The organism is Pseudomonas sp., assembly GCF_040514055.1.
Classification (GTDB): Bacteria; Pseudomonadota; Gammaproteobacteria; order Pseudomonadales; family Pseudomonadaceae; genus Aquipseudomonas.
Map to the genome: position 1 here is coordinate 112,793 of NZ_JBEVDL010000036.1, position 57,671 is coordinate 170,463.

Genomic DNA, 57,671 nt, shown 5'->3' on the forward strand with positions numbered 1-57,671 from the left:
TGCTCCAGGTTCAGCCCGGCCCGCAGGCCTCCGACTATACCGATGGCCTTGCCAATCAGCTCGCCTTTCAGGGCAGTCTGCCCGCGTTCGACAGCGCCGCGAGCCTGGGCCAGGCGGGACAAACCGCCCTCCATCAACATCTGGATCAAACGATGCGGGGTGGCATCCGAAGCCTGAGCCTGGGTATTGACGTTTTGATACTGCTTCAGAGCCGACATCGCGTTCATAGTCTTTCCGCCGCGCTAAGTGTTTGATTCCCACACCTAATCTATCGACGAAAAAGACCAGAACTTTAACCCCCGGCGAAGAATATTTCAGCTGGCCGGGGCCGGCTCGACTTCCGGGCCAATGCCGTCCCACGCGTCCTTGATGGTGGTGAGCAAGGTCAGCACCTCGTCCAGGCTGGTGGGCGTGGCTTCGAGCGCGACGCCGGCCAGACGCCGGGTCATGTACTCGTACAGGGAGTCGAGGTTTTCGGCGATCTGGCCGCCCTGCTCCTTGTCCAGGCTGGCCTGCAACACCCCGAGGATGTTGATGGTGCTGCCCACGGCCAGGCCGCGGATCTCGATGTCGCCTTCGGCCTGGGCCTGGCGCGCCAACAGCACGCGCTGGATCACGCCCTCGAGCAGCAACTGTACGGTTCGGTAGGGGGTGGCCTCCTGGCCGGCTTTGACGCGCTTGTAGGTATCGATCGGTTTTTTGCTCACCGGTTAATCCTTTCTGACAAAGCCGGGCAGGCTGGCTAGTTGGTTGGCCAGGCTGTCGCTGGTGCTTTTCAGGCGTCCCACCAGGGAGTCCATGGCATTGTATTGCGCGTACAAGCGCGTCTGCACTTTCTCGATTCGCAGGTTCAGGGCGCTTTTTTGTTTGTCGACGCCATTGAGGGTGGTCTGCAAGCTCTTCTGCCGCTGCCCCAGGATCCCCTCGCCGTCGGCATAAGGTTTGACGACTTTTTCCAGGCGCCCCATCAAGCCCTCGGGGCCCGACATAAACGCGGTCAACTTGTCGTATTGATTGGTCAGCGCATCATCCAGCTTGACGTTGTCGATGCTCAGGGTGCCGTCCTTCTGGGTGCTGATGCCAATTTCGGCCAGCGACCCCAGGGTCTGGGTATCCCCCAGCTTGACCATTTCCTTGCGCAGCCCGGTCAACAGGTTGCGCACCGAGGTATCGCCCAGCAAAGGCCCGGTCACCGGCGCCTTGCCTTCACCCACCGGCACCACCGCGGTCAATTCGTTGGCGGTTTTCATCAGCTGGTTGTAGGTGTCGACGAATTTCTGAATATTGCCGCGGACGTTGCCCTTGTCCTGGCCAACCACTATATCGACGGTCTTGTTGGCCGCCAGGTCATCGGCCGACTGGGCGCCAACCAGGTTGATGGTCAGCCCGTCGATCACATCGCTGATGCTGTTGCTGTCCTTGACCACCGACAGGCCATCGACCGAGAACTTGGCCGACTTGGCGACGTTATTGGTACGGGCATTGCTGTCGGCCACCGAGTTCAGCGTCGACAAATTGTTGCTGCCGTCCCCGGTGTCCGCACTGGTGGAGGTCACGTCGACCTTGTCGCCATTGCTCGAATGCACCACCAGACGCGCGGCGCCGCCGTCGACGCTTTCCAGGGTGGCGGAAAATCCCTGGCCACTGCCGGCGCTATTGATCGCATCGCGAACATCCGCCAGGGACGCATCGGCGCCTACCGCGACATCCAGATTGACCGCGCCACTGCTGAGCTTGAGCGTGCCTTCCTTGAAGGTCGCCGCGGCACCCCCCGCCACCGAGGGCAGCTGCACCTTGGCGCTGCCCGCCGCGAACGCCAGGGACGTCAGGGCATTGCTGCCCTTGCTGACGCCATCCTGGGTGGCGGTCACTTTCAGGTCATTGCCTTCACCGGTCTTGCTCGAACTCAACACCAGGCGCGAGCCGGAAGCGTCGCTGACGATGCTGGCGCTGATGCCCTTGCTGGAGCCTTCCTTGTTGATCGCGTCGCGAATGTCCGCCAGGGTGTTTTTCGGTGAACTGACCGCCACGTCGATGCTGTTGCTACCGGCCGAAATGGTCAGCGAACCGCTGTTGAAGGTCGCCGCCGCGGTGCCGGACACCGATTGCAAGGCCACCTTGCTGCTGGAGGCCAGTTGCTCGACCTTGAGGGCGAAGCGCGAAGGCGCCAGCTCCTTGCTCGAGGAGACGGTGAACACCGAGGAGTTGGTGGAGGACACCGTCTGTTTCTGAAACGCCGACGCTTTGCTCAACGACGTCAGGGTGCTGGCAAAATTGCCGACCACCGAACGCAGAGAGCCCAGCGCCGAGATACGCGAGGTGGTGGCTTTTTCAAGTCGGTCCAGTTGACCCTGCTTGGGGGCACGTTCAGCGTTAACCAATGCGCCAACGATCTTGTCGATATCCAGCCCCGACCCCACTCCTGTGATGCTGACCATATTCCACCTCGCCAAAAAAGTGACTTCCAACGCCTTATGAGCCTTGGAGAGTCAAAAGCCGTGCCAGGAATCAGGCTTCGGCTTTGAACAACAAACTTCTGACTTCCGAGAGGTTTTCCGCCAGTTGCAGCGCTTCTTCGGAAGGGATCTGCCGGATGACATCACCCGATTGCGCATCGGTGACCTTGACCACCACACGTCCGCCATCACCTTCCTCGAGCGAGAAGTTGATGCTGCGACGCACTGACTGGACGAAGTCCTGGATGGTCGAGACCGCCCCTTCGACTTCTTCGCGGGTAGCCTCGCCGGGCTTCTCGACCGGCTTGGCAGCCGCCGTGGTTTCGCCCGTGACACCCGGCGCCAGCGCCGGTTCGGTGAGTGCAGCAGCGGGATCGGTGGTCGCCCCAGGGCGAGCCGTCCGCGTTGCCGTATGCGGCCCCGAAGGGTCTTTGATTGAGCCGATGTCCATCATCTTTAACCTCACAATGAGGAAACGGGGAGAGAAGCTTGGCTCCCCCCCCCGTGGTCAGTGCCCTCGAGTTTAGCCGAGGAGACTAAGCACTGCCTGTGGCAGTTGGTTGGCCTGGGCCAAGATCGCGGTACCGGCCTGCTGCAGGATCTGATTTTTCGTCAGTTCCGACGTTTCCGCCGCAAAGTCGGTGTCGCGAATCCGGCTACGAGCGGCCGATGCGTTCTCCGAGATGTTCTGCAGGTTCGAGATGGTGTTCTCGAAGCGGTTCTGCACCGCACCCAGCTGGGCCCGTTGAGCATCGATGTTGGCGATCGCACCGTTGACGATACCCAGTGCATCCTGTGCGCCGAAGGCGGTGCTGATGTCGATCGAGTTGACCGCATCCAGGGTGCTGCTGACGGTACCGCTGACCACACCGATGCTGCCGGAGGAGATCAACTGGTAGGCGTCGGCCGCTTCGAAACGCACCTGGCCATCGACCCGGACACCTGCGCCGCCAGACGCCAAGGCAGTACCACCACTGGCCAGTGCATTCTCACCGGTGAAGTCGTAGGCAACCACGTTGGCATCGCCGGAGGTCAGGGTAAGGCCACCGATCACGATCGCATCGCCTTTGGAGCTGACCAGCTCGATTTCGCCGCCTTTGGAGATGGCCGAAATCCCTGTTTTACCGGTTTCCTTGTTGATCGCATCCGCCAGGGCCGACAGGTCGTTCGGGTCCTGCACCACTGCCGAGATAGTGGCACCGTCTTCATACTTGCTCTGGCTATTGGCGCCATAGAGTTTGAAGGAGATGTTGTTCTTGCCATCGGTACCGGCACCAGAGGCGACCGCATCGAAGCCACCGAGACGAGCCACGGTGCGCGCCGAGGCGGAAACACCGGTGTCATCGCTCTTGGCGTTGATCGCCCGAGCCACTTCGCTGGCCGCGCCGCTGGCCGCCAGGGTCACGTCGACCGGACCGTTGGAGAACTTCGAGATGATCTGCAACGAGCCGGAACCGTACTGGCTACCGCTGGTGCCGGCGGTAAAGGCACCGCTGCCCAGGTCACCGCTGGTGACGGTGGTCGGCGCATAACCGCTGCCGCCCGCTTCGGAGTTGTAACGGTTGATACCGATACGGTCGGTCGCGGCAGAGCCGATCGACACGTTGATGGTCTCAAAGGCGTTGGCACCGACCTGGAAGCTCTGCGAACCGAAGGAGCCGTCGAGGATCTTGCGGCCACCGAAGCTGGTGGTTTCGGAAATCCGGTTCAGTTCCTGTTGCAGCTGGTTCACTTCACCTTGCAGGGCGTTACGTTCGCTCGGGCCGTTGGAGCCGTTGGCCGATTGCAGCGCCAGGTCCCGCATCCGTTGCAGGATGCCGGTGGACTGCTGCAGCGCGCCTTCAGCGGTCTGCGCCAGGGATATACCGTCGTTCGAGTTGCGGGTCGCCACATTCAAACCGCTGATCTGACTGGTCAGACGGTTGGAGATCTGCAGACCGGCGGCGTCGTCTTTGGCGCTGTTGATCCGGAAACCGGTGGACAGGCGCTGCAGCGAGGTGTCCAGGCCTTTGGATGAGGAGTTGAGGTTACGCTGAGTGTTCAGCGACGCTACGTTCGTATTGACTGTCAGGGCCATGGTGTTTGCCTCCAAAGGACCTTGCTGAATTTGCCTGAGCTTGCGATCTTCGGGCCTGCATGCTCAGGGACACCATAAAGTTCGCATTCGATAATTATATCGGCGGCCTTTTGGGGACCTTTAGCGCCACTTTTGAAGTTTTTTTTCCAGAGCCTTGACAGACACTTAGCGCGAGGGCGGGGGTGGCGACCGGGGCGACGTCGGGTTCCCGACGCCGCTTTTGCCACTATGGGTGCCATTAGGACACGCCTTGCCATCACAACCCCCGCGGGCGAACGGCAGCACCGTCCGCCGTGAGGCCTGCTCAGTCCGGCATCCAGGCCGCGCGCCAGGCTTCCAGGTTCGCGCCGTCCAGCATCCAGTCGCGCAACACCTGGGTACGCAGCTGGTCGCCCAACCGCGCCGTTTCATCCAGGTCATTGATATGGGCCCGGATCGCATCCACCCAATCCTTGAAGCGGTTCTTCACCCGCGTCACCGGCAGGTCGCCGCGGTAGCAGAGCAAGTCACTGCACACCACCGGGAAACCGCAGGCGCCGTACTCCAGCAAGCGCAGGTTGCTCTTGCAGTCGTTGAACAGGTTCTGTTCCACCGGCGCCAGGGCCAAGTCCAGGTCCAGGCGTGCCAAGGCGGCGGGGTACAGGTCTATATCGACCCCCGTGTGGAATTCCTGAACGTAGGGCCGGATTTTTTCCGGACACATGCCCAGAAAGACCCACTCGACCTCATTGGCCAGCTCCTTGACCACATCGGCGATCAGTTCCAGGTCGCCGGTGTGGCTGACGCCGCCCGCCCAGCCGACGCGTGGCTTGCGCCCGCGCCGACGCTGGCTGCTCAGCCCCGACCACCACTCCACCGGCAGGCGGTTCTCGATCACCCGGATGTCGTCATGCAGGCCGGAAAACGCCTCGGCCAAAGGTGCCGTGGACACCACGAAACGGTCGACGTAAGTCAGGCCCTTGCGCAGCGAACGCAGCACGTCCTTGGGCATATTGTCGCGGTGCACGCTCTTGAGCGGCAAGTTGGGCAGGTAGTCGTCCAGCTCATAGACCTTGAAGGCACGGGAGAACTGCTTGATCCGGCGCATGGCTTCCAGGCGGCGATCGGTGATCTGCCGCTGCAACACGATCACGTCCGGGTCGTAGCGCTCCAGGTCCACCACCTGCAACAGGCCATGGGAAATCATGCCGTCGATCAAACCCGCTTCGCGCTGGGCCTTCAGTGGCCGGATCATCCGGTAGTTGCCACAGCCAAAGGGATCGGCCGGGTGGGCCAGCACCACCGGCAGCGGCCGCCAACTCAGCGGGCGCCAGGTCAGGTTAAGGTCCAGCTCCAGGTCGAAGCCCTTGTCGCTGAGGGACAGGTTGCGGTTATAGGCCGGGTCCCGCGCCAGCAGCGGCAACCAGCGGGCATAGAGCTCATCCTGGGCGGCCACCAGCCGTTGTTGCTTGACCTCAGGCGTGGCCGTATCCAGCTTGCTGGTACTGGCGCCCTCGTGCATCAATACCGCGTGCGGTGTCCAGACGGTCAGGTAGCCCTGTTCACGGGCTTTCAGGCACAGGTCGATGTCGTTGAACGACAGGCCGAACGCCCCTTCATCCATGCCGCCGACCTCGGCGTAGAGCGTGCTGCGGATCATCAGGCAGGCGGCGCTAACCGCACTGTAGTTCTGCTCCACCTGCAGCCGCTGCAAGTAGCCGGCGGCATTCATCGGTTCGCCGACAAAGGGCGACTCGGCCGGGCCACGCAGCCCCAGCAGCAAACCGGCGCTTTCAACACGACCGTCGGGGTACAGCAACTTGGCCCCGACCACGCCGACTTCGGGACGCTGGGCATGGTTAAGCAACTGGTCCAGCCAGTCCTCGCGCAGCACCGCGGTGTCGTTATTGAGCAGCAGCAGGTATTCGCCGCGAGCCTCGCGGGCGGCCAGGTTGTTGATCGCGGCGAAGTTGAAGGGGTGCGGATACGCGAGCACCCGCACCTTATCCTCGCCCAGGCCGGCGACCCCACGCAGCCATTCGCGCGCCTCGGCGCTCTGGCTCTGGTTGTCGACGATCAGCACTTCGTAATGGGGATAACGGGTTTTTTCCAGCAGGCTTTCCACGCAGCGTTGCAGCAACGGCAACTGGTCGCGGGTCGAAATGATGATCGACACCAGGGGCTGCGCCGGATGGCCGTAGACCAGGTGGTAACGCCCCGGCAACTCCGACTGCACCGTGGCGCTGTAGCCGCGGGTCGCCAGATGGCGCTCGATGCTCGCCCGCTCGTGGGGGTTGTCCTGCAAGACTGGCGCGTCGCTGATCAGCAGCGGCTCGTCGACATGCCCCAGGCCCTCCAGGCCGCCCTGTTCCACCAAGCGCAGGATCAAGTCCAGCTCCAGGGCGTTGCTGAACGCCGGATCGAAGCCACCGACTTCGACAAAGACGTCACGGCGGATCAGCCAATGCCGTGCCATGCCCAGCGGGAAACTCAGCAGCAGGTCGAGGTTGAACGAAGGCCGCAGGGAGGCGCCCAGCACGCCGTCCGGCTGGCGCTGCAACTCGTCGCCATAGACCGCGCGACACCCGGGCGCCTGCACCAGTTCCAGGGCCATCAGCATCAGGCCACTGACCGTGAACTCGGCGCCCGCCTCCACCAGCATCAGCCAGTCGAAGTCGGCCGTCTGCACCAGCTGGTTGATCTCCGCCACATGGCTGTCCGGCGCGATGCGGATAAAGTGCAATTTGTCGCCGGGCGCCGTGGCCGGCCCGGCATTCACCGACAGCACCACGATTTTCAGGGTGGCATAGAGGTTCTTCTCCATGCCCAGGCTCTTGATGGTGGCGGTCAACTTAGCCGCGTCACCCACCAAGTCCAGTACCAGGATGCCCATCAGCGGTCCACCGCCATGTTGCTGCAGGTAGTCGCCCATCAGACGGTTCTGCAACGGTGTCGGCAGGCGCCCGGCCAGCCAGCGATTCACCAGCAGCGCCGGGTTGCTGACCGCGGCCGGCAACAGGTTCTGGCCCGGACGTTCCGCCTGGGTCTGTACCTGGGCCAGGGCTTTCTGGCTCTCGGCATAGGCCTGGCGCAGTCGGGTGGGCTGCACCCGCAACCGCAACTGGCCGGCCTTGAAGCCTTCGACGCTGAAGCGCGACAGGCTGACCCGGTTAAGAAATTCCACTTCCTGCTGCAGGCACCGCTCGATATCCACCGGCTGGCCACTCAAGCGCTCGACCACCTGGGCGGTCAGCGTCGTCAGGCCCAGCGGCGTGGCTTGCCGCGGCGCCCCCACGGCGCCGGCACGGGCCAGGCTCTGGTAGAGGCCGCGAAACAGCACATAGTCGAGTTCGACTTCCGGCCAGGGACTCCACTCCAGGTCGAAGAAACTGTACTGCCCCTGATGCTCGATCAGGTTGAACGAACTGGCGTCCAGAAAGCGCCCGGGAACCAGGCGACGTCCGCCGTCCAGACGGCTGGCCTCGGCCAGCAGGCGGTACAGCGGCTGCAGCCAGCGCACCAGCTGGTCGAGGTCCCAGCCGTCGCGGTTCAGCAGCGGCAGCAATTGATTGAACAGGGTTTCGCCGGGCTGCAACGCTTCCTGGCCGGCGAAACTCATCCAGTCCGGTGCCTGGCCGCCCTGCAGCAGGCGCCGGCGGACCACCACGCCAGACACGTCATCGCAGATCTGCACTTCCTTGGCGAAGGCACGGCGGCGCCCCAGGGAGTAAGTGAACGCCAGGTCCTGCTGGTTGCGCTGCCAATTGCCCTGCCCCTTCTTGGCGATCACCAGGAAGGAGTTGGCCAGGTCGCCCAACAAGCCATTGTCGATCAGGGCACGGTAGGTCGCCCCTTCGGACAGGGTGCGCACATAGTCCTGCACCTGGTTGGGCGCGAACGAACCCGACAGCAGGTTATTGGCAATGGCCGGATCGGCCTCTTCGATACGCTCGGACAGCACCATGGCCGGCAGCTTGTAGTCCGGGTAGGGGTAATAGAATTCCAGGTCGCCGAACTGCGCCCGCTGCAGCACCCGGGCCAGTTCCTTCTTGCCGAAGGTAACCGCCGTCTCGGCGCCGTACAGGCTTTCGATGCCGTAGAAGGGAATGCCGACGTGGTCTTCGTAGGCACCCGCCCAGTACTTCAACCCCAGCTTGTTCTCGATCGCAACGATCAATACACCGTCGGGTTTAAGGAAGGACTGGGCCAGGGCCAGGGCCGCGGCGATCGGGTCTTCACCCTTGATGAACTTGCGGCTGTACTCGAGGACGCCGATCAGGGTCACCACATCGAAGCGGTGCTCGCTCTGGAAGTCCTGGAAGTTGTCGTTGAACACCTTGACGTTCTTCAGGCCGCGGCAACGGGCGGCAGTGATGGCCGCGCGGCGGTGGCTGCCTTCGACGCAGGACAGCTGGCAGCCGGTCTCGCCGAGGAAACGGCTGATGGCACCACAGCCGGAGCCCAACTCGAGCACCTGCTTGCCCTTGAGATTCGCCTCGATCGGGCGCAGCAGGTTGGCCCGCGCCGAACTCAGGTGATAGAGGGTCGCCCAGTCGGAAATGGATTGACTCAGCTCATCGGAACCGGTGGAGACGTCCTTGGCATTGCGGATGGTCTTGTAGAGAAAATTCTCCACCGCATCGCCATCGCTGTAGGCGAAGCGGTCGGCCTTCACCTGCTCGTAGACGTTCAGTTCGCTGTTATATACGTATCGTTTGCTCACGCTACAGACCATCCAGTGAGGTGACAAAAAGCGCCCGGGCCACCGCGCGGCACAGCTGCGCGGGGCCTGACCGAGTCAACGTTTGAGGGCCTTGGCCGAAAGCTCGAGCAACCCCAGGGAAAACGGGTGCAGCGCACCGAAGTATTTGGCGGGCACCACCGGCACCTCCCAGCGCTGGCCACGGATGGCCAGGTATTCCTGCTGGAACTCTTCCCATTTCGAAGACTGCGCATTGGAGGAAGTCCCGCCGTGGTACTGATGGAACGTACCCTCCCCCAGCAGCACGATCAGCGACTCGGGCAATGCCTGCAGCGCGCGCTTGAACACATCAAGGTTGGACAAGCCGCCCCCCGGCGACTGAAAGCGCGGCTCGAACCCACCCAACCGCTCCCAGGTCGAGCGCAGCAGGAACAGGGCATTGCTTTCGGTGTTGGGGCCAAACCAGCCACGCGGCGAGGAACCGGCGAAACAGGCGATCTTGAACAGGCGGTAGGGGTCCCTGGCCCAATCGATGGACGCCAGCAGGAAGTCCTCGAACGCCTGCTGATAACCTTTGCCGGCGCTGATCGACTGGTGTTCCGGTCCCAGGTGAAAACCCACGGTGGCGATCACCGGATCGTCGCGCAGGCGGCTGGCCTCCAGGGCATTGGCCAGCAGTCCGGGCGACGCCAGGCGCGCACCGTCGACGAAAACGCCGCACAGCCGGCCCTGGGCCGTGGCCAGGCCGAGATTGACCGCCGCCACCGGGGACGGGGTTGGCGCCGCCACCGCCACGCAACGGAGGTCGGCGCCCCAGGCCTGCAACTGAGCCTGCGGCACCGGTTCAGCGGAACCGTTGTCGACCACGATGATTTCATAATCCTCGGCGGCGATACCCTGCTGCAGTGCTGGTGACAGCGAGCGGATGGTGCGCGGTAGCTCCCGGGCCATGTTGTAGGCGATAACGATCACCGAGAGTTTTTTCACAGGCCTCTCCACTCCATGAGTTTGCGCACCTTATGCATTTCCTCCACTGGCAGTGCCGCGCCCCGCACCGTGATCACCAGATCACAGAGCGCTTTCACCAGCTCGTCCGACGGCGGCAGCACGCCCTCGCGCTGCAGCACCGCCTCCGGCGGTTGCAGTGCCGCGCCTTCGACGTAGTCCCGCAGGATCTGCGCGTAGTTGTCACTGAGCACGCTGTTGCCAGGATCCAGCCCCATCACCAGCAACAAGCCGCTGGGCGAGGTGTCCAGCACCACCTGCACCAGGTCCGGCCGGTAGCGTTTAAGGCAGTCGCGCAGTTTCCAGACGTCGCCCATCCATACCGTGGTCTGTCGATCCCGCGCCGCCTGCAGCGGGTGGTTCGGGCAGATGTCGTCGAACATCACCAGGGTCCAGGGCGTGGCATAACGCTCGATATTGATGAAATCGCGCAAGGCGTACTCGAACAGGTGCATACCGTCGATAAAGGCCAGGTCGACCTTTTCCTTGATATCGCTTTGTCGGGCCGCGACGAAGAAATCGTCGCTGGTCATCTCATAGAACAGGGTGCTGGGCGGCAGCGTGACGGTCAGCTGGTTCTTCGGATCGATGCCCACCGCGCTGCCCCTGGCCAGCTGCAGGCTGCCGCCATTGCGCACACCGATTTCCATATAGAGGTCCGGCAAGAGGTGCACATGCAGGCGCTGCAACACCTCCAGGTAATGCCGCTGCCCCTTCACTGCTTCTAGGCTCATGCCGTTACTCCGTAATTGTCAGAGACGCTAACCGCCTGCTGTCACCACCTGACCGCGTGCGCCCGGAACCACCGACGCCACTTTCCCACGCTCTGCTGCAGCACCTGGCGAACGCGCGGACGCCAAGGCTCCGCGGCTCGTCATTTTTCTGACTGTAGCCGGCTTAGCGGGTTTGAAAGCAATTTTTCAGCCAATTCCCATCACCGCGCCCCAGTGCCTGGCAGTGGCCCACGACAAGGCCGGAGCGACGCCGAAGCGGCTCCCTTGACTATAAGCCAAAGAATGCAACAGGACCCGCGGCTATAACGCGAGACTCAACGCAACTGGTTGAACAGGTTGAGGCCGGATATCTTCACGTAACTCTGCTGAGCCGCCTCGAGGATCACCGTCTGGAACGACAAACGGGACAAGGCCTCCGCGTAGTCGAGCTCGCCGAGGTCGGCCTGGATGGCCTTGTTAACCAGGGTGACATCCTCGTTATCGATCTCGGTGGTATCGATCATGTTCATCCGTGCGCCGATTTCCGTCTGCACCTCCAATACCTGGCCCATGCCGTTGTCGAGGTTCTTCAAGGCGATGTTCACCTCGTCGCGAATCGCCAGGTTGCCCACCGGCGAGGTCGGCGAGGACTCCAGGCTCTGGCGCAGGCGCGCAATGGTATTGAGGATGCTGCGTTGCTCCTGGAACTGCGGTTGCACGTTAAATTCGTCGCCGCCGCCCACCGCCGCCGGCCCGGACAGGCTGAACTGCGCGCCATAGAGCGTCAGGGTGGCCGGATAGGGACCGGTCACCGTGCCCGTGGAGATCGGCGTGCTGTTGGCTCCGACGGGTTGCGAGTAGACCTCATAATTGGTGTCGTCGGTAAACCGCAGCAACACCCCGGAGGTGGGGAACTGCGCGTCGAAGGTTGCCTGATTGACCACGCTGCCGCCATTGATCAGGGCACCCGAGGTGTTGGTCGAGCCACGGGTGACGGCGAAGGCGGTCGGCGTCGCCTGCAGGGTGAAGCTGTGGGTACCCGGGCCCGGCAAACCCGGCGTCGTGGTGTCGGCCAGCAGGTTGTCCAGGTCCAGCGGGTTATCACCGGGTTTGAGCACCACGTCCAGCTGAAAGCGCATGCCGCGAAAATTGATCACATTGCCGCCGTTGGCCAGTGGATCGATCTTGCCGTTGCCGGGAATCTCGGAGGTCACGTCCGCCCCGGCACCGTCGTAGATGCGAAAATTCTTGCCATCGACAAAGGCCAGCGAATAGGGTTCGCCACCACGGAAGGCACTGTTGAACAGGTCACTGTCCTCAACCAGACCAGGGGACATAAACACCCGCTGATCGGCGGCCGGCACCGGCGCGATGGTCGTGCCGGGCAACGGCGGCGTCGGCAGCGCCGGGTTACTGACCCCGGCGTCGCGCTGCACGCGGTTGGCATTGGTGACGTTCTGGAACAGCCGATCGCCGTTATCGTTGATCGCCACCGTGGTCGAGCTGGCAATCTGCAGGCTGCGCTGCCCCTCGTCGCCGCGGTAGGAGTAGGTGCCATCGGGGTTGCGGATAAAGGGCTCGGTCTTGCCGAGAAAGCCACTGAACAGGTATTCGCCGCGGGCATTGCGGCTGTTGGTCAGGTTCAGCAGTTCGCCTTCACGCTCGCTCAGTTCCTTGGCGATGGCCTTGCGGTCCTCGCCGGACAGCGCGCCGCCACCGGCCTGCACGGTCAGCTCACGAACCCGCTGCAGCACGTTGTTGACCGAGTTGAGCGTGGTCTCCTCCTGGGTCAGGCTGTTCTTGGCCGCCGTCAGGTTTTCGCTGTACTGCTTGAGCTGCGTCTGCTGCTGTTCCAGCTGCTGCAGCCGTACCGAGGCCACCGGATCATCGGCCGGGGTCAGGATGCGCTTGCCCGAACTGATCTGCTCCTGGGTCCGGGTGACGTTTGCATAATTGCGCTGCAGCCCGTTGACGCCATTGTTGAACGTCTGGATGGTGGAAATGCGCATGGCCATAACAGGAACCTCAGTACGGGTCGGGCATCGCCCTGCCCCGGCATCACCCCTCTCGAGGGGCGACGATCATCAAAGAGTATTGATCAGGGTATCGAACAGAGTACGCGCAACTTGAATGATCTGCGCGGATGCCTGGTAGTACTGCTCGAACTGGATCAGTTTGGCCGCTTCCTCGTCGAGGTTGACCGCCGAAACCGAATCGCGGTTATTGGTCGCCTGCTTGAGGATCGCGCCGGTGGCTTCGCCATCGACCCGTGCCTGGCTGGTCAGGGTGCCGACGCGCTCCACCAGATCGCCATAGGCATCGGAAAAAGTCGCGCCGGTGGTGGTTGGTGAGGCCGGATCGATGCCCACCGTCGCCTTGGACTGCAAGCCGACCAGTTTCAAGGCATTACGATTGTCCGAAACGCCGTTGGTGTTGAACGCCACGGTGTAGTTATCGCCGCTGGCGGGCCGCCCACTGACGGTCACCTCGAACTGGAAACTGCTGGGCACCGGGGGTGGTCCGACCGCGGCCGGTACGGTCAGGGTCAGCTTGTTGTTCTGGCCCGGGACAATATTGCCGGTGGCCAGGGTATTGCCATTGATATCGACCACCGTGTAGTTCTGCGTGGCACCGCCGGCGGTGTCGAACACCAGGCGCATCGGCGGCGCATTGCGCAGGCTGGTCTCCAGGTTGGCCTGAGCCACCGGGTCGTAGATATCGATCTGGGTCACCACGCTCGGCTGGCTCATGGTGCCGGTGCCGGTATTGGCCGGGCTGGCCTGGCCTTTGAGGGGCGAGGCAAAAGCCAGCTCCTCGGCCTTTTTCAGGTCGGCGCGCATATTGCTGCCGGCATTGCGCGTGGGCATCACCAGAAAACGGTCGCCCGCGGCGAAGGTGCCACTGGCCACCGCCAGGGAAAAGCCGTCGACTTCAGGAGCCGGCAGGGTGGCGGTATTGAACGGACCGAAACTGGTGCCGTCGGACGTGCGACGCAGGGTGTAGTCGCTAGCGCTGGTGAACTCCACTTCGTAATCGCTGGTGGTCAGCTGGGTGGTGTCGGTGATCAGTACGTTGAGGTTGGCCGTGGTGTCACTGTTGCCGAGCCGCGCCAGGCTGCGAAAGCCAATCAGGCTGGGGTCGTTGATGCCACGGAACAGCGGCTCGCCAAAATTGCCTTTGAGGTCTAGGCCCTGGCCCAGCTGGCTGTTGATCTGGTCGGAGACCGACAGGGCCAGACGCCCCACCGCGTTCAGGCTGGTGTCCAACACGTCCTTACGGTAACGCAGCAGCCCACCCATCTCGCCGCCGGAAATCAACGAGGTGATGCCCTGGCGCGAGTTGCCGGTGACGAACTGGATCTCGCTGCGCAGCGGATCGGACTGGCCGGGCCCCACTTCCAGGCGTGCGGCCGTGCTGCCCACCACCAGTGGCTGGCCTGAGCCGATAAACAGGTTGAAGCTGTTGGCGTCCTGCTGCACCACGGTCACGCCGATAAAGGTCGAGAGCTTGCGCACCGCCTCTTCGCGGGCGTCCAGCAGGTCATTGGGCGGCTCGCCATTGGCGGCGGCCACCGCGATGGCTTCATTCAAACCGGCGATCGAGGTGGCCAGCTGATTGACCTGGTCGGTCACCGCCGACAACTGCTTGTTGATAAAGCCGTTCTGTTCGTACAACCGGTCGTAGACGGTATTGAAGCGCTTGGCCACACCCTCGGCCTCGGACAGCACCAACTGCCGCGCCGGAATGTTGGCCGGGTCCTCGGCAGCGGTCTGCAGCGAGGAGAACAGGCGCTGCAACCCGGGGGTCAGGCCGGTGGTGCTGCCCGCCAGCAGTGAGTCGAGCTGGTTGATCTGGCTGAGGTAGGACTGTACGTCGCTGTCCAGCGCCGTGGTGCTGCGCACCTGAGTGGTCAGAAACTCGTTATAGATGCGCCGCACATCGGTGATGGTGGTACCCGAGCCGATATAGCCGGCGCCACTGAACTGCGGAATGCGGGTCGACTGCACCGTCTCCTGGCGGGAAAAACCCGGGGTATTGACGTTGCTAATATTGTGCCCAGTGATCGCCAGCGAGGTCTTGCTCGCTCCCAATCCCGACAACCCGATACTCAGTAAGTCAGCCATGTCCGTGCCTTATGTCCTGGTCCGTGGGCTGTCGACGCTCGCCACGGTCTGATAGGTCTGCATCTGCCGGGCGATCTGCGCCACCTTGCGCGCGTACTGCGGATCGGTGGCATAACCGGCCTGCTGCAATTCCTTGACGAAACGCTGCGGATTGTCCGTGGCGCCCAGGGCCTTTTGATAACGGCCATTGCCCTGCAGGAAGGTCACGTAGTCGTCGAAACTCTGCTCGAAGGAGTCATAGGCGCGAAACGACGCCGCCTGCTTGACCTGCTTGCCGCCGACATATTCGGTAGTCTGCACCCGGGTCGACTCGCCTTCCCAGTCGTGGGTCTTGATGCCGAACAGGTTGTGGCTGCTGGAACCGTCCTGTTGACGGATCACCGACTTGCCCCAGCCGGTTTCCAACGCGGCCTGGGCCACCAGGTAACGCGGATCGACCCCAATCTTGTCCGCGGCGGCCTGGGCCATTGGCAACAAGGTGGCGATAAAGTCGTCCTTCGAGCCGAAAGCGGTCGTGGCCGGCGCCGCTGCTGACGCAGCTGCCGATGTCGGCTGGGCCAGACGCCGACCGCTGATGGCGTCGCTGTCGGCCAGGTTCAGCGGTTGGCTCGAGGGGTGACTCTTGGGCACGCTGTAGGCCTTGGCCGGAATCCAGTCGACACCGCTCAACGCCGGCGCGGCCGCGCTGTCCAGCGTGTCGCCCGTGGCAGCCGCCGCCGGCGGCGCGATACCGGCGAGCATCCGGTCGCTCAGGCGGCCCGGCAGGGCCAGGCGCCGCTGATTGATCAGTCCCGAGTCGTCACGACCGCTGTCCACCGCCGCCAGGCTTTTGGCCCCAGGGGCGCGCTGCGGTGCACTGACCGCCTCCAATGCTGGCGCAAAGGGGTTGGGCCGGCTGCCGCTGGGGTCGAGTTTGGACAGCTGGCGGGTCAGCACATCGGCCAGGCCCAGACCCTGTTCCTTGGACAGGGTCACGGCCAGCTGCTGGTCGTACATGTCCTGGTAGGTCTTGCTCTCGTTGCTGTTCATAAAGTTGCCTTCGGCGAAGACATTGTTCGCCGAGCGCATGGCTTTCATCATTTCGTTAAGGAACAGCGACTCGAATTCCTGGGCCACCTTGCGAATGTTGCCTTCGCTGTCGCGCTCCTTGCCGACCTTCAATTGGTTCAGGCGATTGAGGTCGGTGTAGGCACCGCTGTCGGAGGTGGCGCCGTGACCGGCACCGAGTCGGGTATCCATGGCGGGCTCCTCAGATCACGATCAGGTCGGCTTGGAGCGCGCCGGCTTGCTTGAGCGCCTCCAGAATGGCCATCAGGTCGCTTGGCGAAGCGCCCACCTGGTTCACCGCACGGACGATCTCGTCCAGCGTGGTACCGGGGCCGAACTTGAACATCGGCTTGGCTTCCTCAGTTGCATCCACCTTGGAACGCGGCACCACCGCGGTCTGACCACCGGACAAGGCGCCCGGCTGGCTGACCAGGGGATCCTCGGTGATGGTGACGGTCAGGCTGCCGTGGGTGACGGCGGCCGGCTGGACCCGAACGTTCTGGCCGATGACGATGGTGCCGGTGCGCGAGTTGATGATGATCTTGGCCACGGCCTGGCCGGCCTCGACCTCAATGTTTTCCAGGATTGACAGGTAGTCGACCCGCTGGTTGGGGTCCAGTGGCGCGCTGACCTGTATCGAACCGCCATCCAGGGCCTGGGCCACGCCGGGGCCGAGCAATTCGTTGATCTGATCGACAATATGCTTAGCCGTGGTGAAATCCGGACGGTTCAGGTTGAGGGTCAGGGTGTTGCCCTGCTCGAAGCCGCTGGGCACCGAGCGCTCGACCGTGGCGCCGCCGGGAATGCGTCCGGCGGACGGCACATTGACAGTGATCTTCGAGCCATCGCCGCCCTCAGCATCGAAACCACCGACCACCAGATTGCCCTGGGCGATGGCGTAGACGTTGCCGTCGACGCCTTTCAACGGGCTCATCAGCAGACTGCCGCCGCGCAGGCTCTTGGCATTGCCAATGGAGGAAATGGTGATGTCGATGGTTTGTCCCGGCTTGGCGAACGCCGGCAGGTCGGCATGAATGGACACCGCGGCGACGTTCTTGAGCTGCACATTACCGCCGCCGACCGGCACCTTGATGCCGAACTGCGCCAACATGTTGTTGAAAGTCTGCAGGGTGAACGGCGTCTGGGTGGTCTGGTCGCCGCTGCCATTGAGCCCCACCACCAGGCCATAACCGATCAACTGGTTGGTGCGAACACCCTGAATGCTGGCCAGGTCCTTGAGGCGTTCAGCCTGGACCAGGGTCGGCAGCAGCAACACCGCGAGCAAGACGAAAAGGCTGCGCATAGGATTCCCCGACCTCAAAACGGAAACAGCGGGCTGACGAAGAACCGGTCCAGCCAGCCGGGCTGGCTGGTGTCGGCGAAGGCCCCGGTGCCCGAGTAGGTGATACGGGCGTTGGCCACCCGGGTCGAGGACACCGTGTTGTCGGTACCGATGTCGTCGGAGCGCACCAATCCGGCGATGCGCATCAACTCGTCGCCGGTATTGAGGGTCAGCCACTTCTCGCCGCGCACGGCGATGATGCCGTTGGGCAGCACCTCGGCCACGGTAACGGTGATCGAGCCGGACAGGCTGTTGCTCTGGTCGGCGGCGCTGTCCCCTTCCGTGGCGCGGGTACCCTTGTAGCCGGCCTCCAGTTTCAGGTCGCCCTCGCTGAACGGATTGTTGGTGGTGACGCTGGAACCGAACAGCGACGTCAACCCCAGGTTGGCGGTGCTGTCCTTGGACAGCGAAGAACCGGCCTTCTTGCTCGCCTGGGTACGCTCGCTAAGGGTGATGGTGATGATGTCGCCCACCCGATAGGCCTTGCGGTCAGTGAAGAAATTGGTTTCGAACCCGGCCTGGTAGATCGAACCGTTGCTCTGGGACACCGGCAAGGGCGTGCGCGGCAGGACGGGCGCGTAATAGGGATCGTCGACTTTCGGCGGCGGCGACACACAACCGGTCAGCAGGGCGGTGCCCAACAGCGAAAGCGACAACATAACCCGGTTCATAATGACTACCTCAGCCTGACGAATCGCCTGCCAGTGCCGGCAAGCGCGGTGTTGCAGGGTCGACGCGCGAGGGCCTGGGCCCCGGCTCACCTACCGATTAAAGGTTCTGCGAAACGAAGGCCAGCATCTGGTCCGCGGTGGAAATGACCTTGGAATTCATCTCGTAGGCGCGCTGGGTGGTGATCATATTGACCAGCTCCTCCACCACGCTGACGTTGGAGTTTTCCAAGGTGTTCTGCAGCGTGGTGCCCAGGCCATTGAGGCCCGGCGTACCGACCTGGGGCGCACCGCTGGCAGCGGTTTCCAGGAACAGGTTGTTGCCGATCGCTTCCAGCCCCGCGGCATTGACGAAGTCGGTGGTTTGCAGGTTACCCACCACCTGCGGTTGCGGATCACCGGTGGTGGTGATCGAGGCGGTACCGTCCTCGCCGATGGTAAAGGTCTTCACCTCGGCCGGCAGCACGATGGCCGGTTCGAGGGCGAAACCCTGGGAGGTCACCACCTGGCCATCGGAGTTCAGGTGAAAGCTGCCGTCGCGGGTATAGGAGACGGTGCCATCGGGCAGCAACACCTGAAAGAAACCGCGGCCATTGATGGCGACGTCCAGCGGCTGATCGGTGGTCTGCAGGCTGCCCTGGGTAAAGATTTTCTGCGTGCCGGCGATGCGCACCCCGGTACCCAGCTGCAGGCCCGACGGCAGTTGGCTGTCCTGGCTGCTGTTGGCGCCCGGTTGGCGGCGGATCTGGTAGAGCAGGTCCTGGAACTCGGCGCGGTCGCGCTTGAAGCCGGTGGTCGAGACGTTGGCCAGGTTGTTGGAAATGGTGGTCAGGTTCATGTCCTGGGCGGACAGACCGGTTTTGCTGACCCACAGTGCCGGAAGCATGTCGATTCTCCTGGGGCGCCGGTTTCACGGCGTCCGCGTGCTGATAATTAGCTGATTTGCAAAACCCGCGCCATGGCCGAGGCATTGTCCTCGGCGGTGCGCATCATCTTCACCTGCAACTCGAACTGGCGGGACAAGGACAGGATCGCCGTCATCTCTTCCACCGCGTTGACGTTGCTGGCCTCGAGAAAGCCGGAGGTGACCCGCACGTTGGCATCGGCCTGGGCAGGCGCCCCGCCCTTGACGCGGATCAGGCCATCGGTGCCCTTCTCCATCTGCTTAAGGTCCGGGTTGACCAGTTTCAGGCGGTCGACCTCGGCCAAGACGTTGGGGGCTTCGCCAGCGGCGCGAATGGTGATGGTGCCGTCCTCGCCGATCTCGACCTTCTGTTCCGGCGGTACGGCGATCGGCCCGGAATTGCCCATCACCGGCAAACCACTGCCGGTGCGCAGCTGGCCCAGGGCATCGATCTGCAGGCTGGCGGTACGCACATAGGCTTCGCTGCCGTCGGCGGCTTGTACCGCCAACCAGCCCTGACCACTGACGGAGACGTCCAGGTCACGTCCGGTCTCTTGCAGCGTGCCCGGCGTGAAGTCGGTACCCGGGCGCTCGCTCATGGCATAGACACGCGAGGGAAACGTCTCGCCAAACACCGGCATCGAACGCGCCTGTTCGAAGTCGCGACGAAACCCATTGGTGGTGATGTTGGCCAGGTTGTTCGCATGGGCACGCTGAGCCAGGGTGTTCTGGCTGGCGCCGGTCATGGAGACGTAGAGCATCTTGTCCATTGGTTTCTCCGAGTGCCAGGCGTTTGCCGCCGTGGCGCTGTTAAGGCTTCTGAATGAATACTCAGCAAGCCTCGTGCCAGCTTCGAATTTACGAACTAACCAATTGAAAGTATTGTATTTTTTATACAGGAAAAGCCCCGACGGGGCTTTGGCGCACGTGCAGCGGCGAGGGTTTGCCGCCGACGGCAAAGGGGCTTGCCGCCGGCGCCAGGGATTACCGCAGGTTGATGATGGTCTGGGTGATGGCGCTTTCGGTCTCGATGGTCTTGGCGTTGGCCTGGTAGTTGCGCTGCGCGACGATCAGGTTGACCAGTTGATCGGACAACTCGACGTTGGAGTCCTCCAGGGCACCGGATTGCAAGGCTCCCAGGGTGCCGGACCGCGGTGTGCCAATAATCGGCTCGCCAGATTCGGAGGACTGCGCCCAACCGGTTTTGCCGATCGGCGTCAGGCCCTGCATATTGGCGAAACTGGCCAGAATCACCTGACCTTGAACCTTGGACTGGCCATTGGTGTAACGGGCGAAGACCAGCCCGGCGTCGTCGATTTCCAGGCCCGCCAGCTCACCGGTGGTATAGCCATCCTGGGTAACCTTGTTGACCGAGAATGCATTGGCGAACTGGGTCGATTTACGCAGGTCCAGGGCGGTGCCATCGGGCAGGTTGGGCGCCGCGCCGTTGGCCGACCAGACCGGTGGCACGGCGTTGTTCGGCGCGGCCGGCACCCAGTTGGCCATCTGGATGACCCCGGACGCATCCACGGTAAAGCCGGTGGGTGCCGAGGCGATCAGCGCGGCAACGTCCAGGCGCCCGGCTTCCGTAAACACCAGGTCCACGGTGGACGGCGTGGTCAGAGTCGGATCATCGGGGTTGCGTCCGTCGATCAGCACGTTCATGTCCCAGGCGTTTGGCCCGGTCTTGACGAAGTACTGCGTAAAGGCATGGGAGTTGCCCTCGGCGTCGTAGATATTCACCGAGGTCGACGAGTTATAGGTAGTCGGGTCCGCCGGGTTGAACGGCGTGGTGGTAGGTGCCAGGTTGGTCGAGTTGAGGTTGAACGTCTGCTCGATCTTGCTGGTCGGGTTGGGCGCCTGGCTGGCGGTCTGAATCTTCAGGTCCCCGACTATGCCGTTCTGCAGATTGTCATTGGCATCCACCGAGTAACCTTGCAGCCGCTGGTTGAAGTTGTTGACGATAAAACCTTCCTTGTCGGTACCGAAATAGCCGGCCCGGGTATAGCCGATTTCACCGTTGTTGCTGGTGACGAAAAAGCCGTTGCCATTGATCGCCAGGTCCAGGGCGTTCTGGGTGTAGTTGATATTGCCCTGGTTGAACAGTTGCGACACATCACCCAGCAACACGCCGCTGCCCTGGGCGTTCTTACCCGTGCCCATCACCGACGCGGCATAGACATCGGCGAACTCCGCGCGCGACTGCTTGAACCCGGCGGTGCCGGCGTTGGCAATGTTGTTGCCGGTGACATTGAGGTCGTTGGTCGCTGCCCGCAGCCCGCTAAGACCGATATTAAACGCCATGAAGTGACTCCTTTGCCGGTAGCGCCGGCGGTTGCAACCTGAAGTTATTGACCGATGACCTGGACCTTGGAAAGCCCGATGCTGCCCAGCCCCGCCAGGTTGAGCATCAGCTCACCGCCGTTCTGGCCCAGGCTGACGCTGTCGACATTGGCGGGCAGCAAGGTATAGAGCCCCTTGGTTTCGTCGCCATAGGCGGCCTGTGCCTCGAACCGGTAAGCGCCTGGCGGCATGGCGACGCCGCTGGAATTTTTGCCGTCCCAGGCGAAATTGACGTTGCCGGCGGCCTGCTGTCCAAGGTTGATCCGGTTGACCGCGGCCCCGCTGCTGTCGTAGACGTTGACATAAACGTTGCTGCTGGACACCGGCAAGGTCAGGCTGGCCTTGAAGGGCTGGCTGGTATCGACCACCGCCTTGTCGGTGGGCACTATGACCTTGCGTCCGACCAGGGACGAGGCCTGCAGCGCCTGGGACGACTGGTAGCCTGAGAGCATCGACTCCATGCTGGTATTGAGTTTTTCGATGCCCTCGACCTGGCTGAATTGCGCCAGCTGGGCGACAAACTCTCCGTTGCTCTGGGGCGACAGCGGATCCTGGTTGTTCAACTGCGCTACCAGCAGGTTGAGGAACTCGTTCTTGCCCAGTTCCTTGTTGACCTTGCGCTCGTTATTGAACTGGTACTGGTCCAGTGCTGACGCCGGTGCGGTTACGCTATCGATGCTCATTGCTCTTCCCTCGTCCGGCGCTTACTGACCCAGGGTCAGTACCCGCTGCAACATCTGTTTGGCGGTATTCATCATTTCAACGTTGGTCTGGAAGGCCCGACTGGCGGAAATCATGTCGGCCATTTCCTCGACCACGTTGACGTTGGGGTAATACACATAACCTTCGGCGTTGGCGGCCGGATGGTTCGGCTCGTAACGCGGCATCAGACTGCTCTGATCCTCGACCACACCCAGCACCTCGACCCCCCGGCCGGCCTGATCCTGCTCGGCGAACAGGGATCCGCGGTCGCCGTCCATCGACTGCCCAAACACCGTGGCGAACACCGGATGACGGGCACGGTAGGTCTTGTCCAGGCTCGAGGAGACAGTCTCGGCGTTGGCGATGTTGCTGGAGATGGTATTGAGGCGAGTGCTCTGGGCACTCATGCCGCTGCCGGCAATATTGAATACGCTGTCGAGTGACATGGCTGGGATCTCCCTTATTCGCCGCGCAGGGCGCTGGTCAGCCCTTTGAATTTGTTATTCAGGAAGGTGAAGCTGGCCTGAAAATTGATCGCGTTCTGCGCGTAGTTGGACTGTTCCTGCTGCATATCCACGGTGTTCTGATCGATCGAGGGGTTGAACGGGGTGCGGTAATCCAACGCCGGGTTGCCCAGGGTCAGCCCTTCGGCGGCGATGTGGCGGCTGTCGGTACGGTTCAACCCGAAAGGGCCCTGCTTGGCCTTGTGGGCCTGCTCGGCCAGCACCGAGGCGAAATCCAGGTCACGCGCCTGGTAGTTCGGGGTGTCGGCGTTGGCAATGTTGTTGGCCAACACCTCGGCCCGCGCACCGCGAAAATGCAGGGCTTTTTCATGGATGCCGAGGGCGCTGTCGAAACTGATGCTCATGGTCTGGACCTTGGCCGCTGGGCCGCTGGGTTTCCTTGCATGAGAGAAAGCAAAGCTTGTGCCAAAATTTTTTATCTATATTTTTCAATAACTTAATAATATATCTAGGAATTACCGCAGGCTAAACGGCAAAGCTTTACCGCTGCCGGCCAGCGGCAGCGGCAAACCGGGCCAGGCATTGCCGCTACCGCGGCAATAAAAAAGGGAGGCCATCGGCCTCCCCTGTAAACACCCCGGATCGCCGGGGTCGCTTATTTGACCTTGTAGATGATGCCCGGGCTGCATTGGACCATCTGATAATGGTCGGGCAAGCCGTTGAGGGCCTCGGAAGCCCCCAGGAACAAATAGCCGCCCGGTTTGAGGGTGCCGTGAATACGCAGCAGGATGTCCTTTTTTACCTCTGCGGAAAAATAGATCAGTACGTTGCGACAGAACACGATATCGAACTTGCCCAGGCTGGCGTAGCTGTCCAGCAGATTGAGCGCACGGAATTCCACCCGGCTCTTGATCGGCGCCTTGATCGCCCAGCGCCCTGGTTCCTTCGGGTCGAAATACCGCTGCAGACGCTCCTGGGACAGCCCACGGCCCATGGCCAGGCTGTCGTACTCACCGGACTTGCAGTTGGTCAGCATGGAGGGCGACAGGTCAGTGGCGACGATCTGCAAACCTGCCTTGAGCTGGCCAAGATTGCTTTTCTCGAACTCGTCGATGGTCATGGACAGGGAGTAAGGCTCCTGGCCCGAGGAGCAGGCCGCCGACCAGATGCGCAAGCGTTGGCTGGGCATGGCCTTGAGCAGCTCGGGCAGCACGCGATTCTTCAGGACCTCGAAGGGGTAGGTATCGCGAAACCACAGCGTCTCGTTGGTGGTCATGGCATCGACCACCTGCTCGCGCAGCCCACTGCGTGGCTGCGTCTGCATGCGTTGCACCAGGTCGCCCAGGCTCTTGATCCCCTGCTGTTCCATCATCTTGTTCAAGCGGCTGGATACCAGGTACTGCTTGTTCGTACCCAGTAGGATGCCACAGGCTTTTTCCAGGAATACCCGGAACTGCTCAAACTCCACATTACCTGAAGACACTAGTGCCGCCTCGCCAAATCCATGTTCACCGAGAGCCAGCCCTCAGTCCCCATCCGCCGCATTGATGCGTTCGGCCACACGTGCGGCCAGATCATCAGGGCGGAATTTCGCTAGAAAATCGTCTGCCCCCACCTTCTTCACCATTGCCTGGTTGAACACCCCCGACAAGGACGTATGCAGGATGATGTGCAGCTTCTGCATACGGGGATCCGCGCGAATCTCCGCGGTCAGTGTGTAACCGTCCATCTCCGGCATCTCGATGTCGGAGATCAGCATAAGGAATTCTTCCTCGGGCTTCCTGCCCTCCTCGACCATGGCCCGCAGGTAATCCAGCGCCTGGCGACCATCGTTGAGCGCCACTACTTCCACCCCGACAGTCTGCAGACAGCGTGTCACCTGTTTACGCGCAACCGAGGAATCATCGCAGGTCAGTACCCGTTTGGTAATCGCCTTGGTCTGGGTCTTCTGGTCCAGGATGCCTTCGGAGATGACTTCCGAGGTCGGCGCCACCTCCGCGAGGATCTTCTCGACATCGATGATCTCGACCAACTGCTGGTCAAGATGGGTCACCGCCGTGAGGTAGTGATCGCGGCCCGTACCCTTGGGTGGCGGATGGATCTCTTCCCAGTTCATGTTGACGATGCGCTCGACCGAGCGCACCAGGAATCCCTGAATCTTGGTGTTGTATTCCGTGATGATGACAAAACTATTGGTCAGATCGTCGAGCCCCACCCGTCCCGTGGCCAAGGCCAGGTCGAGAATGGGAATGGTACCGCCACGAATATTGGCGACACCGCGTACCACCGGGCTGGATTTGGGCATGATGGTGAGTTTGGGGCATTGCAACACCTCTTTCACCTTGAACACATTGATCCCGTACAGCTGCTTGCCATCAAGGCGGAACAACAGCAACTCCAGACGGTTTTGCCCTACCAGCTGGGTACGCTGGTTAACCGAATCCATTACACCTGCCATGCCCTGACTCCTGTAATTAAGTCACCGGACGCACTGCTGAGCGTAGCAGGCGGCACGGGCCTTGCTTTGAAGCTGGTATGAACGCAGCCACGACAATTTTCCGGCACCGATTGCCCCACTACCGCAGGTTGCTTTGTGTTGTACCCGCTTTGTGCGGGTTCGGCTATAGCCTGCCCGCGCTGGCACAAACCCTGCCTGAGCAACTTATCGGCGTTGCCCAGAGTTTTCTTGAGCTATCCGTCGAGGACTATTTGCAGCGTAGCGAAATCCAGGCCCGGCATGAGGTGCAAATCAGTCGATTGGATCCGCGCCTGCGCCTGCCGCTCTGTGATCAGGAGCTCAGCGTGACCCTTGAGAGCCCGGCGCAGCCGATCGGACGGGTCACCTTGCGGGTGCGCTGCGAGGGCTCCAGCCCCTGGACCGTCTTTGTCCCGGCCCAGGTCCGGCTTTACCGCGACGTGGTGATTGTCACGCGCCCGCTGAAACGGGAGTCGGTCCTGAGCGAGCAGGATCTGTCGGTGATCGAACGCGACGTGGGCCTGTTGAACCAAGGTTACCTGACGGACCTGAACCAGGCGCTGGGAAAAAGAACCACCCGCGCATTGCTGCCTGACCAAGTGCTGACGTCCGCGCACCTGCAACTGGCCGAAGTGATCCGCAAGGGCGATGAGGTGGTGATCAGCGCCAGCAGCGGTGCGATCCTGGTGAAGATGCCAGGCGAGGCGCTTAGCAGCGGTGCGCTGGGCCAGCAAATCCAGGTCCGCAACCTCGGCTCGCGGCGGGTGGTGAAGGCCCGCGTCGTCGGCCCGGGCCAGGTGGAAGTGGCCATGTAGGGCCTTTTTTTGTACAGTGGCAGGCAGGAATCGTTTCTATACTGAGGCTTTCAAGCCAGCGTCCACGGGACGCAACTTCTGCCCTAAAGTTTTTCCGGGCGCGGCCGATAGGTTGTACAAGCGTCCAAACATTGCCAGAGGTTTTGCATCATGGTCATCGACATCAACCGGCTGAACAGCGCCAGCTCGCCCGCCTCGGCGCGGACCGGTAGCACCCAGTCCGGCGACCGCACGGAAGCCAGCAAAACGAACCAGAGTGCGCCACAAGCGCCTGCGGCCAAAGCGGCTGAGTCGGGCAAAAGCGGCGAATCCGTGCAGTTCAGCCGCGAAGCACAGCAACTGCAGAAAGCCAGCGACAAATTACGCGACCTGCCGACTGTCAACAAGGAACGGGTCTCGCAACTGAAACAGGCCATCGCCGACGGCAGCTATCAGGTCGACAGCCAGCGAGTGGCCGGAAAATTGCTGAACTTCGAATCGCAGCGTTAGGCCCAGGGCTGCGCTGCGGGCGTTGGACGCCTAACACCCCAGAGTGCCCGTGATGCAAACCACCCTGCTGCAGCTGTTCAACGAGGACATCGGTACCGCCCAGCAACTGCTGGAGCTGATCGACGCCGAATTCAAAGCCCTCACCGACCGTGACCTGCCGCTGCTCGAAACGCTGCTGGCGCGCAAGCAACCCTTGCTGACGCTGCTGCACCAGCACGGCGCCCTGCGGCGTGACCTCCTCACCAGCCTGCAACTGAGCCCGGACCGCCCCGGCTTGCAAAGCCTCGCCGCACAGTCGCCGCAAGGCGACGAGCTGCTGGCGCGCGGCGATGAACTGAGCGACTGGCTGGAGCGTTGCCAAACGGCGAATTTGCGCAACGGCCGGCTGATTCGTGCCAATCAGGCCTCCATTGGCAGTGTATTGGGGATACTCCGCGGAGCGGAAACCCCCGGCCTCTATGACAGTCGTGGCGGTGCGGCTAGAATCGCTCAGCAGCGCCCGCTCAGCCAGGCCTGAATACCTCTAATAAAAAGGCACGGGGACACCAAGGCATAATGCCATTATGCTAGTACCCTTGCACCCGTTCGGAGAGTCCTGGACCGTGTCCAACCCCTTTATCGCGGAAGATGGCCCGCAGCCGCCCAAGTTGCTCAAGGCTCCGGTGGAAATTTTTGCCAATCTGCGTCAACTGCAGCAAAACCATGACCCTCTGGTGATCAATTTCCCTGAACGCAACCAGCGTTTTCAAAGTTACTTGGTGGAAGTTGACCGTGAGCGCGGTTTGATGGCCCTGGACGAGCTGATCCCCACTGACGGTGAGCGCTTTCTGAAAAGCGGCGAAGCCTTCCATGTCGAAGCCTTTCACGAAGGCGTGCGGATCGCCTGGGAATGTGAAGCACCGGTGCAAATCGGTGAATTGCAAGGCGCACGCTGTTACTGGGCGCCTTTTCCCGCCCAAATGCTCTATCACCAACGACGCAATGCCTTTCGCGCGGCCCTCAAGCTGGCGCAGCCGACCAAGATCAAACTCTCAGGCGACCGGCTCACACCGCCGATCGCCGGGCAACTACTGGATATTTCAGCCACTGGCTGCAAGTTGCGTTTCCAGGGCAATCTGACCTCGCGCCTGCAAGCGGGCCAAGTGTATGAACGCTTGAGCATCGAGCTGCCGTTCGGCAGCATGACGGTCGCAGTGGAACTGCGTCACCTGCAGTACGAAGAAAAACTCGACCTCAGTTTCGCTGGCGTGCGCTATTTCCGCATCGGTGGTCTTGAACAACGCCAAGTGGATCGTTTTGTCTATCAGCTGCAGCGCGAAGCCCGTCGCGACGACCACGACTGATACCGACAGCGCGCGGCATTACAGCGCGGGCAGTGTGATGCCCAATGTGGCGAGCCTGGGCAGGTCCTCGGGCCGGTCCACATCCCACAAGGGTGCCAGCGAACACTGCGACCATCCCAGCTCCGACAACCGCTCGCGAGTTAGCGCCGCGATATGTTCGGTGCCCCAGGGCATTGCCGTGAAGATCCGCGGCTCGACCCGTCGCAATCCCAACAGCACATAGCCACCATCTTCGGCCGGCCCTAACACGGCATCCGTATGCCGCAACGCGTCACAGGCGGCCGCCAGGTAAGCGCCGTCCATTACCGGGCAGTCGTTGCCAATCAGGACCACCGCACCACACTCAGACAACCCATGCACGGCGATCTGCCGCATGCGTTCGCCCAGGTCGCCGCTCGGCTGCTCCATCAGGGTCCAGCCCTGGGCATGGGCCAGATGCTGCACCGACAGATCCGGCCCGTCCGATAGCCACAAACAACGCTGGCTGAATCCCGCGGCTGGCAGCGCCAGTGTCCGCTCGAGCATAAACCGTTGCAGATCACTGGCGCCCTGCTCGCCCAAGGCTGGGACCAAGCGGGTTTTGACCCGGCCGGGCCGCGGGGCCTTCGCCAGCAAGTGCAGGGAAATGGACATCGTCACGGCGCAATCCGAGTCAGGAGGGGCAGGCATATAAAGGGTCGACCGGAAAATGCCATATCGGGTCCTTTGCCGTCAGCGCGCACCGGCGTCCCGGTCCTGGGCAGCCGAGGACGGATCGCCGGAGGGTGGCGCATCGTGCATCTGCTGGTGCACATCCTGCTCATCGACCCGCGGATCCAGTGCGGCCACCAACGGCGAGCTGATCATGTTATCGGGCGTCGGAACATGGTGCAGTGGCGCATCCTGCACCTGGTACAAGTTGCTCACGGCATCGGGCCGAATCCGCCAGACCAGAATCAGGGCGCAGCCACACAGGAAGGCGTAGAGCATGTTCGGGCCGTAGAACCGCATCAACACCCCACCCACCAGAGGGCCGATGCAGGCGCCAACCCCGAAGGTCACTAGCAACATCGCGGTCAAGGAAACACGGCGGTCCGACTCGATATGGTCATTGGAAAACGCCACCGCCAAGGGATACAGGCTGAACTGCAGCAGGCAAACGCAGAAGCCCAGGGGCAAGAGGAACGTCAACGGCACCTGCGGCATCAGCGCCAGGGGCAATGCGGCCAGTGCCATCAACCCGGCGCAGCCGCGAATCAGCTTCGCCCGGTCATAGCGATCGGACAGCCAGCCGAGTGGCCATTGCACCAACAGGCCCGCCAGGATGCAGCCGCCCATAAACAAGCCCACCTGGTCAGTCGCCAAGCCCTGGCGGGCGGCGTAGAGCGGGGCCAGGCCATAAAACGCACCTATGGTCAGTCCCGAGACCAGGGTGGTGGTCAGCGACTGCGGCACCCTGGCGAAAAAAAAGCGCGGTTCCAGTGGCGCCGGATGCAGCGGTGCGGGGTGCAGCTTGCGGGTGATGGCAACCGGCACTAGGCACAGCGAGAAACACAGCGCCACCAGCATCAGCAGCTCCAGGCCCAGCGCCGGATGCACCACCAGGACCAACTGGCCCAGGACCAGACCCAGATAGGAGGCCGTCATATAACAGGCGAAGACCTGACCGCGCTGGTTGGCATTGGCCTGCTCGTTCAACCAGCTTTCGATCACCATGTATTGGCACATCATGCCCAGGCCGACGATCGCGCGCAGCACCAGCCAGGCCGGCAGCGAGTCGAGCAAGCCATGGCCAAGCACCGCAGCGGTTACCAGACCGGCGCAGGCCACATAAGCGCGGATATGCCCGACCCGGGCGATCAGTCGATGCCCCAGCTTGGCGCCTACTACCAGCCCACCGTAGTACGCAGCCATCAAGGCACCGACCCAGAGGCCGTCGACGCTGTCGGCCAGGCGCAAGGCCAGGTAGGTGCTCAACAACCCGGAACCGATCAACATCATCAGCGTGGCGAAATAAAGGGCCCTGAATGACTTCCAGATCACACGCATGGCTGTACCGAACGGCTCCTCGCACTGAGTGGACACACGAATCCCTGGCGTAAGTGCACGCCCGGGTTCACGCCTGGGACCCCAGGATACGCCGTTCCCAGGGACTGATCTCATCGTAAAAAGCGCTTAGCTCCAGGGCTTTGCTGGCCAGGTAACCCTCGACAAATTCGGCACCGAACACCTGGCGGGCCAAATCACTGCCCTGGAGACGCTCGTACGCGGCGTGCAGGGTGCAGGGCAGGATCAATGCCTGCGGCACCACCAACTCGCCTTGCAGCGGCGCGCTGGGCGCAAGTTCGAGGTTCAGCCCATTCAGACCCGCCGCCAGGCTGGCGGCGATCGCCAGGTAGGGGTTGGCATCGGCCCCGGGCAAGCGATTCTCCACCCGTCGTGCCTCGGGTCCGCTGGCCGGAATACGCAAGCCGGCGGCGCGGTTGTCCAGCGACCAGCACGCGTTGTTAGGCGAGGCGAACGGCTGACAGAAGCGCTGGTACGAATTGACGTTCGGCGCGAACAGCAGGGTGAAATCCGCCAGGGCGGCTTGCTGCCCGCCGATAAAGTGGTAGAACTCCGGGGTCGGCTGGCCGAGCGCATCACTGAACAGGTTGAGCCCGCTGTCCAGCCTGACCACGCTCTGATGGATATGCATGGAACTGCCGGCCGTTTTCGCCAGGGGTTTGGCCATGCAGACCACCATCAGCCCGTGCTTGAGCGCGACTTCCTTGAGCAGGTGTTTGAACAGGAAAGTCTGGTCGGCCAACAGCAGCGGATCGCCGTGCAACAGGTTGATCTCGAACTGACTGATGCCCATTTCGTGCATAAAGGTGTCGCGCGGCAGGCCCAACGCCGCCATGCAGCGATAGACCTCGGCAAAAAAAGGCCGCAAGCCGTTGTTCGACGCCACGCTGAACGCGGAAAACCCCTGCTCGCGGCTGCCATCGAGCCCCAGGGGTGGCTGGAAGGGCTGGTTCGGATCGGTGTGGCGGGCAAACACGAAGAACTCCAGCTCGGTCGCCACCACGGCGGCCAGGCCCCGGGCGTGGTAGGCGGCCAGGACTTTTTTCAGCAACGCCCGGGTCGACAGCCCCGACGGCGCACCGCTCAGCTCATCGGCGTCACAAATGGCCAACGCCCGCGGCGTATCGCTCCAGGGCAACCGGTACAGCTGATCGAAATCGGCATTGAGCACCAGATCCCCGTCGTCGTCACCGTAAAAGCGCGCGGCCGGGTACCCGCCCATGATGCACTGCAGGAGTACGCCGCGCGCCAACTGCAACCGGCGCCCTTCGATAAAACCGGCGGCCGTCATGACCTTGCCGCGGGGCACGCCGTTAAGGTCCGGTGTCACGCACTCGATTTCATCGATACCGGCCAACTGCTCGGCCAGGAGCCGACGGTCCACATCACCCATGAAAAATCCTTGCCTGGTACGCAGCTCCGGTCTGCAATGCGTACAAAATACGCATCAGCCGTTCAAGATATCAAGCGCTGCGATCAGGCCAATGGTCTATACCCCAGCCGGACGAGAGCGATGAGCCCACGGCGCCGGCCCATACGCCCTGCTCACCCCTTGGTAACACGCTGGTTCCAGGCCGCTGCGGCTTCGGCCGCGCTTTGAAAGGCATGCTCTGGCATGCCGCTGCGGTCATAGGCCTGTCCCACCGCGCAGAAACACTCGGCGCATTCGATATAAAAACCGAGCCCTTCGTCCCCGGTGAGCTGGGCTTTTTCCCCGCAGAAAGGGCAAGGTTTCAAGGTCTGGGGCATGGGTCGCTCTCCGCAAGGGGTACCTCGACAGCCTAGCCGGCATTTCAGCGTCGGGCTCGATCGGTCAACCCTACCCCGCGACGCAGCCAGACCATTGACCCGCTCGGCCCAGGCGCCTTGCATCAGCATCAGCCCGGTACCTTACAAAACACAGGTCCTAGGCATCCGCCGTGCCTACCGGATAAGCTGACGTCAATAACTCAGATGGTAGCGTTCCAACGCCACCTGCCGCCTTGTCCAGCCGTCCCAGCCCGTGATCCTCACCATGACCGACTCGATCGATGCAACGCTGCAAGGTGTCAGTGATGCCCTTACCCTGGATTTCCCGGAACAGGTGGGGGCACCCCAGCAAGAATCCCTGCACGGCCGCATCACCAACTTCTTCCGCGACGGTCCCTACCGCCGGGTATTCGTGTTCAATTGCGACGGCGGCGATTACGACTACAATCCGGACCTGACCGAAGACGAGGAATGGCAGCGGGCCACAGAGAACCAGGATATCTTCCTGGACGTTCTGGCGCGTACCGAGCAACGCTTTGGGCCGGCCCTGGGTTACTACCCGCTCGATACCGATTCGATGATCGACGTCGATTCAGACGACGAGAGCCTGGAAGGCGAGGAATTCGACGGCATCGAGTGGAGCCCGTCCTATGCCCAGGGCGCCACCCTGACCGTCGACGACGGTGATTGCCGCTACTGGGTGCAGAACGATCGCTACCTGTTTTTGCAGGCGGGCAAGGAATGGGGCGATGGCACCTTTGTCTTTTTTGTCGCGATGACCCTGTCACCGCCACGCGGTCGCCCCTGCACCGAGGGGTTCTGGCCTGACAGCGCGAACGCTGGCTCCTGAGGCTCTTTTTCTATTTCCCGCGTAGCGCGGTGGAACGACAGACCTTCGCCATTGACCGGGTGCCCATGTGCTTTCCTTCAAGTCCGTATTGCGCTTCCTGCTGACTCGCCTGCTGGCCTGGGGGGCGGTCTTGCTGATATTGCTTTCCCTGGTCACCCAGCCGCTGGTGCAGACCCGGCCATCGACGCCCCCACCCGTCAGCAGCGCGCGCCTGCAGGCGCACGTGCAGCGGCTGTCGGTGGATTTCCACCCGCGCCGCTACGACCAAGCGGAAAACCTCAGGCGTACTGCCGATTACATTGCCGAGGCCTTTGGCGCCGCCGGTGCGCAGCCCTTTCGGCAGCCGGTCAGTGTCGGTGAACGCGCGTACGAGAACATCGTTGCGCGGTTCGGTCCGTCTTCCGGCCCGCTGATGGTGATCGGTGCCCACTACGACTCCCACGGCCGTACCCCCGGCGCGGATGACAACGCCAGCGGCGTGGCCGGGTTGTTGGAGCTGGCGCGCCTGCTGGGCGAGCACCCGCCGAGTCGCCCCATCGAACTGGTGGCCTACACCCTGGAGGAACCGCCGTACTTTATGACCGAGCATATGGGCAGCGCCTGGCACGCACGGTCGCTGGTCGATTCGCAGCAAAACGTCCAGCTGATGATTTCCCTGGAAACCATCGGCTACTTCTCCGATGCGCCGGCCAGCCAGCGTTTCCCCGTACCGGGCATGAACCTGCTGTACCCCGATACCGGCAATTTTATCGGTCTGGTGGGCAAGTTCAGCGACTGGGGTGACATGCGGCGAGCCAAGGCGGCCATGACCGGCGCCAGCGACCTGCCGGTCCATTCGATCAACGCACCGCGCTGGGTGGAAGGCATCGACTATTCCGACCATCTCAGTTACTGGGACCAGGGATTTTCAGCGCTGATGATTACCGACACGGCGTTCAACCGTAACCGCGACTATCACGGGCGCGAGGATACCTACGAAAAACTCGATTACCCACGCATGGCCAAGGTGGTCCAAGGCGTGTACGCCATTACGCAGTTTTTTTAGCCCCAGGGCAGGCACGGCGGCGTGCGGCTGCCAAGCAACAGCGCGCTGCGCTCGCCAGAAGAATGTTCGCATGTGCAATAAAAATGGTGTCCCAGGGCAGGTTCGAACTGCCAACCTTCCCCTTAGGAGGGGGATGCTCTATCCAATTGAGCTACTGAGACATTCGCGGACCGTCGCAGGGGATGACAACAGAGCGACGGAGCGGCATGTTAACGGCGCCACGGCATTTTGTCATGCCATGGCCATCTGCCGGAGCTGATATAGCAATTTCTTGATCAGGAACGGCTCGGCCGTCGCACGGGCTGGCACTCCCAGCCTGCCGGACGGCGGCGAACCGCAACACGCGGCTCGCCGCCCGCCGATCAACCCGCGGCCAGTCGCTCGTGGGCCAGGCTGTCAGCGATCGAGGTGGTGGTGCGCCCTTCGCGGTCGGCGCGCTGAAATATCAGTCGCAAGGTATCGCCGATACTCTCGATATGAGCCTTCAGCTGGGCGGTGCTGCCGCCGCTGCGCTCATAGCCGATGTCGATGATGCCGCCAGCGTTGATGGCATAGTCCGGGGCATAGAGCACACCGCGGCGCTGCAATTCTTCGGCCAGTTGCGCATCGGCCAGCTGATTGTTCGCCGCGCCGGCAATCACCGGAGCGCGCAGCGCTTCGAGGCTCTGCAGATTGATGATGCCGCCCATGGCGCAGGGGGCGAAGACGTCCACATCCAGGCCGTAGATGTCCTGCTCGCCGACGGCGAAGGCGCCCAGTTGCTCGACCGCGCGACGCACGTTGACCTCCTGGATGTCGTGCACCCAGAGCTCCGCACCAGCCTGCTTGAGCTGGCGAGCCAGGTCGAAGCCCACCTGGCCGAGCCCCTGAATGGCCACCTTCAGGCCCTTCAGGTCGTTGCGGCCCAGGCGATGCTGCACCGCCACCTGCACGCCGATAAATACGCCATAGGCAGTGGCCGGCGACGGGTCACCGGTGCTGACACGACCATCGAACCCCTCCCGCGACACCGCGCCGCCGACGTGGCGAGTGCGCTCGGCCATGGTTTGCATCTCGGCGACGCCGGTGCCGGAATCGGCGGCGGTGATGTAACGCCCGCCCAGGCTGTTGACGAAATCGCCCATGGCCTGGAACAGCGCCTCGCTCTTGTCCTTGCGCGGATCGCCAATGATGACCGCCTTGCCACCCCCCAGCGGCAGATTGGCCAGCGCGGACTTGTAGGTCATGCCCCGCGACAGGCGCAGCACATCGCGCAGCGCCTGTTCGTCATCGGCATAAGGGTACATGCGGCAACCGCCCAAAGCGGGCCCCAGACGGGTGTTGTGAATGGCGATAATGGCTTTCAGACCGCTTTTGGCATCGTGGCCGTAAACCACCTGCTCATGCTGATCGAACTCGACATGGGAAAAAACGGACATGCGGGTATTCCTCGCTTTTATTCTGATTAGGGAAGGCTCGACGGCGACGCCGTCGGTGCGCGGCACAGCACCGGTTCCACCACGCGGGCAGGGGCCGGCTGGGAAGCACAACGGAGCCGTCTCGCACCCGCGGCTCAGGCTTCCCGGAACAATGGCTGTCGACCCGGCAGGGCCGACAGCCCTGGTCTCACGCGGCCGGTTCGAACAGCTGCAGCACCTGCACTTCGCCACCGCTCAGGCGGCTCTTGAGCAGCTGCTCACGCACTTTCGCCTGGGCAATGGCGCGGTCCTTGACGTGCCCGTAGCCACGGATCTGCTCGGGCAACTGGGCGATGGCCACCGCGGTCGGGTAGTTGTTGGCGTTGAGCTGGGCCAAGACCTCATCGACGCTACGTTCGTAGTCGCTGATCAACTGCCGCTCCACCCGACGCTCGGCGCTGTAACCGAACGGGTCGAGGGCGCCGCCGCGAAGGAATTTGAAGCGCGCCAGCAGATTGAACGCCTTGAGCATCCAGGGGCCGAAGGTGCGCTTGCGCGGCTCGTTGCTGTGCGGGTCGCGCTTGGCCAGCCAGGACGGCGCCAAATGGAACTGCAACCGATAGTCACCAGTGAACTGCGCCTGCAGCTGCTTGACGAAGGTCTGGTCGCTGTAGAGCCGCGCCACCTCGTACTCGTCCTTGTAAGCCAGCAATTTGAAGTAGTAGCGCGCCACCGCCTCGGTCAACGCCTCGCCACTGTCGGCCTGGCGCACGCGCGCCACCAGGTCGGCATAACGTTTGGCATACGCGGCATCCTGGTAGGCGGTGAGGAAATCCACCCGCCACTGGATGATCTGGTCCAGGGTCTCGCAGAGCGCCGCCTCGGGTTCGGCCGGACGCGCCAGCTGCTCCACCGCCACCAGGTCATGGGCGGCACGGCGGCCCCAGCGGAAGGCCTGGCGGTTCAACGCCACCGCGACCCCATTGAGTTCGATGGCCTGCTCGATGGCCGCCGCCGACAGCGGCACCAGGCCGCGCTGGAAGGCATAGCCGAGCATAAACAGGTTGGTCGCGATGCTGTCGCCCAGCAGGCGGGTGGCCAGGCGCGTGGCATCGATAAAGTGGGTCTTGTCGACCCCGACCGCTTCCACCAGCGCCTGATGCATGGCCTGCCCGGGAATCTGCGCGTCCGGATTGCGGGTGAATTCGGCGGTGGCCGCTTCATGGCTGTTGACCACCGCGTGGGCAATCTGGTCGTTCAACTTGGCCAGCGCTTCCTCACTGGCCGCCACCACCAGGTCGCAGCCCAGCAGCAGGTCGGTTTCACCGGCGGCGATCCGTACCGCATAGATATCCGCCTGGGTGGCCGCGATACGGATATGGGTAATCACCGGGCCAAACTTCTGCGCCAGGCCGGCCTGGTCGAGCACCGTGCAGCCCTTGCCTTCCAGGTGCGCGGCCATGCCCAGTAGCGCGCCCAGGGTGGTCACGCCGCTGCCGCCGACACCCGGCACCAGGATGCTGTAGGGACGTGTCAGCGCCGGTTGCTGGGGTTCAGGCAGGTCGCTGACCTCGGCTTGGGCGGCGACCGCCTCGGGTTGGCGCAGGCCACCGCCATGCACGGTGACGAAACTCGGGCAAAAACCCTCGACGCAGGAGAAATCCTTGTTGCAGGAGTTCTGGTCGATTTGCCGCTTGCGCCCGGCTTCGGTCTCCAGCGGCAACACCGACAGGCAGTTGGACTTGACGCTGCAGTCGCCACAGCCTTCGCAGACAGCCGGGTTGATAAAGGCGCGCTTTTGCGGATCGACCAGTTTGCCGCGTTTACGCCGGCGACGTTTCTCCGTGGCGCAGGTCTGGTCGTAGATGATCACCGAAACGCCCTTGAACTCGCGCAACTCGCGCTGCACGGCGTCCAGTTCCAGGCGATGATGGAAACTGACGATGGGCGCGAAACCGGCCCGACTCGGGTACTTGTCCGGCTCGTCGGAGACCAGGGCGATGCGTTTGACCCCTTCGGCGAAGACCTGCTGGCTCAGTTGATCGACGCGCAGCTCGCCGTCGATCGGTTGGCCGCCGGTCATGGCCACGGCGTCGTTGTAGAGGATCTTGTAGGTGATATTGACCCCGGCGGCCACGGCCGCCCGCAATGCCAGATGGCCGGAATGGAAGTAGGTACCGTCGCCCAGGTTCTGGAACACATGAGGCGTGTCGGTGAACGGGGCCTGACCGATCCAGGTGGCGCCTTCACCGCCCATCTGGGTAAAGGTGTCGGTGTTACGGTCCATCCACTGGGTCATGTAATGGCAGCCGATACCGCCCAGCGCGCGGCTGCCTTCCGGCAGCTTGGTGGAGCTGTTGTGCGGGCAGCCCGAGCAGAAATGCGGGGTCCGCTGCGTGCTGTGCTTGGGCGCCGCCAGGGCGGCTTCCTTGGCCGCCAGAAACGCCAGGCGCGCGTCGATCTGCGGGCTGCTGTAGATCGGTGCCAGGCGGCGGGCGATCACCCGGGCAATCATGGCCGGCGTCAGTTCGCTGAGGTTGGGCAACAAGGACACCCCCTGCTCGTCGAACTCACCGACTACCCGCGGGCGTTTGCCCACCGGCCAGTTGTAGAGTTGGCCAGTCAGTTGGTCCTCGATAACGCTGCGCTTTTCCTCGACCACCAGGATCTCGTCCAGGCCCTCGGCGAATTCGTGCACCGAGACCGGTTCCAGGGGCCAGCTCATGCCGATTTTCAACACCCGCAAGCCCACCTGGGCGCAGAGGTCGTCGTCGATGCCCAGGTCTTCCAGGGCCTGGCGCACATCCAGGTAGGACTTGCCCGTAGTGATGATGCCCAGGCGCGGCTTGGGCGAGTCGATCATCACCTTGTTCAACTGATTGACGCGGGCAAAGGCGCGGGCGGCATAGATCTTGTAAGTGTTCAGGCGGGCTTCCTGAACCAGAGGTGGATCCGGCCAGCGAATGTGCACGCCGCCTTCGGGCAATACGAAGTCTTCGGGGACCTTGAGCTGCACGCGAAGTGGATCGACCTCCACCACGGCCGAGGAGTCGACGTTTTCCGCGATGGTCTTGAGCGCCACCCAGCAGCCGCTGTAGCGCGAAAGCTCCCAGCCGATGATGCCGTAGTCGAGGATCTCCTGGACGTTGGCCGGATTGAGCACGGGAATCGAGGCGGCGATAAAGGCGTGTTCGCTCTGGTGCGCAATGCTCGAGGATTTGCAGCCATGATCATCGCCAGCCAGCAACAATACCCCGCCATGGGGCGAAACCCCGGCCGAGTTGCCATGTTTGAATACGTCACCGCAGCGGTCGACGCCTGGGCCCTTGCCGTACCACATGGCGAACACGCCATCGTAACGGGCGCCGGGAAACAGGTTGGTCTGCTGGCTGCCCCATACTGAGGTGGCGGCCAGTTCCTCGTTGACCCCGGGGCGGAAATGAATGGCATGCTGATTGAGGAAGTCCTTGGCCTCCCAGAGCGTCTTGTCGAGGTTGCCCAGGGGCGAGCCGCGGTAGCCCGAAATAAAGCAGGCGGTGTTCAGGCCGTGGGCCTGGTCACGCTGCTGCTGCAGCATCGGCAGGCGCGTGAGTGCCTGGGTGCCGGTCAGGTATAAATGTCCGGTTGCCAACCGGTACTTGTCATCCAGGCGAATCTCGGCCAACGACATGCTGGGCGCTCCTCTTATTTTTATGACGGCGCTAGTCCAAGTGCAGCATGGCGCACTTGGTACGGTTCGCAAGAATATGCCGGGACCACGCCGGCTTTTTCTTTCTAAATTCGGGCCGCTCGGGCAATAATCCGCATGATTTCACCCAAAAGAACAATAAACGGGGAAGGTTCATGCAGGAAAAAATCAGCAGCATCGATCGCAAGATTTTGCGCCTGCTGCAGCACAACGCCGACCTGTCCGCCGCCGAGATCGCCGAGCGGGTGGAGCTGTCGCAATCGCCCTGTTGGCGGCGTATTCATCGCATGCAGGAAGAGGGGCTGATCGAGCGCAAGGTTGCTCTGCTCAACCCTAAATTGCTGGGGCTGAGCATGACCGTGTTCGTCAACATCAAGTTATCGGCCCATGGCCGTAACAATCTGGCGGAGTTCGAACAGGCGATCGTCGGTTACCCCGAGGTCCTGGAGTGCTACGCCATGGCTGGCAGTTCGGACTTTCTGCTCAAGGTGGTGGCCAAGGACATCGGCAGCTACGAGCGTTTTCTGCGCGACCAGTTGCTGCAGCGGCCCCACGTGCTGGAGGCCCACTCCCATATCGCCATGAGCGAGGTCAAACGCACCACCGAACTACCGTTGGATTGATCGCCATCCCAGCCGCTGCCTTCCGTCGGCCCGGCGCAGGCGGTCGCGAAGGGATGCCGTCAGGGCGCAAGCTGAAAACCTCGACCAGCGCCCACCGGCCTGTGGCCCAGGCTTGTACCCTGTTGAGCAGCAAATCCATGCCACTAAGGCTTGGGATTCGCCAACAAAACGCTCTAAAATAGGTTTCTGCGCATTGAATCGCATTTCGGATAATCGGTGCTGGCAAAAAGCCGGTAGCGGAACCAAAATACGACACAGAATTGGCGTCAGTTAAACGTCATCTACTGACTATGCAGTCATACCAACGCCAATCACGATCTGGTTGAACGGTTAGTGCTAAAGAGAGTCAAACCGGTGACAATCTTGCAGCTCATTGCCAGCATCGTTTCCCTGAACTAACCGGTTTAAATGTATGCGCCCTATGAAACAGGCTATTTATTCCAGCCGTACGGCTGATAAGTTCGTTGTTCGCTTACCCGACGGTATGCGTGAGCGCATCGCTGATGTCGCCCGCAACCACCACCGCAGCATGAATTCCGAGATCATCGCCCGCCTTGAGCAGAGTATGCTTCAGGAAGGCGCCCTGACCGACGACCAGAACCTGCGCCTGGACAGCCCTGAACTGTCTCTGCACGAGCGTGAGCTCTTGCAGCGTTTTAGACAGTTGTCGCGCCGTCAGCAAAATGCCCTGGTGGCATTGATTGCTCACGACGCGGAGCTTGCCGCCGAAGAAGCGTGAAGCAGTACTGCACCAACAACGGCCTACGGCCGGGGTTGGTGTGGAGCAGAAAAAGCCGCCCAAGGGCGGCTTTTTTATGTCCAGGGCAATCTGACCGGCTTGACCGGCTAAGGCCTGGTTAGGCGCAGTACGGCGTTACTCGTCGCTCATTGGGAATGCGCGGGCCTGATCTCGCGCCCGGCGTGGTCGCGCCCACAGTGCCTACAAGCCCTAAAGCAGGAACAGCGTCGCCAGACCGAGAAAAATAAAGAAGCCGCCGCTGTCGGTCAAGGCGGTGATCATGACGCTGGCGCCCAGCGCGGGATCGCGCCCCAGGCGCACCAACGTCATGGGGATCAGCACCCCCATCAGCGCCGCCAGCAACAGGTTGAGAATCATCGCCCCGGTCATCACCACCCCCAGCGACCAACTGCCATAGAGCCAGTAGGCGACCACGCCGATCACACCGCCCCACAGCACGCCATTGATCAGCGATACGCCCAACTCCTTGCGCATCAGGCGCGAGGTGTTGCCGGTGCTGACCTGATCCAGCGCCATGGCCCTGACGATCATGGTGATGGTCTGGTTGCCCGAGTTGCCCCCAATGCCCGCCACGATCGGCATCAGCGCCGCCAGCGCCACCAGCTTCTCGATGGACCCCTCGAACAGGCCGATCACCCGCGACGCCAGGAACGCAGTGATCAGATTGAGGGCCAGCCAGGACCAGCGGTTGCGGACCGATTTCCAGACGGAGGCGAAGATATCTTCTTCCTCGCGCAGACCGGCCATGTTCAGCACTTCGCTCTCACTTTCCTCACGAATCAGGTCGACCATTTCGTCGATGGTCAGACGGCCGATGAGCTTGCCGTTCTTGTCGACCACCGGCGCGGAAATCAGGTCATAACGCTCGAAGGCTTGCGCCGCGTCGTAACCGTCCTCATCGGGATGAAAGCTGACCGGATCATTGGCCATGACCTCGGCCACCTGCTTGTCCGGATCGTTGACCAGCAGGCGCTTGATCGGCAGCACACCCTTCAGGACGCCGTCGTAATCCACCACGAACAGCTTGTCGGTATGCCCCGGCAGCTCTTTCAGCCGCCGCAGGTAACGCAGTACCACCTCGAGGCTGACGTCCTCGCGGATGGTGACCATCTCGAAGTCCATCAGGGCGCCGACCTGGTCGTCCTGGTAGGAGAGGGCCGAACGGACCCGCTCGCGCTGCTGCGCGTCGAGGGTTTCCATCAGCTCGTGAACCACGTCGCGCGGCAACTCCGACGCCAGGTCGGCCAGTTCGTCGGCGTCCATGTCCTTGGCGGCCGCGAGAATCTCATGATCGTCCATGTCGGCGATCAGGGTTTCGCGGACCGAATCGGACACTTCCAGCAGGATATCGCCGTCGCGTTCGGCCTTGACCAGTTGCCAGACCGTCAGACGCTCGGCCAGCGGCAAGGCTTCGAGGATATGCGCCACGTCGGCGGAGTGCAGCTCGTCGAGCTTGCGCTGCAGCTCGACGAGGTTCTGCCGGTGCACCAGGTTTTCCACCCGGGCCTGGTGCTGGCCTTCCTGACGATGGGTCAGGTCTTCGACCAATTTGTGCCGGTGCAGCAGCTCGACCACCTGAGCCAGGCGGACCTGCAGGCTCTCTTGCGGTTTTTTGGTTTCGACTTCAGTCATGGCGCACTCCACCCCCAGCGGCAGCGCACGCCAACGAGGATCAATCAGGTACTACGTGATTGTACAATTGAGGTTTTACGTAACTACTGGGCAAGTCCATGGTGGGTTCCCACAAGCCCCGGCGGGGCTGACAGAGCAAATGATAACACCGCCCAGAGCCTTTGCACGTGACAAAATCCGGCCCGGAACAAGCGCTTGCATTACAAAGCTGAGCACGATCCGATTACCGGTCACTGACGCGCGGCACACTGGCGAAGACACGTCGAACCACCCCCGCCCTGGCTTCGATCTAAGCTCAGCCCGAGCCCGTCAAGGAGGACGCCGCCATGCATGGACTGCTGCGCGCAGCGATCTGCGCCACCCTGCTCCACTCACCCGCCACTCCCCAGGCCACCACAGTGATGCGCTGCGAAGACGCCAGTGGCCACATTACCTTTACCCTGCATGGCTGCTCCACCGACCAGCAGGGAGCCTTGCAGAAGGCAGATAATCACTCACCCGGCAGCGGCAAGCCGGTGCCCATGGCCAAGCCCTTGCGCCCACGAGGCAGCGCTGCGCGCAACAGAGCCGGTACGGTGCAAAAACCAGAGGTGGTGGGAGTGGGAACCCAGGACGACGGCTGCGGAAACCGAATCACCAGCAGCGAGCGTCGCCAGGCGATGATCCGTAAGGAAGTGCGGGCCGGCATGCCGCTCAAGGATGTGGAGAGCATGCTGGGCAAACCCAACGGCATCAGCAGCCAGAACGGGCAAATGCGCTATCAGTACGTCGAGCAGAATGGGCGCCGCCGCACCGTCAGCTTCGATGAGACGGGCTGCGTCAAAGGCAAACGTTAAACGCCGGACAAAGAAAAAGGGCCTGCATCGCTGCAAGCCCTTTTCTTGTTTGGTGCACTCGACAGGATTCGAACCTGTGACCGCTCGGTTCGTAGCCGAGTACTCTATCCAGCTGAGCTACGAGTGCAAGTTTGATGGGTTTGACCAGTTCATCCTCTGGTATCGCCAATATTCGAAACGAACTCCGAATACCGTTAAAATGGTGCACTCGACAGGATTCGAACCTGTGACCGCTCGGTTCGTAGCCGAGTACTCTATCCAGCTGAGCTACGAGTGCACTATAGGGTGCGAATTATAGGCCGCCTGTATCGATGGTCAAGCATTTTGTTAGGAATTTCAGCAACTTACGCTACTTTCAAACCACCCAGACTTGCTTGCCGCACCACGCCCTAGAACTCTTGAATAATGGCGGAGAAGGGGGGATTCGAACCCCCGACACCCTTGTGAGATGTACTCCCTTAGCAGGGGAGCGCCTTCGGCCACTCGGCCACCTCTCCGCAACACGGGGCGTATCATATCCATCTTTTCCCCGTTTGCAAACCAAAAATTTGATAAAAATTAGTGGCTTGGTTCTTCGCCTTTCTCTTTCTGGATTCGCTGGTAGATTTCCTCGCGGTGCACAGCTACTTCCTTGGGGGCATTGACCCCAATACGCACCTGATTACCTTTCACGCCCAACACGGTGACAGTGACATCATCACCCACCATCAGGGTCTCTCCGACCCGGCGAGTCAGAATCAGCATTCCTTTCTCCTTACGGATTACAGTTCGGGACAACAGTCTGCAAAAGCAATGGTGGCAGGCTCCATGAAGCGCAAGCGCCGGAGACATTCACCCAAGTATTGACCAGTGTAGTCAGAAAGAAAGTTCCGTACCCCGGCCAAAAATGACGAAAGGCGCGGGATCAACCGCGCCTTTCGGGCAACGCCTTACGCGCCCTGTCGGGCCGGGGCGTCCAGTTCGAAAGCAGTGTGCAACGCACGGACCGCCAGCTCCAGATATTTCTCTTCGATGACCACAGAAACCTTGATCTCCGAGGTCGAAATCATCTGGATATTGATGTTTTCCTTGGCCAGCGCCTCGAACATGCGACTGGCCACGCCCGCATGGGAACGCATGCCCACGCCCACGATGGAGACCTTGGCGATCTTCTCGTCACCCACCACCTCGCGCGCACCCAACTCACGGGAGGTCTGCTCCAGCACCTGCTGCGCGGCCTGGTAGTCGTTGCGGTGCACGGTGAAGGTGAAGTCGGTGGTGTTATCGTGGGAGACGTTCTGCACGATCATGTCCACCTCGATATTGGCCGCACTGATCGGCCCGAGGATCTTGAAGGCCACGCCCGGAATGTCCGGCACGCCACGGATGGTCAGCTTGGCTTCGTCACGATTGAAGGCGATGCCCGAAATGATCGGCTGTTCCATGGATTCCTCTTCGTCGATGGTAATGAGGGTGCCCGGCCCCTCCTGGAAGCTGTGCAGGACGCGCAGCGGGACGTTGTATTTGCCGGCGAACTCCACCGAGCGGATCTGCAGCACCTTGGAGCCCAGGCTGGCCATTTCGAGCATTTCCTCGAACGTGATCTTGTCCAGCCGCTGCGCCTGGGGCACCACCCGTGGATCCGTGGTGTAAACCCCGTCGACATCGGTATAGATCTGGCAGTCGTCGGCTTTCAACGCCGCGGCCAAGGCCACGCCGGTGGTGTCCGAGCCACCGCGTCCCAGCGTGGTGATATTGCCCTGTTCGTCCACACCCTGAAAACCAGCGACCACCACCACTCGACCGGCCTTGAGGTCGGCGCGAATCTTCTGGTCGTCGATCTGCAGAATGCGCGCTTTGTTATGGGCACTGTCGGTGAGGATGCGCACCTGGTTACCCGTATAGGACACCGCCGGCACACCGCGCTTGATCAGGGCCATGGCCAGCAAGGCAATGGTCACCTGCTCGCCGGTGGAGACCATGACATCCAGCTCACGCGGGACCGGTTGATCGCTGATCTGCTTGGCCAGGTCGATCAGGCGATTGGTTTCGCCACTCATGGCGGACAACACCACCACCAGGTCGTCGCCGTTCTCGCGAAAACGCTTCACCTTTTCCGCGACCTGCTCGATGCGCTCGACGGTGCCGACGGAGGTGCCTCCAAATTTCTGTACGATCAAAGCCATTTCAAAGCCGCCTCAGCCCCTCAAGGGCGTCCAGTAAAAGTCCACCGACCAAGGCCCGCCGGGCGCAGGCGGGCCGTCCGTGCCCTGCCTTACAAACCCTCTTCGACGAAGGCCTGAGCCAACGCCAGTGCGGCATCCAAGGCATTGGCGTCGACGCCACCGCCCTGGGCCATGTCGGGCCGGCCGCCACCCTTGCCGCCGACTGCCGCAGCCGCCTGACGCATCAGCTCGCCCGCTTTCAACTGGGCGGTCAGGTCCTGGGTGACACCCGCGACCAGCACCACCTTGCCGTCCTGCACACCGCCCAGCAGTATCACCGCACGACCCAGCTTGTTCTTCAGCTGATCGACCAAGGCCAGCAGACCCTTGCCGTCCACCCCATCCAGGCGCGCGGCCAGCACCTTGACGCCCTTGACCTCGATCGCCGAGCCGGACAGGTCGTCGCCGGCGGCACTGGCTGCCTTGGCCTTGAGCTGCTCCAGCTCTTTTTCCAGTTGGCGGTTGCGCTCAAGCACCCCAGCCAGCTTGTCCAGCAGGTTGTCAGGGTTGCCCTTGAGCAACGCCGCCGCGTCTTTCAACTGCTCTTGCGCACCATTGAGATAGGCCAGTGCCACGGCGCCGGTCACCGCCTCGATACGCCGTACACCGGCCGCCACACCGCTTTCGCTGGTGATCTTGAACAGGGCGATATCACCGGTACGGGACACATGGGTGCCACCACAGAGCTCGACGGAAAAATCACCGCCCATGCTCAGCACACGCACCTGGTCGCCGTACTTCTCGCCGAACAGCGCCATGGCGCCCTTCTGCTTGGCGGTCTCGATATCGGTTTCCAGGGTGTCGACCGCCGAGTTCTGCCGCACCTGGGCATTGACGATGTCTTCCAGCGCCTTGAGTTGTTCGGGCTTGATCGCCTCGAAGTGACTGAAGTCGAAGCGCAGCCGCTGGCTGTCGACCAGCGAGCCTTTCTGCTGCACATGCTCACCGAGCACCTGGCGCAGCGCCGCGTGCAACAAGTGGGTCGCCGAATGGTTCAGCGCGGTGGCCTGACGCACACCGGCATCGACCTGGGCATTGAGCGTCGCACCACTGACCAGTTCACCGCTGGCGAGAATGCCGTGGTGCAAAAAGGCACCGCCGGCCTTGGTGGTGTCGCGCACCTCGAAGCGCAGCCCGGCCGCCTCAAGATAACCGCTGTCACCGATCTGGCCACCGGATTCGGCGTAGAACGGCGTCTGGTCGAGCACCACCACGCCCTCCTCGCCCGCACCCAGGCGTTCGACCGCCTGGCCGTCCTTGAACAGCGCCACCACCTGGCCGCTGCCCTGGGTGCCGGCATAACCCAGGAAACGGGTTTCACTGTCGACCTTGACCAGGGCGTTGTAATCCATGCCGAAGGCACTGGCCGAACGCGCGCGCACTCGCTGGGCTTCCATCTCGCGCTCGAAACCGGCCTCGTCCAGGGTCAGCTCACGCTCGCGGGCGATGTCACCGGTCAGGTCCACGGGAAAACCGAAGGTGTCGTACAGCTTGAAGATCACTTCACCCGGGATCACCGAGCCTTTCAGCTCGGCCAGGTCCTGCTCGAGGATCTTCAGGCCCTGCTCGAGGGTCTTGGCGAACTGCTCTTCCTCGGTTTTCAGCACCCGTTCGAGATGCGCCTGCTGCTGTTTCAGTTCGGGGAAGGCCTCGCCCATCTCGGCGACCAGCGCCGCGACAATCTTGTGGAAGAAACTGCCCTTGGCACCCAACTTCTTGCCGTGGCGACAGGCCCGACGGACGATGCGCCGCAACACATATCCGCGGCCTTCGTTGGACGGGGTAATGCCGTCGGCGATCAGGAACCCGCAGGAGCGGATATGGTCGGCCACCACTTTCAGCGAGGGCGCGTCATCGTTGGCGCAGCCGATGGCCTGGGCCGACGCGGCCAGCAGGCTCTGGAACAGGTCGATCTGGTAGTTCGAGTGAACATGCTGCAGCACCGCGCTGATGCGTTCCAGGCCCATGCCGGTGTCCACCGAGGGCGCCGGCAACGGATGCAAGACGCCATCGGCCGTGCGGTTGAACTGCATAAACACGTTGTTCCAGATCTCGATGTAACGATCGCCGTCTTCCTCCGGGGAGCCGGGGGGGCCGCCCCAGATATCGGCGCCGTGGTCAAAAAAGATCTCGGTACAGGGGCCGCAGGGACCGGTGTCGCCCATGGTCCAGAAATTGTCCGAGGCGTAGGGCGCGCCCTTATTGTCGCCGATACGGACCATGCGTTCGGCGGGCACCCCGACTTCCTTGGTCCAGATGTCGTAGGCCTCGTCATCGCTGGCGTAAACCGTGACCCAGAGCTTGTCCTTGGGCAGGTTGAGCCACTGTGCCGAGGTCAGGAAGGTCCAGGCGTAATTGATCGCATCACGCTTGAAATAGTCGCCGAAGCTGAAGTTGCCCAGCATCTCGAAGAACGTATGGTGGCGCGCGGTATAACCGACGTTTTCCAGGTCGTTGTGCTTGCCACCGGCGCGCACGCACTTCTGGCTGCTGACAGCGCGGGTATAGGCGCGCTTTTCCTGGCCGAGGAAGCAGTCCTTGAACTGGTTCATGCCGGCGTTGGTGAACAGCAGGGTCGGGTCGTTGCCCGGAATCAGCGAGCTGGAGGCGACGCGGGTATGCCCCTGCTCTTCGAAAAAACGGAGGAAGGCTTCACGGATTTCGGCGCTTTTCATAGATTCTTCCACGGAAACTGGGCTCTGCAAGGGTGCGGACGCAGGACGCCCTGGGCCACACGGATTGCCGGCAAAGGGCCGCATTATATCGGCCCTGTGGCTTCGGGCTAGTGTCTTTGTGCGATAGTTAACGACTATTGGTGTCGCGTTTGCGCTGAGTTCTGACGAAAGGCAGCGAATGCATCGATCACCTGGGCGATCGCCTGGGTCGAGACGTCCAGGTGCGTGACCAGGCGCAGACGTTCGGCGGAGGTGACCTTGATCCCCCGTTCAGCCAGGAACAGCTTGAGCGCCGGGGCCGCGGCGCCCATCTGCACATAGGCCATGTTGGTCTGCACCGGCTCTACCGCATAACCCAGCCCGCGCAGGCCCTCGGCCAGCAAGGCGGCATTGGCGTGGTCCTCGGCCAGGCGCTCGACCTGATGCTCCAGGGCATAGAGGCCCGCCGCCGCGAGGAAGCCGGCCTGGCGCATCCCGCCACCGAGCATCTTGCGCAAACGCCGGGCCTTGCCGATAAACGCCTGGCTGCCGCACAACACCGAACCCACGGGGGCGCCCAGGCCTTTGGACAGGCACACCGACACCGAATCGAAATGACGGGTGATTTCACCCGCCTCGACCCCCAGCTTCACCGCGGCGTTGAACAGCCGGGCACCGTCCAGGTGCAGCGCCAGGCCACGGCGCTGAGTCAGCTCACGGGCGGCGGCCAGGTATGCCATCGGCAGTACCTTGCTTTGCATGGTGTTTTCCAGCGCCAGCAGGCGCGTGCGGGCAAAATGGAAATCGTCGGGTTTGATTGCGGCCTCGACCTTGGCCAGGTCCAGCGAACCATCGGCCTCGGCCTCCAGCGGCTGCGGCTGGATCGAACCCAGCACCGCCGCGCCGCCGCCCTCGTACTTATAGGTGTGCGCCTGTTGCCCGACTATGTATTCATCGCCCCGTTCGCAATGGGCCATCAACCCCAGCAGGTTGCTCAGGGTGCCGGTGGGCACGAACAGGCCCGCGGCGAAGCCCAGACGCTCGGCCAACGACCGCTCGAGGCGCTCGACCGTGGGGTCCTCACCATAGACATCGTCCCCCACCTCCGCGCGCAGCATGGCCTCGCGCATGCCTGGAGTGGGTTGGGTAACGGTGTCGCTGCGCAGATCGATAACGGGCATGACGGCTCCAGGCTGGACAAAGTCCGATCCTAAGGCGCCACGGCGGGCCAGACAAGCCGAAGCTTGGATCCAGGGCCACGACGAGCGTCAGCCACGAAGGCGAATGCCGACGCCGATTCAGCCCAACTGCGTGGCGTCGGTCGGCACCACCAGGATGGCCGCGCGCAGGCCGTTTTTCACCTTGGGATTGGGAAAGATGATCCGTGCACCCGGCTCCTCGATCACCCATCGGGTCTCGGCAATGTCCTCGGCCAACAGATACCCCAGCGGCAGCTCGCTGAAATTCTCGACGTCCGCCGGCAGGTGCAGGACAAAGGCGTCGCTGTGCTTGATCACTTCGCGGGCCACGGCGAACAGCTGCAGGCCATCCAGCGCGGACGCCTCCAGCAGTGGCTCACGACCCTCGATCAGCAGCTGCAGGTGTTGCTCCAGCGGCCCCAGGTTGACCTCCTGGTTCTGCCCGAAGGCGCGGGCCTTGCCCAGCTCCAGGGTAAAGGCTTCGGCCTCCAGCTGGGCGTAGGTGTAGGCGCTGAAGGTGATCGAACCCTTGCTTTGCAACAGCACCGCCTCGATGCCGGCGGCGCGCAGGCGAGCCAGTTCGTGGCGTGAATGCCGCCGCCCTTCGTGCCAGGGGTAGAGCGCGAACTGCTCGATCTTAGAGGCACGGATCGCCGTATGCAGGTCATAGTGCAGGCGCTGGCGCCCGGGCTTGTTGAAAAAACCGCTGGCCAGGTGTTCCAGCTCGCAGGCGCGCAACGCCTCGAAACCGCTGGATTGCTCGTGGCGGCCATTGAACAGGCGGTTGATATCCTGATCGATATAACGTTCGCCGCGGCGCATGGCCTCGGGATTGCCGAGCAGGAACAGCAGGCGCGCGCGGGGCTTGAGGTCGCCGCGGGCAATGCCTTGCAACAGGCGATCGAGCAACTCGATGGGCGCGGTCTCGTTGCCATGGATACCCGCCGACAGCAGCAGGTCCAGGCCCGAGTCGAGTTCCGCCGCGGGGGTGATCTCCAGCGCACCCTCGGCCAGCCAGCGCAAGCGCGCACCCTCGACCGTGACCTGCACCTTGGCAGCCGGTTCACGCCCGGCCAAGGTCAGCTCAAGCAATTTACCCAAGGCTAACATTGGCGATCTCCCGATCTGTCTTGAATAGCAGGCGGCAGCGCCTGCAAGGGGTGCCGCGCCGACCTTACGCTGGCGCGTACGGGTGCCGACTCAGTGGTCGTGGGCGCAATCCGGACCGTGCACGTGTTCGTCGTCGCCTGCCTCGGCCGGTTCCATTTCCAGCTGCAGGCTGACCAGGTTGGTCGCCAGCGGACGCAGCAGCAGGTTGGCGTACTCGGTATCGCCCTCCTCCACATCGACGCCGATCAGCAACTGACCGTTGCCCGCTTGCTGGATCCACAGCTCGCGCCCCTGCCAGACCACGGCCACGCGGGTGCAGGTGGTTTCCAGCTGGGTGCCGTCGGTGTCTTCGAGTATCAATTGCAGGCTATCGGTCATCGGATATAGCTCCAGGGGGTCAACCACAGGCCGCCAAGCGAAACGCGGCGACCCGGGTTCAAGCGAGTTGAAAGGGGTAAACCGAGCCCAGTGTAAGGATACGGGTCAGTTCATCCAAGGCCGTGCGGCACTCGACCAGCAATTGCGGGTCGGCCAGGTCGGCCTCGCTCAGGCGATCGCGATAATGCTTATCGACCCAGGCGACCAGGGTTTCATTCAGCGCCGGGGTCATGATCACCCCGGGATTGACCGCCGCCAGTTCCGCGTCCTTGAGCGCCACCCGCAGGCGCAGGCAGGCGGGTCCGCCGCCGTTCTGCATGCTCTGCTTGAGGTCGAAGACCTTCACTTCGCGTATGGGCCCAGTCTCGGCAGTCAGGCGCGTCAGGTACTGCCAGACCCGCCCGTTGTTGCGACACTCCTCGGGCACGATCAGCAGCATCGAGCCATCGGCCTGGGTCAGCAACTGGCTGTTGAACAGGTAGGAACGCACCGCGTCCTCTACCGTTACCTGGTCACGAGGCACGCAGACTGCACGCAACTGGCCGCCACGGCGTGCCAGCTTGTCCTGCAACTGCGCCAGCACCCGCTCGGTGTCGAGAAAGGCGTCCTGGTGGTAAAACAGCACTTCGCCATTACCCACGGCGATCACGTCGTTGTGGAACACCCCCTGGTCGATCACCGCGGGGTTCTGCTGGGCATACACCACGCCGTCCTCGCCCAGACCATGCAGGCGCGCCACCGCCTGGCTCGCCTCCAGGGTCTGGCGCGCCGGATAACGCTGTGGCGCCGGCAGGCGACTGTCGAAGGCGCTGCGACCAAAGACGAAGAACTCCACCCCGGCCTCGCCGTAACCCCGGCAGAACCGCGTGTGGTTGGCCGCGCCTTCGTCGCCGAATTGCGCCACGGCCGGCAGGGCGGCGTGGTGGGCGAAATGCTGCGGGTCGGCGAACATCGCCCCGAGAATACGCCCGGTCACCGGGTGCTCGAGGCTGCGGTGGAATTTGCAGTTCAGGTTGGCGGCAGTGAAGTGCACCCGGCCATCAGCCGTGTCGGCGCTGGGGCTGACAGTGGCCGCATTGGCGGTCCACATGCTGGAAGCCGAACAACTGGCGACCAGCAACGGCATGGCCTGCTTGGCGGCCTGTTGAATGACCTGGGCATCGCTGCCGCTGAAACCGAGGCTGCGCAGGGCTGCCACGTCCGGGCGCTCCTGGGGCGCCAGCACGCCCTGCTTGAAGCCCATGTCCATCAGGGCCTTCATCTTCGCCAGACCTTGCTTGGCCGCCTCTTTCGGGCTGGACTGCTGCTGGCTGTTGCCTTGGGACGCCACGTTGCCATAGGACAGGCCGCCGTAGTTGTGAGTCGGCCCGACCAGACCGTCGAAATTCACTTCATAGGCATTCACAGGCTTACTCCCGGCGTCAGGGTGGCAGGCAGGCTCAGGGTGGCGCTTTCCAGCGAAGCGACCGGGTAGGCGCAGTAGTCGGCTGCGTAATAGGCGCTGGCGCGATGGTTGCCGGAGGCGCCGACGCCGCCGAAGGGCGCGGTGCTGGCGGCGCCGGTCAACTGCTTGTTCCAGTTGACGATGCCGGCCCGGCTTTCCAGCCAGAACCGTTGGTAACGCTCGGCACTGTCCGACAGCAGGCCGGCCGCCAGGCCGAACTGAGTGGCGTTGGCCTCGCGAATGGCGTCGTCGAAACTGTGGTAGCGCAGCACCTGCAACAACGGGCCGAAAAATTCCTCGTCGGCACGCTCGGCGACGGCCGTCACGTCGAGTATCCCGGCGGTCAGCAACGCGGCGTTGGCCAGCGGTTGGGTCATCGCCAGCAGCACGCTGGCGCCCTGGGCGATCAGTTGTTCCTGGGCCTTGAGCAGGTGACGAGCCGCGTCCAGGGAGATCACCGAGCCCATGAATGGCGCCGGCTGCTCGTCGAAGGCACCGACCTTGAGGGTCGCGGCCACGCTGACCAACCGCGCCAGCAAGGCATCGCCCCAGGCCCCTTCGGGCACCAGCAACCGCCGCGCGCAGGTGCAACGTTGCCCGGCGGAGATAAAGGCCGACTGGATGATGGTGTAGACCGCCGCATCGAGGTCCTGCACCTGATCGATGACCAGGGGGTTATTGCCGCCCATTTCCAGGGCCAGGATCTTGTCCGGCCGCCCGGAGAATTGCGCATGCAAGGCATTGCCGGTACGACTCGAACCGGTGAAGAACAGGCCATCGAGGTCCGCCTGGCCCGCCAGCGCGATACCAGTGTCCCGAGCGCCCTGCAGCAGGTTGAGCACACCGGCGGGCAGGCCCGCGTCGATCCAGCACTGCACGGTCAGCTCGGCGACCTTGGGCGTTAGCTCGCTGGGCTTGAAGATAACCGCGTTACCGGCCAACAAGGCCGGCACGATATGGCCGTTGGGCAGGTGCCCGGGAAAATTGTAGGGGCCAAACACCGCCACCACGCCATGGGGCTTATGGCGCAGCACGGCGGTGGCGTCGGCCAGCGGCCCGCTCTTCTCGCCGGTGCGCTCACGGTAGCTTTGCAGGGAAATCGCCACCTTGTTGACCATGCTGGTCACTTCGGTACTGGCTTCCCAGAGCGGCTTGCCGGTTTCTTCGCCGATGCAGTGAGCCAGTTCATCGCTGCGTTGCTTGAGCACCGCGGCGAATCGCTCCAGCACCTCGACCCGCTCCTCCAGGGTCCGTCGCGCCCAGGCCGGAAAGGCCGCACGGGCGGCCGTGACCGCTGCCTGCACCTGTTCAGGGCTGGCCGCCTGGCCACTCCACAAGCGCGCCTGACTGACCGGGTTAAGCGACTCGAAAGACTCGCCCAGGCCGGGCTGCCAGTGACCGTCGATGTAATGGGTGCTCATCAGTTGGGCTCCTTGGTGACCGCCGGCTTGGCCGACAGCGGCACCGCGCGCACCTGATCACCGGCACCCAGGCGCAGGCGCTTGGCGGTTTTCGGGTCGACCACCAGGGTACCGGCGGCCAGGCGTGCCGGCGCGGCGGTAATGCGGCAGTCTTCACGCTTGCGGTTGTGGATCAGGTAGGGCGGCGCATCGTCGCCCGGGGTGCCGACCGCCAGCACCAGGGTACGGCTGTCGGACACCGCGCGGATCTTCGCGGTTTGCGCCTCGATCGACGGACCGGCGTCGAAGATATCGACGTAGCCCTGGTAGCTGAAGCCCTCGGACTTGAGCATGCTCAGGGCCGGCTCGGTATCGGGATGAACCCGGCCGATGCTGTCGCGCGCCTCTTGCGACAGGAAACAGGTGTAAAGCGGGAACTTGGGCATCAACTCGGCGATAAAGGCCTTGTTGCCCACGCCCGTCAGGTAATCGGCGCGGGAAAACTCCATCTTGAAGAAATGCCGACCCAGGCTTTCCCAGAACGGCGAACGGCCTTTTTCATCGGACATGCCACGCATTTCGGCGATCACCTTGGGCCCGAACAACTGCGGGAATTCGGCAATAAACAGGAAACGCGCCTTGGACAGCAGGCGGCCGTTAAGGCCGGTGCGGTGCTCGCCGTGGAGGAACAACGAGCAGAGTTCCGAGTTGCCGGTCAGGTCGTTGGCCAGGAACAGGGTCGGGATCTCGCGGTGGATATTCAGCTCCTGGGAGGCGCTGACGATCATGCCCAGGCGGTAGTTGTACCAGGGTTCGCGCAGGCCGACGGCACCGGCCACGGCGGAGATACCGAGCACCTTGCCGTCGTCGTCCTCGAGCACGAACAGGTAGTCGGCATCGGCCCGTTCGGCCTCGCCACGGAAGGCTTTTTCCGCCCAGCCGACACGGTGGGCCAGACGCTCCTCGTTGGCCGGCAGGGTCGTCAGGCCGGCGCCGGTGCTGCGCGCCAGGTCGATCAGCGCCGGCAAATCGGCACTGCGTACGGGACGAACGATCATAACGACTCCTTAAACCGCAACCAGGCGCACGCTGGCACCTTCGCCGACGCCCAGGGCTTCGGCGGCTTCGACACTCAGGGTGACCGGCTTGCCGGGCACCCAATCCAGTTCGGCGACAATGGCGCGGAAATCCTGCAATTGGCCGTTGGAGACCAGGTACGGACGTCCGCCCTTGCCCTGTTCGCCCAGGCGCACCGGCACCATGCGGCTCTGGGCGATGGAGCGAATACCCGAGGTGCGCGCATGCAGGGTCGGGCCACCGTCGAAAATATCGATGTAGTGATCGGTTTCGAAGCCTTCACGCATCAGGATATCGAAGGTGATCTGCGCCCGCGGGTGCACCTGGCCCATGGCTTCCTGGGCGGCATCCGGCAACAGCGGCACATAGATCGGGTAGTGCGGCATCAGCTCGGCGAGGAAGGTCCGGCTCTTCAGTCCGCACAGGCGCTCGGCCTCGGCGTAGTTGAGGTCGAAGAAATTGCGCCCCACCGCATCCCAGAACGGCGAATCGCCCTGCTCGTCGCTCTGCCCGACGATTTCAACCACCACCGCATCGGCGAAGCGCTCCGGATGGCTGGCGACGAACAGCAGGCGGGCGCGGGAATTGAGCTCGGCCCAGACCGAGTCCACCAACGGCTTTTCCACGTAGAAGCTGGTCAACAGGCTGTTGCCGGTCAGGTCGTGGCACAACGAGAGCACGTGGATCTTGTTGTGGATCGACAAGGAGCGCGACGCATGCACGAAGGTTTCGTTGCGAAAGCTGTAGAACGGCTCGGAATACCCGGCGGAGGCGACGATGCCGGAACAACCGACCAGGCGTCCGGTCTCGCTGTCCTCCAGCACGAAGAAATAACTTTCCTCGCCGTTGAAGCTGACTTCGGCGGCAAAGGACGCATCCGAGGCGGCAATTTTCTCGCTCAACCGGGCGCTGTCGTCCGGCAGGGAGGTAACACCAACCGGACTGTCCGCAGCCAGACGTTGTACGTCGGCCAAATCAGCCATTTGCGCGGGGCGCATCACCAGCATGGTGTCACTCCTTGGAAGAAAAGCTCCGAGCCACTCGCGCTGAGCCGCCCAGAGAAAACCGCGGCCCAAGGGCCGCGGCACACACAGAAACGCTCATCCCTGAAAGGACCCCGGCACCTCCTGTGCCGGGCATGGGTTCAATCGTCAGCGTGCGTCACTCGGACCAAACGCCCTAACGCCCGTCAACTTCAAGCCTGGGTCAACTTGGCCACCGCGCGTTCGAAGCGGGCCAGGCCCTCGTCGATATCGGCGTCCGGGATCACCAGGCTGGGGGCGAAACGCATCACGTCGGGACCGGCCATCAGCACCATCACGCCTTCCTTCTCGGCGGCGTTGAGCACGTCCTTGGCCTTGCCTTTCCAGGCGTCGGACAGGGCCGCGCCGATCAACAGGCCGAGGCCGCGCACCTCACCGAACAGGCCGTACTGGCTGGCCATGCGCTGCAGCGCAGTTTTGAAGCGCTGGTGCTTGGCCTTGACGCCCGCGAGCACCTCGGGGGTGTTGATCACGTCCAGCACCGCGCCGGCAACCGCGCTGGCCAACGGGTTACCGCCATAGGTCGTGCCATGGGTACCCACCGACAAGTGCGCCGCGATCTTGCTGGTGGTGAGCATGGCGCCGATGGGGAAACCGCCACCCAGGCTCTTGGCGCTGGAGAGGATGTCGGGGGTGACGCCGTAATGCATATAGGCGAACAATTCGCCGCTGCGGCCCATGCCGCTTTGCACTTCGTCGAACACCAGCAGCGCGTTGTGCTCGTCGCACAGTTTGCGCACGCCTTCCAGGTAGGCCTGGTCGGCGGGCAGCACACCGCCTTCGCCCTGCACGGGTTCGAGCACCACGGCGCAGGTCTTGTCGGAGATGGCCGCTTTCAGGGCCGCCAGGTCATTGAACGGCACATGGCTGATACCTTCGATCTTGGGACCGAAGCCATCGGAATACTTGGGTTGGCCACCGACCGTTACGGTGAACAGGGTGCGCCCGTGGAAGCTGTTGGTGGCGGCGATGATCTCGCATTTTTCCGGCCCATAGACGTCATGGGCATAACGCCGGGCCAGCTTGAACGCGGCCTCGTTGGCCTCGGCGCCGGAGTTGGCGAGAAACACCCGCTCGGCGAAGGTCGCGGCCACCAGCTTATGCGCCAGGCGCAGGGCCGGCTCATTGGTAAACACGTTCGACACGTGCCACAGCTTGCCGGCCTGCTCGGTCAAGGCCGCGACCAGCGCCGGATGGGCGTGACCCAGGGAGTTGACGGCGATGCCGCCGGCAAAGTCGATCAGCTCACGACCGCTCTGGTCCCAGACGCGGGAGCCCTCGCCACGCACCGGGATAAAGGCCGCGGGGGCATAGTTGGGGACCATGACTTGGTCGAAATCGGCGCGTTGCACCTGAGCATGCTCAACAGACATCGAAGCTCTCCTGACGAGGAACGCCTGCCATTACGGCCAGCGATGAAATGGATTGTAGGGACTGAATTACGGCGGGCATTGCCGCCATGCGACAACTTCTTATAGCGCCAACCCGCGGCGTTGCGGGGCTTATGGAAATGCGACAGAAAGCGTCGCGAAGGCGCAGTTTAAACGCTGTTCGGCGCAGCGGCGCACCCGCGGAAAATTTTTCTCCACGCCCTGACTGGCAGGTTCCGACCGCGACCCGGGCACGCATGGGCTCGCCTTTTTCGATCACCCGGGCCGCTGAAGTGCGACCGTCACGCTGAAGGGGTGGCGTGCGCCGCCGTGGACGGAAACGCCCCGTGGCCTCAACCGCGCTCGACGGGCGCCGAGGTCAGTTCGAAAGGGCTGTTGCTGCGACGCTGGTTGCGGTCTTCGCGGGGGGTGGCACCGAAGAAGTTGCGGTAGGCGCTGGAGAAATGCGGCCCTGACGAAAAACCACAGGACAGGCCGATCTGGATGATCGACTTGCTGGTCTGCATCAGCGACTGACGCGCCTTGTTCAACCGCAGCTCCAAGTAGTACTGACTGGGCACGCGGTTCAGGTACTGCTTGAAGATACGTTCCAGCTGGCGCCGCGACACACAGACGTGCTGGGCAATCTCGTCGGTGGTCAGTGGCTCCTCGATATTGGCTTCCATCAGCAGCACCGCCTGGGTCAACTTGGGGTGACTGGAACCCAGGCGATTCTGCAGCGGAATACGCTGACGCTCGCCACCTTCGCGAATCCGCTCGACCACCAGCTCTTCCGATACCGCGCCGGCCAGCTCCGCGCCGTGGTCGCGGGTCAGCACCGCCAGCAGCAGATCCAGCACCGCCAGGCCACCACAGGCGGTCAGTCGATCGCGATCCCAGTCGAACAGGTGGCTGGTGGCGATGACCTTGGGAAAACGCTCGGTGAAATCGTCCTGCCAACGCCAGTGCACCGCCGCACGGTAGCCGTCGAGCAGACCGAGCTGGGCCAGGGGATAGACCCCGGCGGACAAGCCACCGATGCTGCAGCCAGCGCGCACCAGCTGCTTGAGCGCGGCGGACAACGGCGGCGCAATGGGCCCCGGCGGCTCGTCAGCCAGCAAGAAAAGCTTCTGGCAACCTTCCAGCTTGCCCACCCAGGCTTCGCCCGGCAAACGCCAGGCACCCTCGGCGGGTGGCTCGGCTTGCAGGAACAGCAACTCGTAGACCACCTCGGGGTGCACCCGCTGGGCCACGCGCAACGCTTCCTCGGCCAGGGCCAGGGTCATGGCCTTGGTCGAGGGCCACAGCAAAAAACCAATACGATGGGCTGTCATGTCAGGCTCTTGTGGGCATGGAAACGCACGCCTAAGCGCGGCATTATCACTTCAAGCTGCCGGAAAGAAACTGCTGCAATCGCTCGGATTGCGGGTTGGCCAGCACTTCGCGCGGATCACCCCGCTCCTCGACCACCCCTTTGTGCAGAAACACCAACTGGTTGGAGACTTCGCGGGCGAAGC

At 62.8% G+C, this 57,671-nt stretch carries 50 protein-coding genes and 4 tRNA genes (2 of these 54 running past the window's edge); 9 read left to right on the forward strand and 45 right to left on the reverse strand.

Features of this window, described 5'->3' with window-relative positions; genetic code table 11:
* The 21 genes from fliS (ABWY06_RS09265) to ABWY06_RS09365 all read right to left on the reverse strand — a co-directional run.
* Positions 1-227, reverse strand: the 5' portion of a protein-coding gene (fliS, locus tag ABWY06_RS09265) for a flagellar export chaperone FliS (protein ID WP_353925282.1). The gene continues 154 nt to the left of window position 1, outside the view; only the first 227 of its 381 coding nucleotides appear in the window; the start codon lies at positions 225-227; its stop codon lies beyond the left edge, outside the window.
* An 87-nt stretch (positions 228-314) separates the two neighbouring features.
* Positions 315-707: a flagellar export chaperone FliS gene (gene fliS / locus ABWY06_RS09270; RefSeq protein ID WP_353925283.1), complete on the reverse strand. Its 393-nt coding sequence runs from the start codon at positions 705-707 to the stop codon at positions 315-317.
* A gap of 3 nt (positions 708-710) precedes the next feature.
* Positions 711-2,438: a flagellar filament capping protein FliD gene (fliD, locus tag ABWY06_RS09275; RefSeq protein WP_353925284.1), complete on the reverse strand. Its 1,728-nt coding sequence runs from the start codon at positions 2,436-2,438 to the stop codon at positions 711-713.
* Between the two features lie 70 nt (positions 2,439-2,508).
* Positions 2,509-2,907, reverse strand: coding sequence for a flagellar protein FlaG (locus ABWY06_RS09280; RefSeq protein ID WP_502948178.1), 399 nt, complete (start codon positions 2,905-2,907; stop codon positions 2,509-2,511).
* 72 nt (positions 2,908-2,979) lie between these two features.
* Positions 2,980-4,533, reverse strand: a complete 1,554-nt coding sequence (locus tag ABWY06_RS09285; protein WP_353925286.1) for a flagellin — start codon at positions 4,531-4,533, stop codon at positions 2,980-2,982.
* 304 nt (positions 4,534-4,837) lie between these two features.
* Entirely contained in the window at positions 4,838-9,235 is a 4,398-nt protein-coding gene (locus ABWY06_RS09290; protein ID WP_353925287.1) for a glycosyltransferase, read from the reverse strand.
* A 75-nt stretch (positions 9,236-9,310) separates the two neighbouring features.
* Positions 9,311-10,201 carry a glycosyltransferase family 2 protein gene (locus ABWY06_RS09295; RefSeq protein ID WP_353925288.1) on the reverse strand — a complete coding sequence of 297 codons (891 nt, stop codon included), beginning with the start codon at positions 10,199-10,201 and terminating at the stop codon, positions 9,311-9,313.
* A complete protein-coding gene (locus ABWY06_RS09300; protein WP_353925289.1) occupies positions 10,198-10,953 on the reverse strand; it encodes a class I SAM-dependent methyltransferase in 756 nt (251 codons plus the stop codon). The genes ABWY06_RS09295 and ABWY06_RS09300 overlap by 4 nt, the downstream gene beginning before the upstream one ends.
* 314 nt (positions 10,954-11,267) lie before the next feature.
* A complete protein-coding gene (locus ABWY06_RS09305; RefSeq protein ID WP_353925290.1) occupies positions 11,268-12,947 on the reverse strand; it encodes a flagellar hook-associated protein 3 in 1,680 nt (559 codons plus the stop codon).
* A gap of 69 nt (positions 12,948-13,016) precedes the next feature.
* Positions 13,017-15,056 carry a flagellar hook-associated protein FlgK gene (gene flgK / locus ABWY06_RS09310; RefSeq protein ID WP_353925291.1) on the reverse strand — a complete coding sequence of 680 codons (2,040 nt, stop codon included), beginning with the start codon at positions 15,054-15,056 and terminating at the stop codon, positions 13,017-13,019.
* Positions 15,057-15,065: 9 nt separating this feature from the next.
* Entirely contained in the window at positions 15,066-16,295 is a 1,230-nt protein-coding gene (flgJ, locus tag ABWY06_RS09315) for a flagellar assembly peptidoglycan hydrolase FlgJ (protein WP_353925292.1), read from the reverse strand.
* A gap of 10 nt (positions 16,296-16,305) precedes the next feature.
* The gene (locus tag ABWY06_RS09320) at positions 16,306-17,406 is read right to left on the reverse strand and encodes a flagellar basal body P-ring protein FlgI (RefSeq protein ID WP_353925293.1); all 1,101 of its coding nucleotides are present in this window, start codon (positions 17,404-17,406) and stop codon (positions 16,306-16,308) included.
* A 14-nt stretch (positions 17,407-17,420) separates the two neighbouring features.
* Positions 17,421-18,116, reverse strand: coding sequence for a flagellar basal body L-ring protein FlgH (gene flgH, locus ABWY06_RS09325; RefSeq protein WP_353925294.1), 696 nt, complete (start codon positions 18,114-18,116; stop codon positions 17,421-17,423).
* Between the two features lie 97 nt (positions 18,117-18,213).
* Positions 18,214-18,999: a flagellar basal-body rod protein FlgG gene (gene flgG / locus ABWY06_RS09330; protein WP_353925295.1), complete on the reverse strand. Its 786-nt coding sequence runs from the start codon at positions 18,997-18,999 to the stop codon at positions 18,214-18,216.
* Between the two features lie 47 nt (positions 19,000-19,046).
* Entirely contained in the window at positions 19,047-19,787 is a 741-nt protein-coding gene (locus ABWY06_RS09335; protein WP_353925296.1) for a flagellar basal body rod protein FlgF, read from the reverse strand.
* A 214-nt stretch (positions 19,788-20,001) separates the two neighbouring features.
* Entirely contained in the window at positions 20,002-21,321 is a 1,320-nt protein-coding gene (gene flgE, locus ABWY06_RS09340; protein ID WP_353925297.1) for a flagellar hook protein FlgE, read from the reverse strand.
* Between the two features lie 44 nt (positions 21,322-21,365).
* Positions 21,366-22,043 carry a flagellar hook assembly protein FlgD gene (gene flgD, locus ABWY06_RS09345; protein WP_353925298.1) on the reverse strand — a complete coding sequence of 226 codons (678 nt, stop codon included), beginning with the start codon at positions 22,041-22,043 and terminating at the stop codon, positions 21,366-21,368.
* A 21-nt stretch (positions 22,044-22,064) separates the two neighbouring features.
* Positions 22,065-22,508 (reverse strand): flagellar basal body rod protein FlgC, encoded by a 444-nt coding sequence (gene flgC, locus ABWY06_RS09350; protein ID WP_353925299.1) that lies wholly within the window; start codon positions 22,506-22,508, stop codon positions 22,065-22,067.
* A 14-nt stretch (positions 22,509-22,522) separates the two neighbouring features.
* Positions 22,523-22,930: a flagellar basal body rod protein FlgB gene (gene flgB, locus ABWY06_RS09355; RefSeq protein WP_353925300.1), complete on the reverse strand. Its 408-nt coding sequence runs from the start codon at positions 22,928-22,930 to the stop codon at positions 22,523-22,525.
* Between the two features lie 251 nt (positions 22,931-23,181).
* Positions 23,182-24,009: a protein-glutamate O-methyltransferase CheR gene (gene cheR, locus ABWY06_RS09360; protein ID WP_353925301.1), complete on the reverse strand. Its 828-nt coding sequence runs from the start codon at positions 24,007-24,009 to the stop codon at positions 23,182-23,184.
* Between the two features lie 42 nt (positions 24,010-24,051).
* Positions 24,052-24,984 carry a chemotaxis protein CheV gene (locus ABWY06_RS09365; RefSeq protein ID WP_353925302.1) on the reverse strand — a complete coding sequence of 311 codons (933 nt, stop codon included), beginning with the start codon at positions 24,982-24,984 and terminating at the stop codon, positions 24,052-24,054.
* Positions 24,985-25,061: 77 nt separating this feature from the next.
* On the opposite strand from ABWY06_RS09365, the gene flgA reads away from it, so the two are divergent.
* From flgA to ABWY06_RS09385, 4 genes are all read left to right on the forward strand, one after another.
* The gene (flgA, locus tag ABWY06_RS09370; RefSeq protein ID WP_353925303.1) at positions 25,062-25,817 is read left to right on the forward strand and encodes a flagellar basal body P-ring formation chaperone FlgA; all 756 of its coding nucleotides are present in this window, start codon (positions 25,062-25,064) and stop codon (positions 25,815-25,817) included.
* A gap of 150 nt (positions 25,818-25,967) precedes the next feature.
* On the forward strand, positions 25,968-26,306 hold the full coding sequence (gene flgM / locus ABWY06_RS09375; RefSeq protein WP_353925304.1) for a flagellar biosynthesis anti-sigma factor FlgM: 339 nt from the start codon (positions 25,968-25,970) through the stop codon (positions 26,304-26,306).
* Positions 26,307-26,358: 52 nt separating this feature from the next.
* Positions 26,359-26,823: a flagella synthesis protein FlgN gene (locus ABWY06_RS09380; RefSeq protein WP_502948176.1), complete on the forward strand. Its 465-nt coding sequence runs from the start codon at positions 26,359-26,361 to the stop codon at positions 26,821-26,823.
* A gap of 46 nt (positions 26,824-26,869) precedes the next feature.
* Entirely contained in the window at positions 26,870-27,649 is a 780-nt protein-coding gene (locus ABWY06_RS09385) for a flagellar brake protein (protein WP_353925306.1), read from the forward strand.
* An 18-nt stretch (positions 27,650-27,667) separates the two neighbouring features.
* Here ABWY06_RS09385 and ABWY06_RS09390 read toward each other — a convergent pair whose 3' ends face one another.
* The 4 genes from ABWY06_RS09390 to ABWY06_RS09405 form a co-directional block, all read right to left on the reverse strand.
* A complete protein-coding gene (locus ABWY06_RS09390; RefSeq protein WP_353925307.1) occupies positions 27,668-28,288 on the reverse strand; it encodes a TIGR04282 family arsenosugar biosynthesis glycosyltransferase in 621 nt (206 codons plus the stop codon).
* 72 nt (positions 28,289-28,360) lie between these two features.
* Positions 28,361-29,677 carry an MFS transporter gene (locus ABWY06_RS09395; protein WP_353925308.1) on the reverse strand — a complete coding sequence of 439 codons (1,317 nt, stop codon included), beginning with the start codon at positions 29,675-29,677 and terminating at the stop codon, positions 28,361-28,363.
* A gap of 67 nt (positions 29,678-29,744) precedes the next feature.
* On the reverse strand, positions 29,745-30,986 hold the full coding sequence (locus ABWY06_RS09400; RefSeq protein ID WP_353925370.1) for a glutamine synthetase family protein: 1,242 nt from the start codon (positions 30,984-30,986) through the stop codon (positions 29,745-29,747).
* A 254-nt stretch (positions 30,987-31,240) separates the two neighbouring features.
* Positions 31,241-31,444 (reverse strand): Lar family restriction alleviation protein, encoded by a 204-nt coding sequence (locus ABWY06_RS09405; protein ID WP_353925309.1) that lies wholly within the window; start codon positions 31,442-31,444, stop codon positions 31,241-31,243.
* Between the two features lie 265 nt (positions 31,445-31,709).
* On the opposite strand from ABWY06_RS09405, the gene ABWY06_RS09410 reads away from it, so the two are divergent.
* Positions 31,710-32,294, forward strand: a complete 585-nt coding sequence (locus ABWY06_RS09410; protein ID WP_353925310.1) for a hypothetical protein — start codon at positions 31,710-31,712, stop codon at positions 32,292-32,294.
* A gap of 67 nt (positions 32,295-32,361) precedes the next feature.
* On the forward strand, positions 32,362-33,339 hold the full coding sequence (locus ABWY06_RS09415; protein WP_353925311.1) for a M28 family peptidase: 978 nt from the start codon (positions 32,362-32,364) through the stop codon (positions 33,337-33,339).
* A gap of 84 nt (positions 33,340-33,423) precedes the next feature.
* Here the strand turns inward: ABWY06_RS09415 and ABWY06_RS09420 are convergent.
* The 3 genes from ABWY06_RS09420 to ABWY06_RS09430 all read right to left on the reverse strand — a co-directional run bounded on the left by ABWY06_RS09420 (position 33,424) and on the right by ABWY06_RS09430 (position 38,406).
* Positions 33,424-33,500: transfer RNA gene (locus ABWY06_RS09420), tRNA-Arg, on the reverse strand.
* Between the two features lie 201 nt (positions 33,501-33,701).
* The gene (locus tag ABWY06_RS09425) at positions 33,702-34,757 is read right to left on the reverse strand and encodes a Leu/Phe/Val dehydrogenase (RefSeq protein WP_353925312.1); all 1,056 of its coding nucleotides are present in this window, start codon (positions 34,755-34,757) and stop codon (positions 33,702-33,704) included.
* A 187-nt stretch (positions 34,758-34,944) separates the two neighbouring features.
* Positions 34,945-38,406, reverse strand: coding sequence for an indolepyruvate ferredoxin oxidoreductase family protein (locus ABWY06_RS09430; protein WP_353925313.1), 3,462 nt, complete (start codon positions 38,404-38,406; stop codon positions 34,945-34,947).
* A 173-nt stretch (positions 38,407-38,579) separates the two neighbouring features.
* Between ABWY06_RS09430 and ABWY06_RS09435 the strand changes: the two genes are divergently transcribed.
* Both ABWY06_RS09435 and ABWY06_RS09440 read left to right on the forward strand, forming a co-directional pair.
* Positions 38,580-39,047 carry an Lrp/AsnC family transcriptional regulator gene (locus ABWY06_RS09435; RefSeq protein WP_353925314.1) on the forward strand — a complete coding sequence of 156 codons (468 nt, stop codon included), beginning with the start codon at positions 38,580-38,582 and terminating at the stop codon, positions 39,045-39,047.
* Between the two features lie 412 nt (positions 39,048-39,459).
* Positions 39,460-39,786 carry an Arc family DNA-binding protein gene (locus ABWY06_RS09440; protein WP_353925315.1) on the forward strand — a complete coding sequence of 109 codons (327 nt, stop codon included), beginning with the start codon at positions 39,460-39,462 and terminating at the stop codon, positions 39,784-39,786.
* 210 nt (positions 39,787-39,996) lie between these two features.
* Here the strand turns inward: ABWY06_RS09440 and mgtE are convergent, their stop codons facing one another.
* Positions 39,997-41,439: a magnesium transporter gene (gene mgtE / locus ABWY06_RS09445; RefSeq protein WP_353925316.1), complete on the reverse strand. Its 1,443-nt coding sequence runs from the start codon at positions 41,437-41,439 to the stop codon at positions 39,997-39,999.
* Between the two features lie 326 nt (positions 41,440-41,765).
* On the opposite strand from mgtE, the gene ABWY06_RS09450 reads away from it, so the two are divergent.
* Entirely contained in the window at positions 41,766-42,275 is a 510-nt protein-coding gene (locus ABWY06_RS09450) for a hypothetical protein (RefSeq protein WP_353925317.1), read from the forward strand.
* Between the two features lie 50 nt (positions 42,276-42,325).
* On the opposite strand, the gene ABWY06_RS09455 is transcribed toward ABWY06_RS09450, so the two are convergent.
* The 16 genes from ABWY06_RS09455 to ABWY06_RS09530 form a co-directional block, all read right to left on the reverse strand.
* Positions 42,326-42,402: transfer RNA gene (locus ABWY06_RS09455), tRNA-Arg, on the reverse strand.
* A gap of 73 nt (positions 42,403-42,475) precedes the next feature.
* A tRNA-Arg gene (locus ABWY06_RS09460) sits at positions 42,476-42,552 on the reverse strand.
* A gap of 129 nt (positions 42,553-42,681) precedes the next feature.
* Positions 42,682-42,772: transfer RNA gene (locus ABWY06_RS09465), tRNA-Ser, on the reverse strand.
* Between the two features lie 61 nt (positions 42,773-42,833).
* Positions 42,834-43,019, reverse strand: coding sequence for a carbon storage regulator CsrA (gene csrA / locus ABWY06_RS09470; RefSeq protein WP_090211452.1), 186 nt, complete (start codon positions 43,017-43,019; stop codon positions 42,834-42,836).
* A 185-nt stretch (positions 43,020-43,204) separates the two neighbouring features.
* Complete coding sequence (locus tag ABWY06_RS09475) at positions 43,205-44,440, reverse strand: aspartate kinase (protein ID WP_353925318.1); 1,236 nt, start codon at positions 44,438-44,440, stop codon at positions 43,205-43,207.
* Between the two features lie 89 nt (positions 44,441-44,529).
* Positions 44,530-47,154 (reverse strand): alanine--tRNA ligase, encoded by a 2,625-nt coding sequence (alaS, locus tag ABWY06_RS09480; RefSeq protein WP_353925319.1) that lies wholly within the window; start codon positions 47,152-47,154, stop codon positions 44,530-44,532.
* Positions 47,155-47,288: 134 nt separating this feature from the next.
* The gene (ltaE, locus tag ABWY06_RS09485) at positions 47,289-48,314 is read right to left on the reverse strand and encodes a low-specificity L-threonine aldolase (RefSeq protein ID WP_353925320.1); all 1,026 of its coding nucleotides are present in this window, start codon (positions 48,312-48,314) and stop codon (positions 47,289-47,291) included.
* Positions 48,315-48,431: 117 nt separating this feature from the next.
* The gene (gene astE / locus ABWY06_RS09490; RefSeq protein ID WP_353925321.1) at positions 48,432-49,442 is read right to left on the reverse strand and encodes a succinylglutamate desuccinylase; all 1,011 of its coding nucleotides are present in this window, start codon (positions 49,440-49,442) and stop codon (positions 48,432-48,434) included.
* A gap of 90 nt (positions 49,443-49,532) precedes the next feature.
* Positions 49,533-49,820 carry a topoisomerase II gene (locus ABWY06_RS09495; protein ID WP_353925322.1) on the reverse strand — a complete coding sequence of 96 codons (288 nt, stop codon included), beginning with the start codon at positions 49,818-49,820 and terminating at the stop codon, positions 49,533-49,535.
* A gap of 58 nt (positions 49,821-49,878) precedes the next feature.
* Positions 49,879-51,225, reverse strand: coding sequence for an N-succinylarginine dihydrolase (astB, locus tag ABWY06_RS09500; protein ID WP_353925323.1), 1,347 nt, complete (start codon positions 51,223-51,225; stop codon positions 49,879-49,881).
* Positions 51,222-52,688 carry a succinylglutamate-semialdehyde dehydrogenase gene (gene astD, locus ABWY06_RS09505; RefSeq protein WP_353925371.1) on the reverse strand — a complete coding sequence of 489 codons (1,467 nt, stop codon included), beginning with the start codon at positions 52,686-52,688 and terminating at the stop codon, positions 51,222-51,224. Before astD ends, astB begins: the two co-directional genes overlap by 4 nt.
* Positions 52,685-53,722 carry an arginine N-succinyltransferase gene (astA, locus tag ABWY06_RS09510; protein WP_353925324.1) on the reverse strand — a complete coding sequence of 346 codons (1,038 nt, stop codon included), beginning with the start codon at positions 53,720-53,722 and terminating at the stop codon, positions 52,685-52,687. Before astA ends, astD begins: the two co-directional genes overlap by 4 nt.
* A 9-nt stretch (positions 53,723-53,731) precedes the next feature.
* Positions 53,732-54,748, reverse strand: coding sequence for an arginine/ornithine succinyltransferase subunit alpha (aruF, locus tag ABWY06_RS09515; protein ID WP_353925325.1), 1,017 nt, complete (start codon positions 54,746-54,748; stop codon positions 53,732-53,734).
* A 188-nt stretch (positions 54,749-54,936) separates the two neighbouring features.
* Positions 54,937-56,157 (reverse strand): aspartate aminotransferase family protein, encoded by a 1,221-nt coding sequence (locus ABWY06_RS09520; protein ID WP_353925326.1) that lies wholly within the window; start codon positions 56,155-56,157, stop codon positions 54,937-54,939.
* A 350-nt stretch (positions 56,158-56,507) separates the two neighbouring features.
* Entirely contained in the window at positions 56,508-57,488 is a 981-nt protein-coding gene (gene argR / locus ABWY06_RS09525; protein WP_353925327.1) for a transcriptional regulator ArgR, read from the reverse strand.
* A gap of 46 nt (positions 57,489-57,534) precedes the next feature.
* Positions 57,535-57,671, reverse strand: the end of a protein-coding gene (locus ABWY06_RS09530; RefSeq protein WP_353925328.1) for an ABC transporter ATP-binding protein. The gene runs 628 nt beyond the window's last position; 137 of the gene's 765 nt are visible here — the last part of the coding sequence; its start codon lies beyond the right edge, outside the window — the gene reads right to left on this strand; the stop codon is at positions 57,535-57,537.

Excerpts from the sequence above, each read along its gene's own strand:
- fliD (WP_353925284.1), bottom strand. The coding sequence starts at position 2,438 with ATGGTCAGCATCACAGGAGTGGGGTCGGGGCTGGATATCGACAAGATC.
- ABWY06_RS09280 (WP_502948178.1), bottom strand. The coding sequence starts at position 2,907 with ATGGACATCGGCTCAATCAAAGACCCTTCGGGGCCGCATACGGCAACG.
- ABWY06_RS09285 (WP_353925286.1), bottom strand. The coding sequence starts at position 4,533 with ATGGCCCTGACAGTCAATACGAACGTAGCGTCGCTGAACACTCAGCGT.
- ABWY06_RS09300 (WP_353925289.1), bottom strand. The coding sequence starts at position 10,953 with ATGAGCCTAGAAGCAGTGAAGGGGCAGCGGCATTACCTGGAGGTGTTG.
- ABWY06_RS09305 (WP_353925290.1), bottom strand. The coding sequence starts at position 12,947 with ATGGCCATGCGCATTTCCACCATCCAGACGTTCAACAATGGCGTCAAC.
- flgK (WP_353925291.1), bottom strand. The coding sequence starts at position 15,056 with ATGGCTGACTTACTGAGTATCGGGTTGTCGGGATTGGGAGCGAGCAAG.
- flgJ (WP_353925292.1), bottom strand. The coding sequence starts at position 16,295 with ATGGATACCCGACTCGGTGCCGGTCACGGCGCCACCTCCGACAGCGGT.
- ABWY06_RS09320 (WP_353925293.1), bottom strand. The coding sequence starts at position 17,406 with ATGCGCAGCCTTTTCGTCTTGCTCGCGGTGTTGCTGCTGCCGACCCTG.
- flgH (WP_353925294.1), bottom strand. The coding sequence starts at position 18,116 with ATGAACCGGGTTATGTTGTCGCTTTCGCTGTTGGGCACCGCCCTGCTG.
- flgG (WP_353925295.1), bottom strand. The coding sequence starts at position 18,999 with ATGCTTCCGGCACTGTGGGTCAGCAAAACCGGTCTGTCCGCCCAGGAC.
- ABWY06_RS09335 (WP_353925296.1), bottom strand. The coding sequence starts at position 19,787 with ATGGACAAGATGCTCTACGTCTCCATGACCGGCGCCAGCCAGAACACC.
- flgE (WP_353925297.1), bottom strand. The coding sequence starts at position 21,321 with ATGGCGTTTAATATCGGTCTTAGCGGGCTGCGGGCAGCGACCAACGAC.
- flgD (WP_353925298.1), bottom strand. The coding sequence starts at position 22,043 with ATGAGCATCGATAGCGTAACCGCACCGGCGTCAGCACTGGACCAGTAC.
- flgC (WP_353925299.1), bottom strand. The coding sequence starts at position 22,508 with ATGTCACTCGACAGCGTATTCAATATTGCCGGCAGCGGCATGAGTGCC.
- flgB (WP_353925300.1), bottom strand. The coding sequence starts at position 22,930 with ATGAGCATCAGTTTCGACAGCGCCCTCGGCATCCATGAAAAAGCCCTG.
- ABWY06_RS09365 (WP_353925302.1), bottom strand. The coding sequence starts at position 24,984 with ATGGCAGGTGTAATGGATTCGGTTAACCAGCGTACCCAGCTGGTAGGG.
- flgA (WP_353925303.1), top strand. The coding sequence starts at position 25,062 with ATGAACGCAGCCACGACAATTTTCCGGCACCGATTGCCCCACTACCGC.
- flgM (WP_353925304.1), top strand. The coding sequence starts at position 25,968 with ATGGTCATCGACATCAACCGGCTGAACAGCGCCAGCTCGCCCGCCTCG.
- ABWY06_RS09380 (WP_502948176.1), top strand. The coding sequence starts at position 26,359 with ATGCAAACCACCCTGCTGCAGCTGTTCAACGAGGACATCGGTACCGCC.
- ABWY06_RS09385 (WP_353925306.1), top strand. The coding sequence starts at position 26,870 with ATGCTAGTACCCTTGCACCCGTTCGGAGAGTCCTGGACCGTGTCCAAC.
- ABWY06_RS09395 (WP_353925308.1), bottom strand. The coding sequence starts at position 29,677 with ATGCGTGTGATCTGGAAGTCATTCAGGGCCCTTTATTTCGCCACGCTG.
- ABWY06_RS09400 (WP_353925370.1), bottom strand. The coding sequence starts at position 30,986 with ATGACGGCCGCCGGTTTTATCGAAGGGCGCCGGTTGCAGTTGGCGCGC.
- ABWY06_RS09405 (WP_353925309.1), bottom strand. The coding sequence starts at position 31,444 with ATGCCCCAGACCTTGAAACCTTGCCCTTTCTGCGGGGAAAAAGCCCAG.
- ABWY06_RS09410 (WP_353925310.1), top strand. The coding sequence starts at position 31,710 with ATGACCGACTCGATCGATGCAACGCTGCAAGGTGTCAGTGATGCCCTT.
- ABWY06_RS09425 (WP_353925312.1), bottom strand. The coding sequence starts at position 34,757 with ATGTCCGTTTTTTCCCATGTCGAGTTCGATCAGCATGAGCAGGTGGTT.
- ABWY06_RS09430 (WP_353925313.1), bottom strand. The coding sequence starts at position 38,406 with ATGTCGTTGGCCGAGATTCGCCTGGATGACAAGTACCGGTTGGCAACC.
- ABWY06_RS09435 (WP_353925314.1), top strand. The coding sequence starts at position 38,580 with ATGCAGGAAAAAATCAGCAGCATCGATCGCAAGATTTTGCGCCTGCTG.
- ABWY06_RS09440 (WP_353925315.1), top strand. The coding sequence starts at position 39,460 with ATGCGCCCTATGAAACAGGCTATTTATTCCAGCCGTACGGCTGATAAG.
- mgtE (WP_353925316.1), bottom strand. The coding sequence starts at position 41,439 with ATGACTGAAGTCGAAACCAAAAAACCGCAAGAGAGCCTGCAGGTCCGC.
- ABWY06_RS09450 (WP_353925317.1), top strand. The coding sequence starts at position 41,766 with ATGCATGGACTGCTGCGCGCAGCGATCTGCGCCACCCTGCTCCACTCA.
- csrA (WP_090211452.1), bottom strand. The coding sequence starts at position 43,019 with ATGCTGATTCTGACTCGCCGGGTCGGAGAGACCCTGATGGTGGGTGAT.
- ABWY06_RS09475 (WP_353925318.1), bottom strand. The coding sequence starts at position 44,440 with ATGGCTTTGATCGTACAGAAATTTGGAGGCACCTCCGTCGGCACCGTC.
- alaS (WP_353925319.1), bottom strand. The coding sequence starts at position 47,154 with ATGAAAAGCGCCGAAATCCGTGAAGCCTTCCTCCGTTTTTTCGAAGAG.
- ltaE (WP_353925320.1), bottom strand. The coding sequence starts at position 48,314 with ATGCCCGTTATCGATCTGCGCAGCGACACCGTTACCCAACCCACTCCA.
- astE (WP_353925321.1), bottom strand. The coding sequence starts at position 49,442 with ATGTTAGCCTTGGGTAAATTGCTTGAGCTGACCTTGGCCGGGCGTGAA.
- ABWY06_RS09495 (WP_353925322.1), bottom strand. The coding sequence starts at position 49,820 with ATGACCGATAGCCTGCAATTGATACTCGAAGACACCGACGGCACCCAG.
- astA (WP_353925324.1), bottom strand. The coding sequence starts at position 53,722 with ATGATCGTTCGTCCCGTACGCAGTGCCGATTTGCCGGCGCTGATCGAC.
- aruF (WP_353925325.1), bottom strand. The coding sequence starts at position 54,748 with ATGCTGGTGATGCGCCCCGCGCAAATGGCTGATTTGGCCGACGTACAA.
- ABWY06_RS09520 (WP_353925326.1), bottom strand. The coding sequence starts at position 56,157 with ATGTCTGTTGAGCATGCTCAGGTGCAACGCGCCGATTTCGACCAAGTC.
- argR (WP_353925327.1), bottom strand. The coding sequence starts at position 57,488 with ATGACAGCCCATCGTATTGGTTTTTTGCTGTGGCCCTCGACCAAGGCC.